The organism is Variovorax sp. GW822-FHT04E09, from assembly GCF_058800845.1.
Genome location: NZ_JBXAMR010000004.1, coordinates 166,776 through 223,410 on the forward strand (window position 1 = coordinate 166,776; position 56,635 = coordinate 223,410).

The following is a 56,635-nucleotide window of genomic DNA, read 5'->3' on the forward strand; positions in this document are numbered from 1 at the left end:
CGGCCTACAGCGTGGCCGACGAGGCGGGGCTCACGCTGCTGGGCTACGTGGCTTTTCTCGATCCGCCGAAGGAATCGACCGCGCCCGCGCTGCAGGCGCTGGCCGCGCACGGCGTGGCGGTGAAGGTGCTGACGGGCGACAACGAGCTGGTCACGCGCAAGGTCTGCGGCGACGTCGGCATCGACGCCGGACGCATGGTGCTGGGCCACGAGGTCGAGCGCATGAACGAGGCCGAGCTGCGGCAGGTGGTGGAAATGCGCCAGGTGTTCGCCAAGCTCACGCCCGCGCACAAGGAACGCATCGTGCAGGCGCTGCATGCCAACGGCCACGTGGTCGGCTTCATGGGCGACGGCATCAACGACGCGCCCGCGCTGCGCGCCGCCGACATCGGCATCTCGGTCGACGGCGCGGTGGACGTGGCCAAGGAATCGGCCGACATCATCCTGCTCGAGAAGAGCCTGATGGTGCTGGAGCAAGGCGTGGTCGAAGGCCGCCGCACCTTCGCCAACATGCTCAAGTACATCAAGATCACGGCCAGCTCGAACTTCGGCAACGTGTTCTCGGTGCTGGTGGCCAGTGCCTTCCTGCCCTTCCTGCCGATGCTGCCGCTGCACCTGCTGGTGCAAAACCTGCTGTACGACGTGTCGCAGATCGCGATCCCGTTCGACAACGTGGACGAAGAATTCCTGAAGACGCCGCAGCGCTGGAACCCGTCCGACCTGGGCCGCTTCATGGTGTTCTTCGGGCCGCTGAGCTCGGTGTTCGACATCCTGACCTACACCGTGATGTGGTTCGTGTTCGCGGCCAATTCGGTGGAACACCAGACGCTGTTCCAGTCGGGCTGGTTCATCGAGGGCCTGCTGTCGCAGACGCTGATCGTGCACCTGATCCGTACCCGCAAGATTCCGTTCCTGCAAAGCCGCGCGGCCTGGCCGCTGCTGGCGATGGGCGCGGCCATTGCTGCGGTCGGCATCTGGCTGCCGATGGGACCGCTGGCGCACTACTTCAAGCTGCAGGCGCTGCCGCTCGCGTACTTCCCGTGGCTGGTGCTGATGCTCGTCGGCTACGCCACGCTGACGCAGGCCGTGAAGGGCTGGTACGCGCGCAAGTACGGCTGGCAGTAAGACAAGAACCACCCGGCGGACGCAGGGTCGCGGCTGTCACACAAGGCCGCTACCCTGCTTCGCACACAGAGGATCAGGAGGATCACTCATGGAAGCCATTCGCCACATCAACCTGCCCTCGCTGCTGGACACCCTGGTCAGCGTGGGCGCGGCCTTTCTGCTCGGCTCGCTGATCGGCTTCGAGCGCCAGGTGCGCCAGCGCACCGCGGGGCTGCGCACCAACACGCTGGTGGCCGTGGGCGCCGCCGTGTTCGTCGACATGGCGGCCCGCCTGGGCGGCCCCGACGGCGCGGTGCGCGTGGTCGCCTACGTGGTCTCAGGCATCGGCTTTCTCGGCGCCGGCGCGATCATGAAGGAAGGCGCCAACATCACGGGCCTGAACACGGCCGCCACGCTGTGGGGATCGGCCGCGGTGGGCGCCTGCGCGGGCGCCGACCTGCTGGGCGAAGCATTGATCGCCGCGCTCTTCGTGCTGGCGAGCAACACGCTGCTGCGGCCGGTGGTGAACCGCATCAACCGCCGCCCGGTGCACGAGGAATCGAGCGAGGCCACCTACACGGTGCGCGTGATCTGCTCACGCGCGGCGCGGCCCGAGGTGATGGACCAGCTGCTGGTGCAGCTGGAGGCCGCGAACTACCCGGTGCGCGACATCGACCAGCACGCCTTCGGGCAGGCCGACACGGAGATTGCGGCAACGCTGTATGCCACCGCGGTCGAGCCCGAAGAGCTCGACCAGGTGATCGCGGAGCTGGAAACGCTGGAGGGTGTCCAGCAGGCGTTCTGGAACGCCTCCGCCGAAGACTAGTTAAACGCCGAGGATCGAAACAGCCTTGGTGTTGAGGTAAGCCTCGATCGCTTCCGGGCCACCTTCCGAACCGTAGCCCGAATCCTTCACGCCGCCGAACGGCATTTCCGGCGAGGGCGTGGCGGGCTGGTTGATCCACAGCATGCCCAGCTCGAGCTTCTGGCTCAGCAGGTGCGCGCTCTTGATCGACTTGGTGAAGGCGTAGCCGGCCAGGCCGAAGGGCAGGCGGTTGGCTTCGGTGATGGCTTCTTCGAGCGTGTCGAAGCCGCGGATGGCGGCGATGGGGCCGAAGGGTTCGTTGTTGAACACGTCGGCGTCCAGCGGCACGTCGGTGATGACGGTGGGTGCGAAGAAGTTGCCGGTGTCACCGACGCGTTCGCCGCCGGTCGCGATGGTGGCGCCCTTCTTGCGCGCGTCTTCCAGCACGTGGGCCATGGCCGTGAGGCGGCGGGCGTTGGCCAGCGGGCCGAGGTTGGTGCCTTCGACCAGGCCGTCGCCGAGCTTGAGGCCTTCGGCGTGCTTGACCAGCAGGCTGGCGAACTCATGGCGCAGGCTGTTGTGCACCAGGAAACGGGTCGGCGAGATGCAGACCTGGCCCGCGTTGCGGAACTTGGCGGCACCGGCGGCCTTGACGGCCAGCGCCACGTCGGCGTCTTCGGCCACGATCACCGGGGCGTGGCCGCCCAGTTCCATCGTGACGCGCTTCATGTGCGAACCGGCCAGTGCGGCCAGCTGCTTGCCGACCGGGGTCGAGCCGGTGAAGGTGACCTTGCGGATGATCGGGTGCGCGATGAGGTAGCTCGAGATCTCGCCCGGGTTGCCGAACACGAGGCCCACCACGCCGCCCGGAATGCCGGCGTCGACAAAGGCCTTGAGCAGCGCGGCCGGCGAGGCCGGGGTTTCCTCGGGCGCCTTCACCAGGAAGGAGCAGCCGGTGGCCAGCGCGGCACCGAGCTTGCGCACGATCTGGTTGACGGGGAAGTTCCACGGCGTGAAGGCCGCGACCGGGCCGACCGGCTCCTTGATGACCAGCTGCTGCGCGGCCAGGTTGCGCGAGGGCACGATGCGGCCGTACACGCGGCGGCCTTCGTCGGCGAACCACTCGATGATGTCGGCGGCGGCCATCATTTCGACCTTGGCCTCGCCCAGCGGCTTGCCTTGTTCCTGCGTCAGCAGCTTGGCGATGTCCAGGGCGCGTTCGCGGATCAGGCCGGCGGCGCGGCGCATCACGGCGGCGCGCTCGTTGGCGGGCGTGTCGCGCCAGGCTTCGAAGCCGCGCTGGGCGGCGGCCAGGGCACGGTCGAGGTCGACGATGCTGGCGTGCGCCACCTTGCCGATGGCCTTGCCGGTGGCGGGGTTCAGCACGTCGAGCGTCTTGCCGTCGGCGGCGTCGACCCATTGGCCGTCGATCAGCAGGCGGGTGTCGGTGTAGGTGGCGGTCATGGCGAACTCTTTCCTTCGAGGACTGGATGGTGAAAACGAAACGGGAAATCGGGCGCGCGGCGCGGCACCCCGTGGGGGTGCGCATGCGACAACGGCGGCCAAGCGCCGCCGGGGCCGTAGATTAACCTGAGTTCACAAAGCTTGCCGGCGGCCCCCGCCAGGGGCCGGGGCGCGCCTACAGCACGAGGATCGCGCGGAAGTCGTTGACGTTGGTGTTCGTCGGACCGGTCACGAACAGGTCGCCGATGGCATCGAAATAGCCGTAGGCGTCGTTGCGGTCGAGGTGGTCGGACAGCTTTTTGCCCTGCGCCGTGGCGCGCGCCAGGGTGTCGGGCGTGACGAAGGCGCCGGCGTTGTCTTCCACGCCGTCGATGCCGTCGGTGTCGGCCGCCAGCGCCCAGACCTGCGGCTGGCCCATGAGCGCGCCGGCCAGGCCCAGGCAGAACTCGCCGGCCCGCCCGCCGCGGCCCTTGGCCTGGCCGGGCTGGCGCGGACGGATGGTGACGGTGGTCTCGCCGCCCGACAGGATGACGCAGGGCCGGGCGAAGGGCTCGCCGCGCAGGGCCACGGCGCGGGCGAGCGCCGCGTGCACCTTGCCGACTTCGCGCGATTCGCCTTCGATTTCGTCGCTCAGCACGTGCACGCCGATGCCGGCGGCGCGCGCAGCGGCGGCAGCGGCTTCGAGCGACTGCTGCGGCGTGGCGATGAGGTGGGTGCTGTGGCCGGCGAACACGGCGTCGTCGGGCTTGGGGGTTTCGAGCGCGCCGCTTTCGAGCTGCGCGCGCACGGGCGCCGGCACCTCGATGCCGTAGCGGTCGAGGATGGCGAGCGCGTCGGCGCAGGTGGTGGCGTCGGGCACGGTGGGGCCGCTGGCGATCACGGCCGGGTCGTCGCCGGGCACGTCGCTGATGGTGAGCGTGACCACGCGCGCCGGCGCGCAGGCCGCCGCGAGCCGGCCGCCCTTGATGCGCGACAGGTGCTTGCGCACGCAGTTCATCTCGCCGATGTGGGCGCCGCTGTCGAGCAGCTGCTTGTTGATGCGCTGCTTGTCAGCCAGCGTGAGGCCCTCGGCCGGCAGCACCAGCAGCGACGAGCCGCCGCCGGAGATGAGGCACAGCACGAGGTCGTCGGCCGTGAGGCCCTGCGTGAGCGCCAGGATGCGCTCGGCCGCCTGCTGGCCGGCCGCGTCGGGCACGGGGTGCGCGGCCTCGACGAGCTCGATGCGCTGCGGCACGCCTGCGGGGCGCGGCGGAATGTGGTCATAGCGCGTGACGACCAGGCCCGACAGCGGGGCGTCGGCCGGCCACAGCGCCTCGAGCGCCTGCACCATCGAGCCGCCGGCCTTGCCGGCGCCCAGCACCACGGTGCGGCCCTTGGGCGGCTGGGGCAGGTGCGCGCCCAGCGTGGACAGCGGCAGCGCGCGGTCCACCGCCACGCGGTACAGGTGTTCGAGGAAAGCGCGCGGGGCTTCGCGCGGATCGGGAGCTGTTGCTGAGGGCGAGGTCGATGCGGTCATGGCTTGCGTGTTGTCTCCATTCGGCGATTGTGCGACGACCGGTGGCCCGCCCTCGCAGGCCACGGTCTTCTAGTTCGTCTTGGCGCCGGCCTGGAACCAGCGGCTGATCAACGCCCGCTCTTCGTCGGTGATGTTGGTCGCGTTGTTCATCGGCATGATCTTGGTCACCACGACCTGCTGGTAGATCGCCTGGGCATGCGCCGTCACCTGGTCGGGCGTGTCGACGCGCACGTTCTTCATCTGCACGGCCGCGCCGTGGCACATGAAGCAGCGCTGCTCCAGCACCTTCTGCACGTCCTGGTAGGCCACGGCGGGCGCGGCCTGGGCGGCGGTGGCCGCCACGGGTGCGGCCGGCTCGGGCTTCATCCACACGATGGTCAGGCCCAGCACCGCGATGCCGACCATGGCGTAGGGCAGCGGGTTGCCCGCGTTGCCCAGCTTGAAGCGGTGGCGCACCACGAAGAACTGCCGGATGGCCGCGCCGCCGAGCATGATCAGCAGCAGCACGATCCAGTTGTACTTGTGCGTGTAGGTGAAGCTGTAGTGGTTGCTCAGCATCGCGAACAGCACCGGCAGCGTGAAGTAGGTGTTGTGCACGCTGCGTTGCTTGCCGCGCTGGCCGTGCACCGGGTCGACCGGCCGGCCTTCGCGCAGCGCCTTCACGTTCTTGCGCTGGCCCGGGATGATCCAGAAGAACACGTTGCCGCTCATGGTGGTGGCCATCATGGCGCCCACCAGCAGGAAGGCCGCGCGGCCCGCGAACCACTGGCAGGCCAGCCAGGTCGCGAAGGCGATGAAGACCGCGATCAGCACGCCGACGATGGTGTCGCCGTGCTTGCGGCGCCCGAAGATCTGGCAGATGCCGTCGTAGACCATCCAGAACACGACGAAGAAGGCCAGCGCCACGGCAATGGCGGCGCCGGGCTGCCAGTCCATCTTGCTCTTGTCGATGAGGTATGTGCTCGCGTTCCACAGGTACGACATCGTGAAGAGCGCAAAGCCCGTGAGCCAGGTCGAATAGCTTTCCCAGTACGACCAGTGCAAGTGGTCGGGCAGTTTCTTGGGCGCCAGCGCGTACTTCTGGCTGTTGTAGAAGCCGCCGCCGTGCACGGCCCATTGCTCGCCGCCCACGCCCTTGTCGAGCGATTCCTGGTCCTGCGGCTTCTCGAGGCTGTTGTCCAGCATCACGAAGTAGAAGGAGGCGCCGATCCAGGCGATGGCGGTGATGACGTGGACCCAGCGCAGCAGCAGGTTGGCCCAGTCGAGGTAGTAGCTTTCCATGTGCTCTCTCTCAACCCTGTTGGCGCGTGGGGGCGCCAAGGAGGGGTTTCAGCCTGCTCACCACCGCGGGCGCTGTAAGCAGAGAAAGTGCCGCGAACGCAGGTCCGTTGAAAAGGACCTCGCTCCGCTGCGGCTTGTTGTGGACCGAAAGTGTATACAGTTTTGGCACGAGGCGGGATGCTATTTGCGGCGTCGCCGCCAAGGGAAAACCCTGTTCAGCCCAGCGATTGCAACAACTGTGCCGCCACGGCGACCGCGATCACCTCGGGTTCCTTGCCCGTGATACCGGGCACGCCGATCGGGCAGGTGACGCGCGCCAGCTCGTCGGCCGTGAAGCCGCGCGCCTCCAGCCGGTGGCGGAAGGTGGCCCACTTGGTCTTGCTGCCGATGAGGCCGATGTAGGGCAGGTCGTTGCGCGCGCGCAGGCGCTTCAGGCAGGCGATGACGATGTCCAGGTCTTCGGCATGGCTGAAGCTCATGATCAGCACGCGGCTGCCGGGCGCGAGCGCGGCGACCGCGTCCTGCACGGGCTCGGAGTGTTCGGTGTCGATCTGCGCGGGCAATGCGTCGGGGAACACGCCATCGCGGCTGTCGATCCAGCGCACCGAGAACGGCAGCACGGCCAGCAGGCGCGCCAGCGCGGCGCCCACGTGGCCGCCGCCGAACAAGGCCACGGGTTCGAGCTGCGCGACCAGTTCTTTCTGCAACGCGGGCGCGTCGGCCGCACCGATGCGCCGGTAGGTCAGGAACATCACGCCGCCGCAGCACTGGCCCAGGCTCGGGCCCAGCGGGTAGCGCTGCACGCCGTCGAGGCTGCGGGTGCCGGCCAGGATCTCGCGTGCTTCCTGCGTGGCCTGGAACTCGAGCTGGCCGCCGCCGATGGTGGCCGTGAGGCCGTCGGCCCAGACGGCCATCCAGGTGCCGGCCTCGCGCGGGGCCGAGCCCTGGGTCGATTCGACCCGAACCAGAACGGCGTCTTCAGTGCGAAGACGCGCCAGCAATTGATCGACCGCACCGTTCATGACCGAAACCTTCGGTTGCCGAGGCAGCAACAACTCACGGTATAACCCCGGCGATGATGACGAACCGCCAGCTTACGCCGCGCCGCCTCGCCTGGGCCGCCACTGTTCTTTCCGCCTTGTGGCTCGCCGGCTGCGGCTCGACGGGCTCGGTGCCCGGCCAGCTGAGCGGTGCCAGCAGCGCACAGGGCAGCGGCCCCGCGCCGCGTGCCTCCAGTGCGGCCACCGCGCGCGAGTACCGCCGCGACGCGGCACGCCACATCTACAACGCCAACCCCTCGCGCATCTACAAGGGCCAGATGCCGCCGCTGCTGTACGCGGTCGGCACGCTGCAGGTGAACCTGGACGCCGGCGGCAAGGTGGTCTCGATGCACTGGCTGCGCGCGCCCAAGCACGCGCCCGAGGTGATCGCCGAGATCGAGCGCGCCGTGCTGCAGGCCGCGCCCTTCCCGCCCGCCCAGCGCCTGGGCGCGGTCACCTGGACCGACACCTGGCTGTGGGACAAGAGCGGACGCTTCCAGCTCGACACCCTGACCGAAGGGCAGCAACAAGGCGACTGACCTCAGGAGCCGCGGTACGTGGAGTAGCTCCACGGGCTGACCAGAAGCGGCACGTGGTAGTGCTGGTCGGTGTGCGCCACGCCGAAGTCCAGCGCCACCTTGTTCAGGAAGTTCGGCTCCGGCAGCGTCACGCCGCGGGCCTTGAAATAACCCGCCACGTCGAACACCAGGCGGTAGGTGCCGACCTTGATCGAGTTGTTGTCGTAGAGCGGCCCGTCGCTGCGGCCGTCCGAATTCAGCGTGAAGCGCTTCACCAGCGTCGCGGCGTCGCCGTCGGTGGTGTACAGCGCCACCTCCATGCCGGCCGCGGGGCCGCCGTGCATCGTGTCCAGTACGTGAGTGCTCAAGCCCATGGGGCCTCCTTCAAAGGGTGTCGGATCGGTGAGATCGGGGTGCGGGAAATTCCGGTGGACAAAAGTGTATACAGTTACCGGCTTTGGGTCTATCATGAAAAACATGGAGTCCTCCACCACCCGTTCGATCGTCGATGCCCTCACGAAGGCCATCGTCGAGCACCGCCTTCAGCCCGGCACCAAGCTCGCCGAGCAGAAGCTGGCCGATCACTTCGGCGTGTCGCGCACCTTGGTGCGCCAGGCGCTGTTCCAGCTCTCGCAGAACAAGCTGATCCGGCTCGAGCCGGCGCGCGGCGCCTTCGTGGCCGCACCCGCCGTCGACGAGGCCAAGCAGGTGTTCGCCGTGCGCCGCATGCTCGAGGCCGAGATGACCCGCGCCTTCGTGCGCAGCGTCACGCCCGCCAAGATCAAGGCGCTCAAGGAGCACGTGGCGCTCGAGAAATCGGCCGTCGGCGGCGAAGACGTGTCGGGCCGCACCGAGCTCTTGGGCGACTTCCACGTGCGCATGGCCGAGCTCATGGGCAACCAGGTGCTGGCGCAAATATTGGGCGAGCTGATCTCGCGCTGCGCCCTCATCACGCTCATGTACCAGAGCACCAGCGCCGCCGAGCACTCCAACGACGAGCACGCCGACATCGTGAAAGCGCTGGCCGCGCGCGACGAGGAACTCGCCGTGCGCCTCATGACCGAGCACCTGGAACACGTCGAGGCCAACCTCACCTTCGACCGCAAGGTCCCGACCAACGACATCTCCCTCGCGCTGTCCTGATCCACACCATGACCGTCTACGACACCACCCTGCCCTACCCGCGCGACCTGATCGGCTACGGCCGCAACCCGCCCCATGCCCGCTGGCCCGGCGGTGCGCGCGTGGCGGTGCAGTTCGTCCTCAATTACGAAGAAGGCGGCGAGAACGCCACGCTGCACGGCGACGCGGGCTCCGAGCAGTTCCTTTCCGAGATGTTCAATCCGGCGAGCTTCCCCGACCGGCACATCAGCATGGAAGGCATCTACGAGTACGGCTCGCGCGCCGGCGTGTGGCGCATCCTGCGCGAGTTCGAAAAGCGCGGCCTCCCGCTCACGGTCTTCGGCGTGGGCATGGCGCTGGAACGCTACCCCGAACTCACCGCCGCCTTCAAGGAACTGGGCCACGAGATCGCCTGCCACGGCTGGCGCTGGATCCACTACCAGAACCTCGATGAAGCCACCGAGCGCGAGCACATGCGCCTGGGCATGGAAGCCATCGAAAAGCTCACCGGCGAGCGCGCGCTCGGCTGGTACACCGGCCGCGACAGCCCGCGCACGCGCCGCCTCGTGGCCGACTACGGCGGCTTCGAGTACGACAGCGACTACTACGGCGACGACCTGCCCTTCTGGATGAAGGTGCAAAAGACCGACGGCAGCGTCGTGCCCCAGCTCATCGTGCCCTACACGCTCGACTGCAACGACATGCGCTTCGCGCTGCCGCAGGGCTACTCGCACGCCGACCCGTTCTTCCAGTACATGAAGGACACCTTCGACGCGCTGTACGCCGAAGGCGACCCGAACGGCGACGACAGCCCCAAGATGATGAGCATCGGCATGCACTGCCGCCTGCTCGGCCGCCCCGGCCGCATCACGGCGCTGCAGCGCTTTCTCGATCACATCGCCACGCACGACAAGGTCTGGGTCTGCCGCCGCGTCGACATCGCACGCCACTGGAAGCAGGCACATCCTTTCGAAGCCGGAGCCGCATCATGAGCCCCCCTCTCCTCACCCTTGCCCAACTCAACGCCGCGGGGCCGGCCGCTGCCGTCGCCATGCTCGACGGTGTGTACGAACACTCGCCCTGGATCGCGCAGCGCGCGCTGGTGCAGCGCCCCTTCCGCTCGCTCGCGCACCTCAAGCATGCGCTGGTGCAGGCACTGGCCGCCTCGTCGGCCGACGAACAGATCGGCCTGATCCGCGCCCACCCCGAGCTCGCCGGCAAGGCCATGGTCAGCAAGACGCTCACCGCCGAGTCGACCAACGAGCAGAACAAGGCCGGCCTGACCGACTGCACGCCCGAAGAGTTCGCGCAGATCCAGAAGCTCAACGCCGACTACAACGCCAAGTTCGGCTTCCCTTTCATCCTGGCGGTGCGCGGCCCGCGCGGCACGGGCCTGGCCAAGCGCGAGATCATCGAGACCTTCGCGCGCCGGCTGCACAACCACCCGAGCTTCGAGCTCGGCGAGGCGCTGCGCAACATCCACCGCATCGCCGAGATCCGCCTGAACGACAAGTTCGGCGCCGACATCACGCTCGGCAACGACGTGTGGGACTGGCAGGAGCAGCTGTCGGTGCACACCGACCCCGGCTATGCCGAGAAGGGCCAGCTCACCGTTACGTACCTGACCGACGCGCACCGTGCCTGCGCCGCGAACATCTCGGGCTGGATGCGCGACTGCGGCTTCGACTCCGTGCACATCGATGCCGTAGGCAACGTGGTCGGCCGCTACGAAGGCGCCACGCCCGACGCCAAGACTCTGCTCACCGGCTCGCACTACGACACCGTGCGCAACGGCGGCAAGTACGACGGCCGCCTGGGCATCTTCGTGCCCATGGCCTGCGTGCGCGAACTCAAGCGCCAGAACCGCCGCCTGCCCTTCGCCTTCGAGGTCGTCGGCTTCGCCGAAGAAGAAGGCCAGCGCTACAAGGCCACCTTCCTCGGCTCGGGCGCGCTCATCGGCCACTTCGACCAGCGCTGGCTCGACCAGAAAGATGCCGACGGCATCACCATGCGCGAGGCCATGCAGCACGCCGGCCTGAAGGAAGAAGACATTCCGAAGATCCAGCGCGACCCGGCGCGCTACCTCGGCTTTGTCGAGGTGCACATCGAGCAGGGCCCCGTGCTCACCGAGCTCGACCTGCCGCTGGGCATCGTCACCTCCATCAACGGCAGCGTGCGCTACGTGGGCGAAGTCATCGGCATGGCCAGCCACGCCGGCACCACGCCCATGGACCGCCGCCGCGACGCCGCCGCAGCCGTGGCCGAACTCATCCTCTACACCGAGCAGCGCGCCGCGAAAGACGGCGACTCGGTCGGCACCGTCGGCATGCTCGAAGTGCCGAGCGGCTCGATCAACGTCGTGCCCGGCCGCTGCAAGTTCAGCCTCGACCTGCGCGCGCCCAACAACGCGCAGCGCGACGCGCTGGCGAACGACGTGGTCGCCGCGCTGAAGGACATCTGCGAACGCCGCGGCGTGCGCTACGAGCTCGAGGAAACCATGCGCGCCGCCGCCGCGCCGAGCGAACCCGCCTGGCAGCAGCGCTGGGAACAGGCCGTCGACGCGCTGGGCATTCCGCTTTTCCGCATGCCCAGCGGCGCCGGCCACGACGCCATGAAGCTGCACGAGGTGATGCCGCAGGCCATGCTCTTCGTGCGCGGCATCAACTCGGGCATCAGCCACAACCCGCTCGAGTCGAGCACCAACGACGACATTCAATTGGCCGTGCAAGCCTTCCAGCTTCTGCTGGACAACCTCGCCGCCGAACAAGCCCACTGACCGACCCCACAAGAACAACCACCATGACCGACTACGCCAAACTCGACGCCTGGATCGACGCCCACTTCGACGAGGAAGTGCAATTCCTGCAGCAACTGGTGCAGGTGCCCACCGACACGCCGCCCGGCAACAACGCGCCGCACGCCGAGCGCACCGCCGAGCTGCTGAAGGACTTCGGCCTCGACGCCGAGAAGCACGCCGTGCCCGCGCAAGAGGTGAAGGACTACGGCCTCGAATCGATCACCAACCTGATCGTGCGCCGCACCTACGGCAACGGTGGTCGCACCGTGGCGCTCAACGCCCATGGCGACGTGGTGCCGCCCGGCGAAGGCTGGACGCACGACCCGTACGGCGGCGAGATCGTCGATGGCAGCCTCTACGGCCGCGCCGCCGCCGTCAGCAAGAGCGACTTCGCCAGCTTCACCTTCGCGCTGCGCGCCCTCGAGGCCGTGGCCAAGCCCACCCAGGGCAGCATCGAGCTGCACTTCACCTACGACGAAGAGTTCGGCGGCATCCTCGGCCCAGGCTGGCTGCTCGAGAAGGGCCTGACCAAGCCCGACCTCATGATCGCGGCCGGCTTCAGCTACGAAGTGGTCACCGCCCACAACGGCTGCCTGCAGATGGAAGTGACCGTGCACGGCAAGATGGCCCACGCCGCCGTGCCCACCACCGGCATCGACGCGCTGCAGGGCGCCACCAAGATCCTGAACGCGCTGTACGCGCAGAACACGCTCTACCAGAAGGTCACGTCGAAGGTCGAGGGCATCACGCACCCGTACCTGAACGTGGGCCGCATCGAGGGCGGCACCAACACCAACGTCGTGCCCGGCAAGGTCGTGTTCAAGCTCGACCGCCGCATGATCCCCGAAGAGAACCCGGTCGAGGTCGAAGCCAACATCCGCCAGGTGATCGCCGATGCCGCCGCCGAAAGCGCGGGCATCACGGTCGAGATCAAGCGCATGCTGCTCGCCAACTCGATGAAGCCGCTGGCCGGCAACAAGCCGCTGGTCGACGCGATCCAGAAGCACGGCGGCGAACTGTTCGGCGAACCCATCAAGGCCATGGGCACGCCGCTGTACACCGACGTGCGCCTGTACGTCGAAGCCGGCATTCCGGGCGTGATCTACGGCGCCGGCCCGCGCACCGTGCTCGAGTCGCACGCCAAGCGCAGCGACGAGCGCGTGGTGCTCGAAGACCTGCGCCGCGCGACCAAGGTGGTGGCGCGCACGCTGAGCGACCTGCTGGCCTGAACGCGCAGAAGGTGGCGGCGCAGTAAGCCCCACCCCGCCCCGGCCCCTCCAAGGCGCCATGTCCCTCGCGGGGCATGGCGCTTTTTCTTTGCCCCGGCCCGTCCGCATCAGGGAATCTACGGATATATGATTCCCCGCATGGCCTTGATTGAGTTCAATTTTTGTATACAAATAACGCACCCATAAAGACGGCGCGAAATTTGCGTCAAAAAGTCCCTCATCCCAACCAAGTACGAGGAAAGACCATGAGCACAGTCGCCAGCCATGCCCCCGCGGGGGCCAGCGAAGCCGGCATCGCGCCGCACGCGGAATCGAATGCCCTCATCAAGCCGGGCTACGACCCGCGCCTGACCAACGAGGACCTCGCCCCGCTGAAGAAGCAGACCTGGGGTCAATACAACATCTTTGCGTTCTGGATGTCCGACGTGCACAGCGTGGGCGGCTACATCACGGCCGGCAGCCTGTTCGCGCTGGGCCTGTCGAGCTGGCAGGTGCTGGTGGCGCTGCTGGTGGGCATCGTGATCGTGCAGGTCTTCTGCAACCTGGTGGCCAAGCCCAGCCAGGTGACGGGCGTGCCCTACCCCGTGGTGTGCCGCGCCTCGTTCGGGGTGCTGGGCGCCAACATCCCGGCCATCATCCGCGGGCTGATCGCGGTGGCCTGGTACGGCGTGCAGACCTACCTGGCCTCCGCCGCCTTCATGGTGCTGGCGCTGCACATGGCGCCGGGCCTGGCGCCGTACGCCGACGTGGCGCAGTACGGCTTCGTCGGGCTCTCGGCCCTGGGCTGGGTGGCGTTCATGGTCATGTGGGTGCTGCAGGCCTTCGTGTTCTGGCACGGCATGGAAGCGATTCGCAAGTTCATCGACTGGGCCGGCCCGGCGGTGTACGTGGTGATGGCCGTGCTGTGCGGCTGGTTGGTGTGGAAGGCCGGCTGGAGCAACATCGACCTGAACCTGGGCGGCATCAAGTTCCAGGGCTGGGACGCGCTGCCGGTGATGCTCTCGGCCATCGCGCTGGTGGTGAGCTACTTCAGCGGCCCGATGCTCAACTTCGGCGACTTCTCGCGCTACGGCAAGAGCTTCGACGCGGTGAAGAAGGGCAACTTCTGGGGCCTGCCGATCAACTTCGTGTTCTTCTCGCTGCTCACCGTGATCACCACGGCCGCCACGCTGCCCGTTTTTGGTGAACTGATCACCGACCCGGTGCACACCGTGGGCAAGATCGACAGCACCACGGCCGTGGTGCTGGGCGCGCTGACCTTCATGATCGCCACCATCGGCATCAACATCGTGGCCAACTTCGTGTCGCCGGCCTTCGACTTCTCGAACGTGGCGCCGCAGCACATCAGCTGGCGCACGGGCGGCATGATCGCCGCGGTGGGCTCGGTGTTTCTCACGCCCTGGAACCTTTACAACAGCCCCGAGGTCATTCACTACACGCTGGACGTGCTGGGCTCGTTCATCGGGCCGCTGTTCGGCATCCTGATTGCCGACTACTACATCGTGCGCAAGCAGCAGATCGACGTCGACTCGCTCTACACCATGAGCAAGCAGGGCAAGTACTGGTACAGCGGCGGCTACAACCCGAAGGCGATCCAGGCGCTGGTGCCGTCGGCCCTCGTGCCCATCCTGTGCGTGATGGTGCCGACGCTGCGCGGCGCCGCCAACTATGCGTGGTTCATCGGCATGGGCCTGGGCTTCGTGCTCTACGTGCTCTTGAACCGCAACAACAAGACTTGAAAAACTGACCGAAGAAGGGACTGCGCCGTGCGCATCAAGATCATCAACCCCAACACCACCTGGAGCATGACCGAGAAGATCGGTGCCTGCGCTCGCGCGGTGGCGCACGCCGGCACCGAGATCGTGGCCGTGAGCCCGGCCATGGGGCCGGTCTCCATCGAGAGCCACTACGACGAGGCGCTGGCCGTGCCGGGGTTGCTGCAGGAGATCGCCGCGGGTGAGCGCGACGGCATCGACGGCTACGTGATCGCCTGCTTCGGCGACCCGGGCCTCAAAGCCGCACGCGAGCTGGCGCGCGGCCCCGTGGTCGGCATCGCCGAGGCGGCGATGCACCTGGCCAGCATGATCGGCAGCCGCTTCAGTGTGGTCACCACGCTGGCCCGCACCATGGGCCAGGCCTGGCACCTGGCCGAGATCTACGGCATGGAGCGCTTCTGCGCCAACGTGCGCGCTTGCGAGCTGCCGGTGCTCGAGCTGGAAGAGCCGGGCTCCAACGCCCGCGAGCGCATCGTCGACGAATGCCGGCGCGCGCTCGAAGAAGACGGTGCCGACTGCATCGTGCTCGGCTGCGCCGGCATGACCGACCTGTGCGCGCACATCGAGCAGGTGCTCGGCGTGCCGGTGATCGACGGCGTGGCCGCGGGCACCAAGCTCATCGAATCGCTGGTGGCGCTGAAGCTGCGCACCAGCAAGCGCGGCGAGCTGGCAAGGCCCTTGCCCAAGCCCATGATCGGCGCGCTCGAGGCCTTCACCCTCACGCGCTGAGCCACAATCGACGGATGCCCCGCGCCAGTTCCAAAACCTCCGTCCCTTCCGCCGCCCCCGTTGCCGCACCGGCCGAGAACGGCACGGCGCCGGCCGACAAGAACAGTTCCATCGAAAGCATCGCCAACGACATCGCCACCGCGATCGTCGAGAAGCGCCTGCCGCCCGGCACCTGGCTGCGCGAAGAGGCGCTGGGCCGCGTCTACTCGGTGAGCCGCACCAAGGTGCGCGCGGCGCTCCTGATGCTGTCGAAGGACAAGCTCATCGAGATGATTCCCGACAAGGGAGCCTTCGTCTGCCAGCCCACGGTGGACGAGGCGCGCGAGGTGTTCGCCGTGCGCCGCATCCTCGAGCGCGAGGTGGTGCGCCTGTTCATCGCCAACGCCCGGCCGCGCGACTACCAGACGCTCGAGCAGCACATCAAGTTCGAACGCACCGCGCTGCGCCAGAGCACCACCATGGGCACGGTGCGCGAGAAATTGCTGGGCGACTTCCATGTGGCGCTGGCCGAAGCCACCGGCAACCACACACTGGCCGAGATGGTGCGCGAACTGGTGGCGCGCAGCTCGCTGATCGCGATGCTCTACCACTCGTCGAACGACCCGCACTGCTCGTCCGACGAGCATTCCGACTTCCTGCGCCTGTGCCGCAAGGGCGACGTCGAAGCGGCCGTGACCTGCATGATCGAGCACCTCGAACGCATCGAGGCCAGCCTCGAACTGGGCACCGAGAAGCCCGACCGCCAGCTCGACCTGGTCAAAGCGCTGCTGGCCTGAGCCAGCATCGCTGACGCGCCCCACTCCCCCGACCTGAGCGCCGGCCGAAACGCCGGAGGCCTCGGCGCGCGCCTCCTACAGCGCTTCTTCGCCGGATTCGGGTTTACCTGAATCCGGATTGCCGCATAAATTGTATACAGTTTCGCGTACACAACTGGTGTGCGCGACGGCTCTGCGACGCGCATCACTGCTCCGTTCCCCTCGCCGCGCCAGGAGACAACGATGACGGCAGATTCCCTTTCCAGCAATGTCCATCCCGTGGACCAGCGCCTGCCTTCGGGCAAGCTCGCGGCCCTCGGCCTGCAGCACGTGCTCGTGATGTATGCGGGCGCCGTCGCGGTGCCGCTCATCGTGGGCCGCGCGCTCAAACTCTCGCCCGACGAGGTCGCGCTGCTGATCTCGGCCGATCTGTTCTGCTGCGGCATCGCCACGCTGATCCAGGCGCTGGGCGCCACGCAATGGTTCGGCATCAAGCTGCCCGTGATGATGGGTGTGACCTTCGCCTCGGTGGCGCCCATGGTCGCCATCGCCAACGCCAACCCCGGGCAGAACGGAGCGCAGCTGCTGTTCGGCGCCATCATCGGCGCGGGGGTGATATCGATACTGATCGCGCCATTGGTGAGCCGCATGCTGCGGTTCTTTCCGCCGGTGGTGACGGGCACGATCATCGCGGTCATCGGCATCAGCCTGATGCGCGTGGGCATCAACTGGATCTTCGGCAACCCCGTGGGCCCGACGGCGCCCGCGCTGGTCGACCCGGTGTACGCCAAGTGGCTGGCCGAGGTCACCTCGCCGGGCAGCTCGATCCCCGCGGTGCCCAAGGGCTTCGCCATCATGCCCACCGTGCCCAACCCCAAGTACGCCGACCTGTCGGGCTTCGGCGTGGCCGCGCTGGTGCTGGTGTCGATCCTCCTGATCGTGAAGTACGCCAAGGGCTTCATCGCCAACATCTCAGTGCTGCTGGGCATCGTGATCGGCGCGGTGGTGGCCTCGCTCACCGGCCTCATGACCTACGAAAAAGTCGGCAAGGCCGCCTGGGTCGACGTCGTGCTGCCCTTCCACTTCGGCATGCCGCTGTTCGACCCGATCCTGATCCTCACGATGACGCTCATCATGATCGTCGTGATGATCGAATCGACCGGCATGTTCCTCGCGCTGGGCGAAATGACCGACCGCAAGATCAGCCAGCAAGACCTGGCCAAGGGCCTGCGCACCGACGGCCTGGGCACGCTCATCGGCGGCATCTTCAACACCTTCCCGTACACCAGCTTCTCGCAGAACGTGGGCCTGGTGGCCGTCACCGGCATCAAGAGCCGCTACGTGTGCGTGGCCGGCGGCGTGATCCTGATCGTGCTGGGCCTGCTGCCGAAGATGGCCGCGCTGGTCGAGTCGCTGCCCACCGTGGTGCTCGGCGGCGCGGGCCTCGTGATGTTCGGCATGGTGGCCGCCACCGGCATCCGCATCCTGTCGGGCGTGGACTTCAAGACCAACCGCCACAACGCCATGATCGTCGCCGTGTCGATCGGCGTCGGCATGATTCCGCTGATCGCCCCCAACTTCAAGCAGTGGATGCCGCACTCGATCCACTCGCTGATCGAGTCGGGCATCCTGCTGGCGTCGATCACGGCCGTGCTGCTGAACCTGTTCCTCAACGGTGCGAAGCACGACGAAGAGGCGGTGATCGCGGCGGCCAAGCACGCCGACGCGCACTGAGCCGAAGCCAGAACGTGCTCTGACTAGATCATCGCCAACGGCGTCTTGCGCTTGGGCACCGGATAGATCCGGTCCAGCGCCGCCAGGGTCGTCGCATCGAGCTGCAGCTCGGCGGCGGCCCTGTTTTCTTTCAGGTGTGCGCTGCGCACCGCCTTCGGAATCGCCGCCACGCCCGGGCGCGCGATGACCGCGGCCAGCGCCAGTTGCGCGGCGCTCACGCCGAGGTCGGCCGCCAGCCGGCCCAGTGCCTCGTCGCCCGCCAGCGCGCCCTGGTCGATCGGGCTGTAGGCCATCAGCGGCATGCCGCGTTCGCGCTGCCAGGGCAGCAGGTCGAACTCGGGGCCGCGCTGGCCGAGCGACAGGTACACCTGGTTGGCCGCGCAGGCCGGGCCGGTGCCCACGACCTGCGCCAGCTCCTGCATGTCGTCGGTGTCGAAGTTGCTCACGCCCCAATGACCGATGCGGCCGGCCGCCACCAGTTCGTGCATCGCCTCGACCGTGTGCGCCAACGGGTGGTTGCCGCGCCAGTGCAGCAGGTACAGGTCGATGCGCTCCAGCCCCAGCCGCGCCAGGCTGCGCTCGCAGGCCTGGCCCGTGCCGCGGCGGCTGGCGTTGTGCGGGTAGACCTTGCTGACGATGAAGAGGTCTTCGCGCCGCACATCGCCCGCGCGCAGCGCCTCGGCCACGGCCTGGCCGACCACGGTCTCTGCGCCTCCCTCGCCGTACATCTCGGCCGTGTCGATCAGGCGGTAGCCCAGGCCGATGGCCTCGCGCACCGCGGCCACCTCGGCCGTGCGGCGGGTGGCGTCTTCGCCCATGCGCCAGGTGCCGAGACCGAGAACCGGCATCTCGCCGCCGGTGGGGAGTGGAAGTGTTCGCATGGGCACGATGGTACGCAGGCCCTTTGGGCGGGTGCCCGGATGCGGGTTTTCCGCCCCCGGCGCCTTCTAATTTTTCGAAGCTCAAGTCAGTTCGATGACCATCAATTTCTTATCTTCCGCTGTGTTCTGGCGTTTTGGCCTTCGCTTTTTGTCAATGCCCGGTGGGTGCCAACCCCCATCGCGCGCGCCTCACCCGCTCCTAGAATTTTTTGACGGCCCGGTGTCACAAGCGTCGGCGCTCTTATCGAAACGGTTCAGGAACAGGTTGAGTCAATGCAGCAGAAGCAAAAGCACAGGATTGCCGTCATTCCCGGAGACGGCATCGGCGTCGAAGTCATGCCCGAGGGCCTTCGCGTGCTCGACGCGGTCAGTCGGCGCTTCGGCATCGATTTCGCGTACGACCATTTCGACTGGGGTTCCGACCACTACGTGCGCACCGGCCTGATGATGCCGGCCGACTGGGCCGACAAGATCCAGGGCCACGACGCCATCTACTTCGGCGCCGTGGGCGACCCCGCCAAGGTGCCCGACCACATCGCCGTGTGGGGCCTGCTCATCAAGATCCGCCGCGACTTCGACCAGTACGTCAACCTGCGCCCCGTGCGCCTGATGCCTGGCGTGCCGGGCCCGCTGGCGCACCGCAAGCCCGGCGACATCGACTTCCTCGTCGTGCGCGAGAACACCGAAGGCGAATACACCTCGGTGGGCGGGCGCCTGTTCGAAGGCACGCCGCGCGAGATGGCGATCCAGGAAGCCGTGTTCACCCGCGTGGGCGTGGACCGCATCATCGACTACGCATTCCAGCTCGCCAACCGCCGCAAGCGCAAGAACCTGGTGGCCGCCACCAAGTCGAACGGCATCTCGATCACCATGCCCTACTGGGACGAGCGCCTGGCCGAGATCGCCACGCGCTACCCCGACGTGGCCACGAGCAAGTACCACATCGACATCCTGTGCGCGCACTTCGTGCAGCACCCCGACTGGTTCGACGTGGTCGTCGCCTCCAACCTGTTCGGCGACATCCTCTCCGACCTGGGCCCGGCCTGCACCGGCACCATCGGCATCGCGCCCTCGGCCAACCTGAACCCCGAACGCAAGTTCCCCTCGCTGTTCGAACCCGTGCACGGCTCGGCCCCTGACATCGCAGGCAAGGGCATCGCCAACCCCATCGGCCAGATCTGGTCGGCCGCGCTCATGCTCGACCACCTGGGCGACAACGACCCCGTGTACGCACAGGCCTCGGCGGCCGTGCTCTCGGCGATCGAGACCGTGCTCAGCGAAGGCCCGCGCACGCGCGACATGGGCGGCACCGCCAACACGGTGGACGTGGGGCGTGCGATCGCCGAGTGCATCGCTTCGGCATGACACCTCCCGGCCTTCTCTCTCGCGTCAAGCGAAACGCGCTGCGTCCCCGTGCTCAGGGCACTGGGTGCTTCCCGCAGCGAAATCAAGGAGGAGGCCGCAGGCCGGGGGACATTCGCGGAGGGAAGTACCCGGTGGCCTGGGCACACGCCCTGAACAGCGATAAACAACGGAGCCACTGAACCATGGGCCTGTTCCTGCTCAAGCGCACCTTGACGCTCATCGGCACGCTGATCGGCGCGTCCGTCATCGTGTTCCTGGTGCTCGAAATTCTCCCCGGCAATGCCGCGCAGATGCTCATGGGCCCCGACGCCTCGCCCGATGCCGTCGCCGCCCTGGCCACCAAGCTCGGCCTGGACCAGCCCGCGTGGACCCGCTACTGGCACTGGATCGGCGGCCTGCTCACCGGCAACCTCGGCGACAGCTACGCCTACAGCTCGCCCGTCATCGACTTGATCCTCGAACGCCTGGCGCTCACTGTGCCGCTGGCCGTGATGGCCATGGCCCTGACCGTCGTCATTGCATTGCTCGTCGGTGTCACCGCCGCCGCACGCCACAACAAGCTCGGCGACGTCGGCCTCATGGGCATGGCCCAGGTCGGCATCGCCATCCCCAACTTCTGGTTCGCGATCCTGCTGATCCTGGTGTTCTCGGTGCAGCTGCAGTGGTTCTCCGCCGGGGGTTTTGAAGGCTGGGGTGAAGGCATCCTGGCTGGATTGAAGTCGCTGCTGCTGCCGGCACTGTCGCTGGCCGTGGTGCAGGCCGCGATCCTCGCGCGCATCACGCGCTCGGCCGTGCTCGAGGTGATGCGCGAAGACTTCGTTCGCACCGCACGCGCCAAGGGCGTGTCCCAGCGCATGGTGCTGTGGACCCACGTGCTGCGCAACGCGATGATCCCCGTCATCACCGTCATGGGCATGCAGTTCTCCGAACTACTGGCCGGCACCATCGTTGTGGAGAACGTGTTCTACCTGCCCGGCCTGGGCCGCCTGATCTTCCAGGCCATCAGCAACCGCGACCTGATCGTGGTGCGCAACTGCGTGATGCTGCTCGCAGCCATGGTCGTCATCGTGAACTTCGTGGTCGATGTGCTCTACGCCGTGATCGACCCGCGCATCAAGGCGAGCGACATATGAGCGCCATCCTCTCCCCTTCCTCCGTGCCCGCATCCGCCGCGCCCCTCGCCCCTGGCTTCTGGCGCCGCGCGGTCAAGCACCGCAGCTTCGTCATCGGCGGCGTGTTCGCGCTGCTGCTGTTGCTGGCGGCTCTGATCTCCTTCGTCTGGACGCCGTGGTCGCCCTACGCGATGGACATGGCCAACAAGATGCAGGGCCCCTCGGCCACGCACTGGCTCGGCACCGATGCCTTCGGTCGTGACGTGGCCTCGCTGCTGCTGGTGGGCGCGCGCGCCTCCATCCTCGTGGGCGTGATCGCCGTGGGCATCGGCCTCGTCGTCGGCACCGCGCTGGGCCTGCTCGCTGCTGCGAAACGCGGCTGGGTCGAAGAGGCCGTGATGCGCCTCTCGGACTTCACGCTCGCCTTCCCCGCCATCCTCTCGGCCATCATGATGACCGCCGTGTTCGGCGCCGGCATCGTCAACGCGATCATCGCGATCGGCATCTACAACATCCCGACCTTCGCGCGCATCACGCGCGCTTCGGCCAACGCCATCTGGTCGCGCGAGTACGTGGCCGCCGCACGCGCCTGCGGCAAGGGCAGCTTCGCGATCACCATGCAGCACGTGCTGCCGAACATCTCGGCGGTGCTGATCGTGCAGATCACGATCCGCTTCGCCATCGCGATCCTGGCCGAAGCTGCGCTGTCGTACCTCGGCCTCGGCACGCAACCGCCACAGCCTTCATGGGGCCGCATGCTCAGCGAAGCCCAGACCCTCATGTTCCAGCAGCCGCTGCTGGCCGTCTTCCCCGGCATGGCCATCGCCTTCGCGGTGCTCGGCCTCAACCTGCTGGGCGACGGTCTGCGCGACCTGCTCGATCCGCGCCTGGCGCGCGCAAGGTAGACCGCCATGCCCCTTCTCGAAGTCAACGACCTCCACATCGGCCTGCAGACACAGCGCGGCCCGGCCGAAGCCGTGCGCGGCATTTCCTTTTCGCTGGAGCGCGGCGAAACGCTGGGCATCGTGGGCGAGTCGGGCTGCGGCAAGTCGATCACCGTCATGTCGCTCATGGGCCTGCTGCCCTCCACCGCCAAGGTCACGGGCAGCATCAAGCTCGACGGCCAGGAACTCGTCGGCCTGCCCGAAAAGCAGCTGTGCCAGCTGCGCGGCAACCGCATCGGCATGATCTTCCAGGAGCCGATGACGGCCCTGAACCCCGTGCACACCATCGCGCGCCAGGTCGGCGAGCCGCTGATGCTGCACCGCGGCCTCACCAAGGCGCAGGCGCGCAAGGAGGCGCTTGACCTGCTCGACCGCGTCGGCATTCCCGACGCCGCCTCGCGCCTCGACGCCTACCCGCACCAGTTCTCCGGCGGGCAACGCCAGCGCATCGGCATCGCGATGGCGCTGGCCTGCGGCCCCGACCTGCTGATTGCCGACGAGCCCACCACCGCGCTCGACGTGACGATCCAGAAGCAGGTGCTCGACCTGATCCAGGGCCTGGTCGCCGAAATGGGCATGGCGCTGATCCTCATCTCGCACGACCTCGGCGTGATCGCCAGCAGCGTGCAGCGCATGCTCGTGATGTACGGCGGCAGCGCGGTGGAAAGCGGCCCGACCGAGACGGTCTTTGCCGACCGCGCCCACCCTTACACGCGCGGCCTGTTCGCCGCGCGCCCCGCGCTCGGCGCCGTGCGCGCGGGCCGGCTGCCCACCATCCGCGGCAGCGTGCCCGAGCTGGTCGACATTCCGCGCGGCTGCGGCTTCGCGGGCCGCTGCGACTTCACGACCGACGCCTGCCACACCACGAAACCGCCGGTGGCCCGCCAACCCAACGGCCATGCGGTGAGCTGCCTGCACCTCGACGCCGTCGCCGCGCACGCCACGCTGGCCGCCGCATGAGCACCCCGATGACTTCGACGTCTTCTGCCTCCCCCCCGCTGCTGCAGGTGACCGACCTCGTGCGGCACTACGCCCTGCCGCGCGAAAAACTCTTCGGCCCGCCCCCCACCGTGAAGGCCCTCAACGGCGTGAGCTTCGAGGTGCAAGCCGGCAAGAGCGTGGGCATCGTCGGCGAATCGGGATCGGGCAAGTCCACCATCGCACGCCTCGTGATGGCGCTGGACACGCCGACCTCTGGCAGCGTCGCCCTCGAAGGCCGCAACCTGCACGCACTCTCGAAGGCCGAGCTGCGCACCGCGCGGCGCGACTTCCAGATGGTCTTTCAAGACCCGTACGGTTCGCTCGATCCGCGCCAGACCGTCGCCCGCATCGTCGCCGAGCCGCTCGAAGCGCTGGCCGAAACGCGCCGCGCCGAGCAGCGCGAACGCGCCGCCGAAGCCCTCGCCGCCGTGGGCCTGCGCACCACCGACCTCGACAAGTACCCGCACGAGTTCTCCGGCGGACAGCGCCAGCGCATCGCCATCGCACGCGCGCTCATCACGCGCCCCAAGCTCATCGTGGCCGACGAACCGGTGAGCGCGCTCGACGTGTCCGTGCAGGCCCAGGTGCTCAACCTCATGCAGGACCTGCAGCAGCAGTTCGGCATCAGCTACCTGCTCATCAGCCACGACCTCGCGGTGGTCAACCACCTGTGCGACGAAGTGTGCGTGGTGTTCAAGGGCCAGATCGTGGAACGCGGCCAGCCCGCCGAACTTTTTGCCCACGCGCAACACCCATACACACGCACCTTGCTGTCGGCCGTGCTGCACACGCCGTCGCGGTAGGCCCGAACGGGTCGAACCGGCAGCCCCTTTTTCTTCCAGGAGAACCCCCGAATGTTGAAGCGACGCACCCTCATGGGCACCGCCATCGCCGCCGCGATCCCCGGCGCCTTTCCGCTGTTCGCGCAGGCCCAGACCGGCAAGAACATGCTGACCATCGGCATGCCGCTGGAACCGCCGGGCCTGGACCCGACCACCGCCGCCGCCTCGGCCATTGCCGAGATCGCGCACTACAACATCTTCGAGACGCTGACCAAGATCAACGCCGACGGCAGCGTCACGCCGCTGCTGGCCGAGAGCTGGACCGTGTCGCCCGACCTGAAGACCCACACCTTCAAGCTGCGCAAGGGCGTGAAGTTCGAGAACGGCGAGGCCTTCGACGCGGCCGCCGTCAAGTTCAGCTTCGAGCGCGCGGCCGGCGAGAAGAGCACCAACAAGGACAAGCGCTTCTTCAGCGAGATCAGCCTGAAGACGCCCGACGCCGACACCGTGGTCATCACGACCGCGCAACCCAACCCCGACCTGCTCTTCATGCTGGGCCAGGCCACCGCCTGCATCGTCGAGCCCAAGAGCGCCGACACCAACGCCACCAAGCCCGTGGGCACCGGCCCCTACAAGCTCGACAGCTGGCAGCGCGGCTCGGCCTGCGCACTGGTGAAGTCGCCGACGTACCGCAACCCGGCGCTGGCCAAGGTCAACAAGTTCGTCTTCAAGTTCATGTCCGACTCGGCCGCGCAGACCGCGGCGCTGATGGCCGGCGACATCGACATCTTCCCGCGCGCCGGCACGCGCAGCGTGGGCCAGTTCCGCGCCAACCCGCGCTTCCGCGTGCTCGAAGTGGGCACGCGCAGCAAGGTGATCCTGGCCATCAACAACAAGCGCAAGCCGCTGGACGACGTGCGCGTGCGCCGCGCCATCCTGGCCGCGGTGGACCGCAACGTGGTGATTCAGGGCGCGGCCGACGGTTTCGGCAAGGCCATCGGCAGCCACTACCCGATCGGCGCGCCGGGCTATGTCGACACCACCGGCATCAACCCCTTCGACATCGCCAAGGCGAAGAAGCTGCTGGCCGACGCGGGCGTGAAGACACCGCTGGAGCTGCGCATGACGCTGCCGCCGCCTTCGTACGCGCGCCAGGGCGGCGAGGTGATCGCGGCCCAGCTCGCGGCCATCGGCATCAACGTCAAGATCCAGAACGTCGAATGGGCCCAGTGGCTCAGCGGCACCTTCGGCGGCGGGCACGACTTCGACCTGAGCATCGTCGCGCACGTGGAGCCCTTCGACCTCGTGAAGTACACCGAGCCCGACTACTACTGGGGCTACGACTCGAAGAAGTTCCGCGACCTGTACGCCTCGGTCCAGAGCGAGCCCGACGAGAAGAAGCGCAACGCGCTGCTCGGCGAGGCGCAGAAGATGCTCGCCAACGACGCCGTCAACGGCTTCCTGTTCCAGGCCGTGTTCCCCACGGTCGCGCGCAAGGAAGTGAAGGGCCTGTGGCCGAACATGCCGATCGTCGCGAACGACCTGGCTGCCATCTCGTGGGGTTGATGCGGCGATGACGAAGCCTTTGTATGCCCTGGGTGTGCAGGAACTGCACGCCGCCTACGCCGCCAAGGAACTCTCGCCGGTCGAGGTGACGCGCGCGGTCAACGAACGCATCGCGGCCTGCGAGCCGCAGCTGCGCGCCACCTGGCTGTTCCGCCCCGAAGCCGCACTCGAGCAGGCGCGTGCCTCCGAACAACGCTGGCGCGCCGGCACGCCGCGCGGCACGCTCGATGGCGTGCCCGTGACCATCAAGGAAAACCTCGCGACCGAGGGCGACCCGATGCCGCTGGGCACCGCCGCCTACGAGCTCGTGCCGGTGAGCTACGACTCGCCCCCCGCCGCGCGCCTGAAGGCCGACGGCACGGTGATGGTGGCCAAGACCACGATGCCCGACCTGGGCATGCTGTCGTCGGGCCTGTCGAGCTTTCACGACCTCTCGCGCAACCCGTGGGACACCTCGCGCACGCCGGGCGGTTCCAGCGCGGGCGCCGGTGCAGCCGCCGCCGCAGGCTACGGCCCGCTGCACGTGGGCACCGACATCGGCGGTTCGCTGCGCCTGCCCGCGAGCTGGTGCGGCATCTTCACGCTCAAGCCCAGCTTCGGCCGCATTCCGCTGAGCTCGCCCTACATGGGCCGCTGCGCCGGCCCGATGACGCGCACCGTGGCCGATGCGGCGCTGATGATGGCTTCGGTCGCGCAGCCCGACGACCGCGACTATTCGGAACTGCCGCCGCCCGTGATCGACTGGAACGCCTTCGAGGTCGATCCGTCGTTCCTCAAGGGCAAGCGCGTGGCGCTGCACATGGACGCGGGCTGCGGCCTGCCGCTCGATCCGCAGATCGCGCAGGCCGTGCGCGATGCCGCCAGGCGCATCGAGGCCGCCGGCGCGCACGTCGAGGAAATCCCCGCCTTCATGACGCCGCAGATGCTGCAGGGCATGGACCACTTCTGGCGCATGCGCTCGTGCCTGGACATGCAGGCCATGAGCGCCGAGCAGCGCGCGAAGATCCTGCCGTACATCCGCGAGTGGGCCGAGAGCGCCGCCGGTTTCTCGGGTGCGCACGTCTTCGACGGCTACAGCCAGTTCGTCGCCACGCGCGCGGCCACGGTCGCCGCCACCAAGGCCTACGACTTCGTGATCTCGCCGGTGTCGCCCAACATGCCCGCGCCCGCGGACCATGCCTCGCCCACCAACGACCCGATGCGGCCGCTGGAGCACATCGGCTTCACGGTGCCCTACAACATGTCGGAGCAGCCTGCTGCGTCGGTCAACTGCGGCTACTCGGCCGAGGGCCTGCCCATCGGCCTGCAGGTGGCCGGCCGCCGCTTCGACGACCTGGGCGTGCTGCAGTTCAGCCGCGCCTTCGAACAGATTCGCGACGCACAGAAACCCTGGCCGGAACCCATCTGATCCGACCTGATCCGCCACACGGAGACACACCTTCCATGAACGCCACCCACTACATCGACGGCCGCCGCGTGGCGTCCGAAGGCAACGCCACCATCGACGTGATCGACCCGAGCGACGGCCAGAAATTCGGCGAGATCGCACGCGGCACCGCTGCCGACATCGACGCCGCCGTGCGCGCCGCGCGCCAGGCCATGGGCGAGCACTTCGACGGCCCCTGGGGCGCCACCACCGCGCTCGAGCGCGGCCGGCTGCTCGCCAAGCTCGGCGCCGCCGTGATGCAGCACCACGAAGAGCTGGCCCAGCTCGAGGCGCGCGACACCGGCAAGGCGCTGCGCGTGGCGCGCAACGACGCGACCGCGCTGGCACGCTACTTCGAGTACTACGCCGGCGCCTGCGACAAGCTGCACGGCGACACCCTGCCCTACGAGCGCGGCTACACCGTGCTCACGGTGCGCATTCCGCACGGCGTGACGGGCCACATCATTCCCTGGAACTACCCGATGCAGATCGCGGGCCGCAGCGTGGGCGCCTCGCTCGCCGCGGGCAACGCCTGCGTGATGAAGCCGGCCGAAGACGCGAGCCTGTCGCTGCTGCGCCTGGCCGAGATCGCGACCGAGGTCGGCTTTCCGGCCGGCGCGCTCAACGTGGTCACGGGCTACGGCAAGGAAGCCGGCGCGGCGCTGTGCGCGCATCCGGGCATCGACCACATCTCGTTCACCGGCTCGACCATGACCGGCCGCAGCGTGGGCCTGGCCGCGGCCGAGCGCCACTGCCCCGTGACGCTGGAGCTGGGCGGCAAGTCGCCGCAGATCGTGTTCGCCGACGCCGACCTCGACGCGGCCGAGCCCGTGCTGCTCAACGCCATCATCCAGAACGCCGGCCAGACCTGCTCCGCGGGCAGCCGCGTGCTGGTCGAGCAGTCGATCTATGAAGAAGTCGTGCAGCGCCTCGCCAAGCGCTTCACGGCCGTGCGCGCGGGCACGCCCGCCGAAGACCTGGACATGGGCCCGCTCATCAACGAGAAGCAGTTCCGCCAGGTGCGCGACATGGTCGCGACCGCCGAGGCGAGCGGCATGAAGGTGGCGGCGCGCGGCACCGTGTCGCCGCAGGCACCGTCCACCGGCTACTACCAGGAGGCCGTGCTGTTTCGCGACGTGCCGCATGACAGCGACCTGGCCCAGCGCGAGGTCTTCGGCCCGGTGCTGGCCGTGATGCCATTCGCCGACGAGGCCGAGGCGGTGCGCCTGGCCAACGGCACGGACTTCGGCCTGGTGGCCGGCGTGTGGACGCGCGACGGCGGGCGCCAGCTGCGCATGGCGCACAAGCTGCATTGCGGCCAGGTGTTCGTGAACAATTACGGGGCGGCGGGTGGTGTAGAACTGCCTTTCGGCGGCGTGAAGTCGAGTGGCTTCGGCCGCGAGAAGGGCTTCGAGGCCCTGCTCGGCTTCACGACCCTCAAGACCATCGCCATCAAGCACGGATGAATTCATGACCACCACTGAACAGCAACCACAAACCTCGCGCAAGGTCGGCCTCGTCGGCGTCGGCCTGATGGGCCACGGCATCGCCAGCAACATCGTCAAGCACGGCCACCAGCTCACGGTGCTGGAGCATGCGGGCAACCAGCCGATCGACGACCTGCTGAAGGCCGGTGCCACCTCGGTGAAAGACGTGGCCACGCTGGCCGCGCAGGTCGACGTGCTGATCCTGTGCGTCACCGGCACGCCGCAGGTCGAGGCCGTGATGCTCGGCGACAACGGCGCGCTGACCACGCTGCGCCCCGGCACCGTGGTGATCGACTGCTCCACCGCCGTGCCCGCCTCCACCGCCAAGGTCGCGCAGGCCGTGCTCGCCAAGGGCGGCCGCTTCCTCGACACGCCGATGACCCGTACCGCCAAGGAGGCCGCCGAAGGCCGCCTGAACCTGCTGGTGGGCGGCGACGCCGAGGTGCTGGCCTCGTGCCTGCCGCTGCTGCGCTGCTTTGCCGAGAACGTCACGCACGTCGGCGATGTGGGCGCGGGCCATGCGATGAAGCTGCTGCACAACTTCGTGTCGCTGGGCACCGTCGCGCTGCTGTGCGAGGCCGCGGCCTGCGCGCAGCGCGCCGGCGTGAAGCCCGAGGTGTTCGTGGACGTGCTCGCCAAGGGCGGCGGCAACGGCGTGGCGCTGGAGCGCCTCAAGCCCAAGCTGCTGACGGGCAGCACCGATTCGCTGAAGTTCTCGATGGCGAATGCGAAGAAGGACCTGGGGTATTACAACGACATGGCGGAGCAGTCTTCTTCGAGCCATGGCATCGCGCAGGCTGTGGATGCCTTGCTGGCGCACGGGGTCGAAGTGTTCGGGCCGGATCGCATGGTGCTGGATCTGGTCGAAGCGCTGCGCTGAAACTCTTCAGGGCACGTGCACAGGCCACCGGGTACTTCCCTCCGCGAATGTCCCCCGGGCTTCGCCCTCCTTCTTGATTTCGCTGCGGGAAGCACCCGGTGTCCTGCGCACGATAGGCGTGGCTGCGGCAATGGCCGTTCAAGCGCCGCGGCGGATTGCAGATTGAGATGCGTGAGCGCACCGCTGAACTTTCGCGAGAGGCGGGCACAGGACGAGCAGAATCTTGAAGGGCCGATGTCGGGCAGAACCGGACCTTCCGTGCCGACTCTGGCATCCTCAAAGGGAGCTCGAATGCTGCCCTCGCAGAGGCTGATTCCTCAGTGCACCGGATGAGCGGCGCACCTGATGCATATCGACCAACGCTAGGTCTTCGCAAGCAGGTTAGATTCACGCCCTATGACTTCGCCACGAACACCTCTCGATCTCCCGCGACAGGCAGGAAATCAAGCGTGAATGCGCTCGATCCGTTTGTTGAACGCCTGCGTGCTCAGTGGCCCGACAGGAAGGTGCCTGCCTTTGATCCGAAGGACGGTGGTTCGGCGGCCAGGGTTCTCTTCCTGCTCGAAGCGCCCGGGCCGCGCGCCGTTGAATCGGACTTGATCTCTCGCCACAACCCCGATCAGACGGCCAGAGCATTCAACGAATTGCTTGCGGAAGCGAGCATCACCCCCGCTGAGACTCTCCTCTGGAACGTTGTGCCTTGGTATATCGGCAACGCCGAACTCACCAAGATCCGGCCCGCGCGCGTAGCCGATCTCAAGCAAGCTGCGTCTCATCTGGCTGAACTGCTCAGCCTGCTGCGAGCGTTGAGCGCCGTCGTGCTCGTGGGCCGTAAGGCCCGGCACAAGAGCGTGAGGGATCTGATCGAACGCGAAGCCGGCCACAGGATTAAGGTGTTCGAGTGCTATCACCCGTCACCGCTGGTGCTCAACGGCAGGCCGCACAACCGGCAGAAGATTCTCGACGAATTGATGGCCGTGCGCCGTGCTCTGGACAACCACGATCATCGACGTTCCTTCGGATAGAAGAATATGGGTCTTCCGTTCGGGGGCCAAAGCTTCGAGGCAACGACGGCTTCGGTCGGCCAGAGCCTGAAGTTACGTGCGCCTCACCAACGTTTTGGGCAGCCCGTGAGATATCCTCGTTTATGGAACTAGCGCAATTGGGCACGCGAAAGTAGTTTCCAGAAAAATCGATGGAGAAGGGCATGTTCAACTGTCGGCGGTTGTTCCGGTTGATGGCCATGGCCAGCCTGTCAGGTTTGGGTTCTATTGCCTGTGCGCAAACGACTGCGCTTTTGCTTTTTGGAGGCACCGACCATAAGACGTTTCTTGGCTGCTTGAACTGCGGAAGCTACGACAGCGGCTCTGTTTGCAATGCCTACGGCCAATTCGGCTCACGATATCAATCGGACAGCATCTGGAACCCTTACGGCACATATGGTTCGAAATACAACAGTGCATCGCCTTGGAACAAGTACAGCACTGATGCGCCCGCCGTCGTCGACAAGGAAGGGAACTTCTACGGCTACCTATCCGCCAACCCGTATATCTCCAAGCGAACGTCCATCAAAGGACTCGTCGCGCTGACGGATGCTGCCGAGGAGTTCGATGACCTCGAAAAGCTTTCCGATGCTTTTTGTCGACGGTAGTGGTGGACTCGTCCACGAAGTGCCGAGGTCGCCCTCTCCACGAACTCTCCATGAAGAACATTCAAGTCATCGACGGTGCAGTGAACTGCGCGTACGACATCTTCGCGGCTACTGACGAGGAATTCGCGCTCATTTTTCCCGACGGCCAGGACATCGCATTCATTGATGAGGTCTACGGACGTGAGAGCAATGAAGCAGCTCTCAACAGTGCGTTCGAAGCGCTCTGGACGCGTCGAGTAATCAAAGCGCAGGCGATGGGAATTCATGGCCTGCTGTTTTACGAGCTCAACGAGAAAAAGCCGTTCTATCCGAGCAGGCGCGACGAGGAGGCGGAGAACACAGGCGGTTACCGCCTTCGATAGAGTCACTCAACGGGAAACGCTCCAGTCGCGCTTCATCGGCATCGGCATCGTGGCCTATGGGAGGATGCGGCCATGATCAAAGCCTCAAGGGAGTGCGGTGGCCGACGCTGGGCGCGAGCGCGCCCCTGGCTGGCTACACGGCCGACGACCACTTCAGCCTCTGGGCGCTCGCGAATTCGGAGACCGCGTCTAATCGCACATTGCAGGAAGCCGCGCCCCAGGTGCTTGCCAAGCCCGAGCTGCAGAAGCAGCTGCAAGACCTTCGCACTGTCGGCTGAGACGGCTCGCCGGAGAGCCTGCTGATGCTGGAAGACGAACAGCGCGAACGCTGGACGCGCGCGCTTTCACCACCGGCGCGTTGAGGGCGCTGCCTACAGGTGTGTCCCGGGCAAATGCCAGGACAGCATGGCGCTGTTGCGCTGCTTCGTCGAGAACATCACGCGCGTCGGCGATGTGCGCGCAGGCCGGGCGAAGCGTTTGCCGGACTTCGTCCATCCCAGATTGAACCACTCCATCTCGCGTCATCACTCGAACCGTATCTCGGCCACGGTCGGCGCATTCGGCTCCCTGATCCTGGCATTCGCAATCGCACCGTCTTTTTCGTTTCTGAACCAGTAGCGGCACCCGGTTCGAGAAATCATCGTCACGCACATCACGCCGTCGGCGTTGAAAACCACTTGCCCGACGCCTTGCCAGGCCTGCTCCGATGGTCCCTCGGCAAGGTGGCCGAAGGGCGTTGTGGGGTGGCCTGCGCCAACGTCGTGGCAACGGCGCCGGCGACGGCGGCAAAGCACTGTGAAGGCAACGGTGCAGTGGCTTGTATGGCGCTGTGTCGTGCATACGGTGCCTGTAAACGGCCTATCGATTTCCGCGCAGACGTGGCCCGCGTCAACGGTCGCATCGGCAGGGTCGGCGCCGGGCAACCGTTGATCGCCTTGCTCGATCGCCAGTCCAACCCAGCGTGGCCGCCTCAGCGCTGCTGGATGGCGGTAGCCAGTTCTGCGCGCACGGCGGCGAACACGGCCGCAGGATCTGGGGCACGCGATATCGGGCGGCCTATGACCACGTGCGTCGCGCCAGCCCCGATGGCCTGCGAGGGCGTCGCAGCCCGCGCGTGGTCATTCTTTTCATCGCCTGGAAGCTGCGTGCCTGGCGTCACGATCAGGGCATCGGGCGGCAGGATCTCGCGAAGCAGCCTCACCTCCAATGGCGACGCAACAACGCCATGGCAACCGGCCGCGGCGGCCAGGCGGCCCAGTCGTGCGACCTGCTCTGGAACCGTCGAGGCGACGCCCACCTCTTCCAGATCCTGGTCACTCATGCTGGTGATGACCGTGAGCGCAAGCACCTTCAGTTGAGGGAACGGGCTCGCAGCCTCGACGGCCGAGCGAAGCACGGCGGAACCGCCTGAGGCGTGCACCGTCACCATCGAAGCCCCCAGGTGTCCGGCTGCGGTGACCGCGCCCGCCACCGAGCTGGGAATTTCCAGCAGCTTGAGGTCGAGGAAGACACGCTTTCCTGCCTCTGCGAGCTCGCGGACGACCGAAGGTCCCGCCGCGGTCAGCAGCTGCAGGCCGACCTTGTAGTGCGTGGTCGCTGCGCCCAGCTGCTTCACGAGGTCCGCCGCCAATGCAGCGGCTGGGAAGTCGAGCGACACGATGATGCGGCTGTCCGTACTCATTGGCTTGTTCTCCATGCCGACGCCCCGCGCTCGGAGGAAACTCAGGCTTCCGAACGCTCCACGACCACCTCGCTGATCTGCACCATGGGTTGAATGTCCGTGTAGTTGGCGATGTCGCCCCGGATCTCCTCCTGGTGCTGGGCAGAGGCTGCCCGGTAAGCTTCGACGGAAGTGCAGACGAAGTCGCACTTGGCGATGTAGGCAGGGTCGGTGCCCACACCACGGCCCGAGATGCCCTTGTCCACCATGTAGTACAGGCACGCAGCGCCGAGCAGTCGTTTCATCATGGGCATTTGCCGCTCGCGGTAGTACGCGTGATCGAATCGCGCGCCTGCGGCGTAGGGGTACATGACACTGACCTTGATCATCGAGATTTCTCCTGGGGTTGCACGCTGGTTGATCGCCTCAAGCGGGGAATCGCGCGCCCGACGCTTCCAAGGGCAGGCGCAGGCCGTTCGTGAGGTAGCTGACGGTGCGATAGAAGCCGGCCAGCATCAGCAGTTCGATGATGGCTTCTTCGCTGAAGTACGTTCGCAACGCGTCCCACAGGCCATCGTCGATGTCGGCGTGCGCGTGCAAGGCGTCACACAGGCGCAGAAGCACCTGGTCCTCGGCCGACCAGCAGGCGTCGTTCGCCGAAGCCGTGACGCTCGCCTGAACCTGCTCTGGCGTCAGGCCAGCGAGCCTCGAGAAGACCGTGACGTGGACCCCCCATTCGTATTCGGATTTGCACAATGCCGTCGTGCGGTGAATCACGATCTCGCGCTGTCGGATGCTCAAGTGGCCTTTGTCCAGCAACCCGCCGGCAAAGAACTTCTGAAACAGACGCGGGTCGCGTGCCAAGGTCGTGAACAGCCGCAAGGGAGGCTGTCCCTTCATCACCCTGTCGAGTGACCTGGAAATGTCTTCACCAAATGGTGGCGTTGCTGGCTCGATGCGTGCGGGCATGCAGACTCCTGATTCAAGGGCCACGCCATCGTAGGTCCGTTGCTGTATAAAGTAAAGCATGACGACACCTCGCATCGGCCAACCCGTTCGCGGCTCCACCACCGGCCGCCCCCTCATGGTCGCGCTGGACCTGCTGGGCCGGCGCACGGCGCTGCGCGTGCTCTGGGAACTTCGGGAGGGCTCGCTGACCTTCAGGGCCCTGCAGGACGCGTGCGAGACGAACACCCGATTGCTCAACACGCGGCTCACTGAACTGAGGGAAGTCGATCTGGTCGAACATGCCGAAGGTGGCTATCGGCTGACGGACGAAGGGCGGCGGCTTTCGAAGGCGCTGAAGCCGTTGTCAGCCTGGGCGGACCAGTGGGGGCGCGGAAAGCGATGAGAAGCGGAGCATCCGCGGCGAATGGCTCCGCCTATGATCAGAAACGTTTTTGTGGAGGAGCCCGTGACCGGCATGTTCGCGCTGCCCAGCTCGTCTCGCAGGTCGTGCGGGACACATCGCGTCAGTGCCTTGGAAAACCTATGAGAAAAATATTTCCTCTTTGCGCCCTCGTGTTGCTGTTCGCCCTCTCGGGTCAGGCCCTCGCAGGTGCCAATACGGCGCGACTGAACTGCACGGGCAGTCACGCGGGGCAGGCACTCACCTTGGTGGGTGATGTTCCCGCCTCCATCGTGGAGGTCGATCTGCAGCTCTCCTACGGCGGGCAAACCATGCGTCTGGTTTCGCCCCAGGCGGAAACCTCCGAGTCCACGGATTTCCGCCATGGCGTCTTCAGGTTGGAGGCTGCGCTGTCCGGTTCGAACAAGCTCCAGCTTCAAGCCAAGCCCAAGAGCATCAAGTACAAAGGCAGCATGGGTGCCGGCAAACTCAACGCCAGCTTTGGCGCCATCCTCAAGAATGCGCCTGAGCCCTTTCAATCCGCGCTGAAAGGGGCCGAGCTCACTTGCATCTATGCATACGAAGTTTGAGCGTGGGCCCACAAATCGTTCAACCAGGCAGACAGCCGCCGCGCGTTCAACCGCGAGCGCCTCGGCGCACTGCGATGCCTGCGATGGAATGGCATCCATCTGCGGCCACGACCCGAGGCTGAACCCTTGTTTCTCGCTCGCCCGATGAAGCGGCTGCGTCTCTTTGCCGCCCTGCTGTGGCTCGGCCTCGCCCTCGGTCCGGCCCGCGCAGCGCCACCGACCTACCAGGCGCTGTACGCCAACCCGGAACGCGCGCTGCCGATGCAGCCGACCTGGCAACTGCAGCCAGTGGATGCACAGGCGCCACCGTGGGAAGACATCTTCACCTTCACCATCGGCATCGCCCCCAACCTGATCGAACGGGCGCGTTGGCTGAGCCTGAATCCGGGCAAGCACAGCGAGCGCGCCCCCGCGTTGTTCGACGGCCTCGACGGGCGCGTGCTTTTCCTTTCGCCGACGGCGCGCAGCTTCTGCGATGGACGCTGGCAGGTCGTGCGGCAGGAATACATCGCCGTCAATCCCGCACTGCAGCCGCTGCACCGGGTGTGGCTGGTGGAGCGAAAGCCCGGCGGCGGGCTGCGCACCACCACGGCCAACGGGCGCATCGATGCGCAAGGCCAGTGGGCCGTTCCGCCCGTGAGTTGCGATGGCAAGGACACGATCTCCGCCGACTCCCCCGCGGCCCTCTCTTACCTGATGCCCGATGGGTCCAGGCCCGTGCCTTCCGAGCTGCAGGTGGACACGGTGTTCGCACAGCCCGGCCTGCGCGATGCGCGGGGGCAGTGGCGCCCCCCCGCCCCGCCGCGGGACATCACCACTGCACGATGGATGGACTACAAGCGGCAGATGGTGACGCCTGGCTCCACCGGCTCGGGCCTGATCGACGCGCGAGGACGCATGGTGATCCCGTTCATCTTCGGCGAGCGGCCCGATGCCACAGCCCAGCGGCGCATCCAGCTGTGCACCGCCACCGGGCTGGACCTCCAGCGCAACGCCGGCACGCCGCAGGTGTGCCGCTGGCAACGACTGCATGGCAGCAGCAATGCCGGCGCCGCGCTGCGGCCGGTCAAGGACGCGGCCACCGGCCGATGGGGCTACCAGAACGCGCGGGGCCAATGGGCGATCGCGCCGCAGTTCGAATCCGCGCGCCGGTTCCGTCATGGCTACGCCGTCGTCTCGGGCGCGTTCCCGCAGGACTGGCGGCCGCCCGGGTGGCAGGACGAACGGCCGATCATCCGGCAGTTCCACCGCGTGGGCCGCCATTGGGTGGCCGACGCCCTGGTGCGCAACGCGTCCACGGGCGGCGCGTGGGAATTACGCTATGGCCTGATGAACGATGCAGGGCAATGGCTTGCCGCCGTGCCGCAGCCCGCGCTGCACGTCACCGTGCTGGTTCCGCCCGGTGGCCGCAGCGGCCACTATGCCGAGATGCTGGCCAGCCACTTGCCCACCCTGCTGGGACGCAGCGTGCAGGTCGATCACGTGCCGAAAGCCACCGAGGCCGACTATCGCCGGCTGATGACGGAGGGCGGCAACGAGAAGGTCCTGCTCGCGGCGTTGCGGCTGCCGCGCGGAGGCATCGAGGGCGTGCACCAGGCCGCGCCGATCGATGCGCTGATGCATTCCCTTCGCCCCGTCACGCTGCTGGCATCGGAGCCTCTGGTGCTGGCCATCGACAGCACGAAGGCCGACACGCTGGGCATCCGCAGCACGGACGACCTGCTGGCCTACGCACGGGCCCACCCGGGCAGCCTGCGCATCGGCACGGGCGACGACGGCTGGACGGGCCACCTCGCCTTCGGCCAGTTCCGCGCAGCGAGCGGCGTCGACGTGCAGCGTGTGGTCTTCAAGGGCATGTACCCCGACTCGGACGTCATCACCAAGGAACATGCGGTGGACCTGCTGTTCGCGCCCGTGAACGGCGTGGCGGTCGCCGTGCGGCGCGGCCAGTTGCGTGTGCTGGGCACCACCGCCGACCCGGCGCACCCGCAAAGCTTCGAGGGCGTGCCGTGGCCGACGCTGGGCTCGAGCGCGCCCTTGAGCGGCTACACGACCTACGACCACTTCAGCCTCTGGGCGCCCGCGAATTCGGAGGCCGCATCCAATCGCACCTTGCAGGAGGCCGTGGCCCAGGTGCTTGCCACGCCCGAGGTGCGCAAGCAGCTGCAGGACCTTCGCGTGGTCGGCGGCGGCGGGTCGCCCGAGCGCCTGCTGGCGCTGGAAGACGAAGAGCGCGAACGCTGGATGCGTGCGCTTTCATCACCGGCGCGTTGAGGGCGTTGAGGGCGCTGTCCCGCACCATCACTCGAACCGTATCTCGGCCACGGTCGGCGCATTCGGCTCCCTGGTCCTGGCATTCGCAATGGCACCGTCTTTCTCGTTCCTGAACCAGTAGCGGCACCCGGTTCGAGAAATCATCGTCACGCACATCGAGCCGTCGGCGTTGAGAACCCATTTGCCCGACGCCTTGCCGGGCCCGCTCTGGTTGACGAAGTCGACGCGGCCATCCGTATAGAACTGCCAGCGCGAGACCATGCCGGTCGACAGATTGCTCGAGACGATGGGTTTGCCGATCAAGGTGCTCTCGACCTCGGCTTTGCTCAGGAACACGCGGCCATGAATGGGTGCGGGCTCCTCGGAGATGGCCGGCACGACGGCGATGCACAGCAGCGCGCGGATGGCGTAACGGGTGAACATGACATGCCCCTCTGACGTCGCGCAGTCGGCATGCGTTCAGCCGAGCGCGTGCGTCCAAGCGCCTGGTTGGCCTGTCGGTAACGCCCGATGGCGTTACATGGCATTAACTAAAAAGCGCTACTTTTCTGCGCGCCAGATCCAGCCGGCGTACGCGAACGAGGCCTGCTTCTTCCTGCACGCCACAGCCGCGCCGGGAGGCGCTGGCCCGAGATCGAGACGAGGAAGGCGGCGTTCTTTTTCTGCGACGACACGGCTTGTGCTCCGATGGCCCCTCGGCAAGGTGGCCGAAGGGCGTTGTGGGTGGCCTACGCAAACTCCGTGGCAACGGCGCCGGCGACGGCGGAAGAGCACTGTGAAGGCAACTGTGCAATGGCTTGTATGGCACTGTGTCGTGCGTACGGTGCCTGTAAACGGCCTGTCGATTTTGCGGGCCCGTTTCGCCTGCCGGCTGTCGCGGATCACAGGCCCTACTTGCGTGCGAAGCGCGCCGGCCCCTGCACCGTCCAGCCACTGCCGGCCGGATCGAGGTCGCGAAGGCACTGCGTGAGCCCGTCGTCCAGGTCGAGGGTGACGCCGAGCCGCCAATGCCCGGTGGCACCGCGCTCCACCTGCAGCACGGCGAAGCCGTTGCCGGTGCCCACGGCCGCCGTGACCATGGTGGCGCCGAAGGCACCCGGCACGGCGCCGAGCTCGACCTGGCCGTCGAGCCAGAACGCGTCGGGCCGCGCATTGACGAAGGTCCAGGGCGCATACAGGCCCGAGGACACGACCGAGATCACCTCCACCGGCCCGCCCGGCGCCTGCAGCCAGAGGCTCGACACGCTCGACATGTGGCGGTCGCCCGACAGCACCACCACGTGGCGCGCGGTGGTGTCGCGCAGCAGTTCGAGCAGCGCGCGCTGCGAGGCCGGGTAGCCGCTCCAGTCGTCCATCCCCAGGCGTTGCGCCGGGTCGCCGAAGACCGCGGCGCGCGGCATCGGGAACAGCGCCACCGGCGACACGATGAACTTGGGCAATTCGGCGGGCGCGGCCTCGAGCCACTTCTTCAGGTCGCCCATGCAGGCCTCGGCACGGATCGCCGCCCGGTCCAGCGGCGTGGCTTGCGCGTCCGTGCGCAGCGCCCGCCGCTGCCGCGTGCTGCGCGTGTCGAGCATGTAGAACGGAAAGCCGGCCGGCGCCATGCGGTAGTCGAAGGGACGCGGGTCGCGGTGCGGGCCGATGCCCCGCACCAGCTTGTGCTGCTGCGCGACGTAGCCGTCGAGCGCGGCGCGCACGGCCGGCGTTCCATAGGGGTCGGGGCCCGGCTCCCAGTCGTCCATCACCTCGTGGTCGTCGAGCAGCGGACAGGTCGGCAGCGAGGCCATCACCTGGCGCAGCGCCTCCAGCCTGAAGGTGAGCGCATAGGCCTGGCCGACGTCGTCGCCGCCGGCCGGCACGAAGAGCCCCGCGGTCTGGTCGACATACACCTGGTCGCCGGCCAGCACCAGCAGCTGCGGCTTGTGCGGCGGCGCGAGCACCTCGAGCCGCTGCGCGAGCCGCCGGTACGACGCCTGCGCGGGCACCCGGTCGACCAGGCCCGGCACGTACTGGCAACTGGCGAGCACGAAGCACAGCGAGGCCTGCGCGGGCTCGCCCTCGCGCTGCACGGCGCCGGTCCATGCGGGGTCGAGGCGCACCACGGCGCGCTCGCGCTGCGCGTCGGTGGCCGCATCCAGCGTCCGCATCACCTGCGCGCGGATGGGCTCGATGGGTTCGTCCTGCGGCTGCGCGAACAGCCCGGCCGGCAGCCGCCGGCCCAGCACCTCGAGGGGGCCGCGCGCCATGGGCAGGTCGTCGTGCGCCGTCAGCACCGCGAAGCCCTGGTAGTCGGCGAGCCGGTCGTCGAACAGGTCGATCTCCACCGCCTCCTGCAGGAGCTTTTCGCGCGTGGTCTCCAGGCCCACCATCCATGCGAAGTCGAAGCACCAGCGCCCGTCGCGGCGCCACGCGGGCACGAAGACCACGGCGCGCGCCGACACATGCGCGGGCGGCGCGCGCAGCGCCAGCCGGCAATGCAGCCGGCCCGCGTTGTCCGCCGACCGGCTCGCAAGGCCGAGCCACGGGCCGGTCCACGGCAGGCTGGCCCGCCAGTCGGGCGGCACCGGATGGCCGCGGCCGGGCTTGTTGTCGAAGGCCTCGAGAAACCGCACGATGTGCGGGAACACGTCGATGCAGGCCTTCTCGCCGATCAGCGTGTCCTGGTGGCCGTAGTCACCGAGCACCAGCAGCTGGTGCGGGGTACCTTCGCCGAGGAACAGGTCGCCCCCGGAAGGCTTCGAAGCGTCCGATGGGTCCGGCAGCTGCGGAGGCTCCCGCGGCAGGCCTTCGTCCTTGCCGAACACGCGCTTGAGCAGCCAGAAGCTGTCGTACGAGCCGCGCCAATCGAACACCGCGTTGCGCTGCCCGTGCAGCATGAACACCGGAAAGCCGAAGCGCTGGCCGACCTGCTCGAAGCCGACCGCGTGGCCCTGCCCGCCGGCGTCGGTCAGCACCTCTTCGCGGGCGTAGTTGCCGACCTGGGCGAGGCCGCGCACCTTCACGAAGCCGTAGATCGAATCGAGCGCATCGAGGGTGTCCTTGCCGATGTTGTGCAGCCGCATGGTCTGGCCGAAGATGGCGTCGGCCCGGTGCCGCACGGCCGCGAAGCCTGGCGCCTCGCGCAGACGCTGCGCCTCCCCGTCGTCATCGGGGTAGGGAAAGGTCGCCAGCAGGCCGTCGACAAGCAGGCGCTTCATGCGCGTGAGCGTGGGTCGCGTGTCGAACTCGTCGATGCCGATGAACTGCTGCAGGTAGCCCGCCACATAGCCCCGGAAGCGGTTGAAGGCCGTGGCGCGCAACAGCGGCCCCACCTGCGACAGCACCACCGCGCCGATGGACGCATGCAGCCCCGGCAGGCGCAGCACCGCCACGCTGAACATGGCGGCGCCGATGCAATGCGCCACCACGTCGACCTGGATGGGCGCCGCTTCGTCGGGCGTTGCATGCGCCGCCTGCACGGTGCGCAGGGCGTCCGGAATGTCGGTCTCGGCCACCTCGTCGAACGACCAATAGCGCCGCGGCCGGTTCGGAAAGCCGATGCTGGTGCGCAGGTCGAGCACCCAGACCTCGCGCCCGGCCGCCAGCAGGCTGTGCACCAGGTTGCCGGGGATGCTCCTGTGCGCGAAGGTGGAGCCGCTCGCGCCATAGCCGTGGATCAGCATCACGGGCCGCGTGCCCGCGCGGCGCACCGGCGGGTGGTAGCGCGACAGCAGCCGCGGCGGCGCGCTGCCCGGGCCCGCCGCAGTGACGAGCTCGACCGGCTCGGGCCGCACGCCGTACACCTCACCGGGCAGGCGCTCCCAGTCGCGCTGCGGCGAGTCGGGCGGCGGCACGAAGTGCAGCAGGTGAACCTGCAGCACGATGCGCAGCACCCACAGCGCCAGCTCGGCCAGGTCCGCCAGCTGGTTGGGCATGTCCTGCTGGTGCTCGACGCGCAGCAGGGGTTGCAGCGTCTCGACGAAGTAGGAAGGGTCCAGCACCAGCCGGCCCAGCGGCTTCGGCGCATCGGGGCCGAGTTGATGCAGCTCGCCCTCGCTCAGCTGCCGCCACGGGTTGCCGCCTTCGACGAACGCGATGCGCTTGGTGAGCCGCAGCCGGTCGCCCTCCTTCAGCGGCGCGCCGTGCGCGACCCGCGCCACCGTCCAGTCGTACTCGATGAGGCGCACCTGCCCCAGGTGCGAGCACAGCGCCAGCAGGTCGGCCATGGCGGGGCCCTCGAAGACGGCATCGTCCTCATCGATCGCGCCGCCGGCCGATGCGGCGCGCGCGTCCAGCAGGCTTTGCACCAGTGCCAGCAGCTTCTTGCGTGCCAACCCGTGGCTGCGCAGGATGCGTTCGATGCTGTCGCTCTTCTCGCGCACCAGCATCGATGCGGTGCCGGTGCAATGCGCGACAGGCGCGTCGTCGCCCTTGCCGAAGCGCAGGACCACCACCGGCTGGGACAGCACGCGCGGCGTCGCGCGCAGGGTCGGCACGTCGAACGGCTCGAATTCGACCTCGGCGCTCGACGCGAAGGCCTGGCCGTCGATGTGCACGCGGCCCGTCATGCGCTCGCGCAGCGAGACGCGCGTGGGCGCGGGCGCGCGGGGACGGGTCAGGTCGCGGCGCAACGGGCGCTGCGACGGCGGCGGCTGCGGCGAACCCGCCAGCGCCAGGCCCCAGTCCTCGGCCAGCACGGGCACCGCGCGCTCGGCCAGCGCGGCGATGGTGAGCGAGGGGTTGATGCCGAGCGACACCGGCACGATCGAGCCATCAAGCACCGCCAGGCCCGGCAGCAGCGACGGCACAGCAGAAGCACCCGCAGCGCCGTCGTAGACGCGGCCCCAACTGTCGACCACGCCGCCCTCGCACCGGTCGGCCATGCGGCAACCGCCCAGCGGGTGCACGGTCAGCACCGAGCCCACGCCCTCCAGCTGGCCGACCAGGTCGGCGAGGCTGCCGAACGGCGGTATCGGTTTCCACAGCGGGTTGGCCAGCACGCGCCCGCCGAGTCCGCCCGCGCCATCGTGGGCCGCATGCAGGGCGCGCATCTGCGCCTCGAACACGGGCAGTGCGGCCACCTTCGGCCACGCCACACGCACCTGCGCGTCGGCCAGCACGGCGCCCTCGCCGCCATGACCGACGAAGCCGATCTGGCCGGCCGCCCCGTCGTCGCCCATCATCCCGTAGACCGGCGTGCGGCGCAGCATGTCGTCGTCCACGGCCAGCGGATCGCGCCCTTCGTCCGGCGCGTGCAGGTCGAGGTCCATGTGCGCGAGCGCCTGCAGCGCGTCGGTGGTGGTCACCACTTCGGCCAGCAGGCGGCGCAGCGGCGCGGGAATGGCGAACTCCTCGATCACCAGCGGGCGCTCGCCCTGCGTCGCGCAGGTGCGCAGCAACCCGGTGATGGTCGGCCCGATGCCGCGCTGCGCCGGCGCCTCGCCTTCGGGCGCGCTGGACAGCGCTTCGTCGTTCTGCGCGGCCGCCACCGCGATCATGTCGCCGTTGGCCGAGAAGCCGCGGCCCACGGCCTGCGATATGGGCAGGCCCGGGCCCCTGGAGCGCAGCAGCAGCTCGGTGGAGCCCAGCGTGCCGGCGGCCACCACCACCCGCCGCGCACGCACCACGTAGGGCCGGGCGTTGTCGGTGCGTGCCTTGCGCCGGTCCGTGAAGAAGAACTCGACCGCATAGCCGCCCCCTCCCGGCAGGGCCGCGATGCGGTGCGCGGTGCCGCCGGTGAACAGGCGTGCGCCCCGTGCATGGGCCAGCGCGAGGTAGTTGGTGTCCAGCGATTTCTTGGCGCGGTGGTTGCAGCCGCTCACGCAGTCGCCGCAGCGCAGGCAGCGGTGCATCGCCACCTGGGCCGGCGTGCGCGTGCCGTCGTTGAAGGCGATGGCGACATGGGCCTTGCCGCCCGCCGCATGCAGTCGCGCGCCGGCCTTCAGCAAGGAGTCGAGCTTCGACACGCTCTCGGGGATCTGCTCCAGGCCCAGCATGGCCTCGGCCTTGCCGTAGCCCTGCGCGAGCGCGGCAAGGTTGAGGCCCGCGGGCCAGGCGCCGCCCTCGAAGGCATCGGGCGTGGCGCGCTCCATCACCGCCGCATTGATGAGCGACCCGCCGCCCAGCCCGTTGCCGAGCAGCGCGTTCACCTCGCCGCCCAGGCGCAGGTCGAACAGCCCCGAGGCGTTGCCGCGCGCGGGCCGGCCGTCCTGCATGCTGAAGCGCACGTGCCCCGGCAGCTCGGCGAAGGTGGCCGGAAATTCGCCCGGCAGGTATTCGCTGCCGCGCTCCAGCACGTAGACCTTGATCGGCACGGCGCCCGGTGCAATGCCGGGCGCCGCGTCCAGCGACAACGCACCCGCCAGCCGTGCCGCCGCCACCGCGCCGCCGTAGCCGCTGCCGATGACCAGCACATCGCAGTGCAGCGCGTCGGGCGGCGCCGCGGCGATCTCGCGCACCAGCACCTCGGCGCCCTGCGAGAGCAGGCGGTCGCCGGGGGCATCTTCATCGTCGCGGCCACCGTCGTTCATGTTCGGCTCCTCGCGGAATGGATCGCGGATTCAGGAATGCTCGATGGCCGCGGCCAGCGCGCGGCCGAGCGTCTGGTCGTCGACAGGTTTGCGCAGCAGCGGCAGCGCCTGCTGTCGCGCCGCCTCGACCACCGCCGGGTCGGTGTCGGCCGTGACCATGACGATGGGCAGCGCAGGCTGTGCGCAGCGCTGCGCGCGCAGGCGCCCGGCGGCATCGAAGCCCGAGACGCCGCCGCCGAGCCGGCAGTCGAGCACCACCGCATCGGGCTCGTCGACCTGCGCCAGCGCTTCGTCGAGCGCGGCGGCGGACAGCACGCGGCAGCCCATCGCGCCCAGCGCGTTGAGGTAGGCGCCGCGCACCATCGGGTCGTCCTCCAGCACCAGCACGCAGCGCCCGGCCAGGCTCCACGTCGCGCCGGCGCCCTCCCCCTCGCAGCCGTCGGCACCGACAGGCGCGGCGCGCGGCAGCCGCAGGCGAAAGCACGCGCCCGCGCCGAGGCGGGACTCGAGCTCGACCGGCACGCCCAGCAGCTCGGCCATCCGCCGCACGATGCCCAGGCCCAGGCCATGCCCCGCGGCAGACGCGGCGCCGGGGCCCGTTGCCTGGAGCTGCACCAGGTCCTCGAACACAAGCCGGTGGTTCTCGGGTGCGATGCCAGGGCCGCTGTCCTGCACGGTCAGCTCGACCCCGGCGTCCGATGCATCCAATGGGTCCTGCGTACGGACCCGCACCTCGACCTGCCCGCCCGCGGGCGAGAACTTGATCGCGTTGTCCACGAGGTTGGCCAGCATGCGGCGCAGCAGGTCGGGGTCGGTGCGCACCGCCAGGCCGGGCGGACAGTCGGTGTGCAGACCGACCCGGCGCGCCGCCGCCGCGGCGCCGAAGCTGGCCATCACGGCGGTCAGCAGCCGGTCGATCTGCACGCGCTGCGGCTGGGCCACCACCACGCCGGCGTCGAGTTTCGAGACGTCGAGCAGCGCGTCGAGCATGGCGCGCAGCTGCTCCAGGCTGCTGTCGACCACCTCGACGATCGCGCGCGCATCGGGCGCCATCGCCACGTGGCGCAGCGCACCCACGTTGAGCGCCATCGCCTGCAGCGGCTGGCGCAGGTCGTGGCTGGCGCCGGCCAGAAAGCGGCTCTTGTCGTTGTTGGCGCGCACCGCCTGGTCGCGCGCGATGGCCAGCTGCGCGCGCTCGAACTCCAGCGAGGTGGCCAGCGCCTGGTTCTCGGCGCGGATGCCGAACGACTCCTCGAAGGTCTGCAGGTTGCGCCGGGCAAAGCGCGTCTGCACGCCGAAGAACATCAGCACCAGCGCGGCCACGCCCCCGCCGAGCCAACCGCCGGCCACCAGCCACATGGCGGCCGTGGGCACGAAGAGCAGCCCTGCGTAGGCCAGGAAGGCGGGCATCACGGTCGCGCTGGTGGACACGGCGCCCGCGCCCCAGGACACCAGGATCATCGTGAGGACCGCGTCCAGCGTCGGGTCGAGCCGGGCCATGAACAGCGCCGCGGAACCGTTGCAGGCGCCGATCAGCACGTTCCAGTGCACGGTGGCGCGCAGCCGCGCGGCGATGGGGCGGGCGCGGTCGGCGGCCATGCGCGCGAGCGCGGCGGCGCGCCACTCGCGGCTGGCGATCACTGCCGCGAACCAGCCGAGCACCCAGGGCGTCGGCACGTCGCGCCAGACGATGGCCGCGACGACGACGGCGGTGAGCAGGATCTGCCAGCGCAACCCCACGGCCTGCTCGGCGACCACCTGCAGGCGCCGTTCGTCCAGATCGTCCAGCGCGGCCGGCATGCTCACGCCGCCTCGAGCGCCCATGCCGCCTGCGCGTCGAAGACGCGGCACATGGCATCGGTGCGGTTGCGCGCGCCGAGCGCCCGGTAGACCATCGACAGGTGCACCTTCACGGTGCCCTCGGCAATCAGCAGCTGGCGCGCGATCAGCTTGACCGGCATGCCCCGCATCGCCAGCGCCAGCACCTCGCGCTGGCGCGGCGACAGCTCGACGCGCAGGAAGCCGGCGAGGTCCTCGCGCGGCAGCTCGTCGGGGTCGCGCGCGCGGGTCACGTCGTCGGCCAGCACGAACTCGGCCGGCAGGTAGATCTTGTGGCGCAGCACCACGCGCAGGGCGGCCTCCATGTCCTCGAGCCGGTACGACTTGGGAATGAAGCCGGCCGCGCCGGCCTCGATGACCTCGCGCACGCGCTGCGGCGAGCTTTCCGCCGACTGCATGCACACGGGCGTGGCCTCGAAATGCGCCTTCACGGCCTTGAGCGCCGCCAACCCGGACAGCTGGGGCAGGTGGTAGTCGAGCAGCAGCAGGTCGATGCCGGTGGGGTCACGCTGGCAGGCCTGCTCGGCGTCCCGCACGGCGTCGAAATGGAAGGGACGGCCGGGTTCGATCTCGGCGGCCATGCGCTCCAGCAGGAGGCGCGTGCCGTTCCAGACGATCTCGTGGTCATCGACCAGCAGAACCTTCATACAGGCCTCTCGTCTACGGTGACCCTCCCCGTCCTGAATGCAGATTAGCGCAAAGCCCCCCAAGAAGCGAGCGTGCGCACCTACACCAAAGGCCTAGTCGGATGGCCACGCCGGGGACTAGGCGCTGCGCGCAATGGTTGCGGCGGGCGCCGCGCGGAAAACTGGCTGCATCGATCGCCACTTCGCATCCGATGCACCGAGGTCCGCCATGAACACCCCTCCATCTCTTGCCGCGCTGCGTGCCGCATGGGAGCCCCTTGCGTGCCGCTTGTGCATCCTGGCGCTGCAGCATGTGGCGCTCGCCCGCTGGCTGTGCGCCGCAGCCATGCTCGCCGTCTCGCTGCTCGCGGGCTGCGCTGCATTGCCCAACGAGGTACCCCGTGTCGCGTCGCACGCGCGCACCGACCTCGGGGACAGCCCCCTGGCGCGCATCGCCGCCGCGTCGCTGCCGGCTGCGGACAGCGCGATGTCCGATGCATCCGGCGTGCGCCTGCTGCCGGGCGGCGACCAGGCCTTCGACGCACGCATCGCACTCGCGCAGGCCGCACGGCACACCGTCGACGCGCAGTACTACGTGGTGGCCCCAGACAGCGCGGGGCGGCAGTTCCTGCGCGAGCTGCGCGACGCGGCGCAGCGCGGCGTGCGCGTGCGCCTGCTGGTCGACGACCTGTACGCGGGCGGAGACGACGAGATGCTGGCCGGGCTGGCTGCGCACGCCAACGTCGAGGTGCGCGTCTTCAACCCGCTGCCGGTGCGCAGCGGTGGCCTGCGCACGCGCGTGCTGCTGTCGCTGCACGAGATCGGCCGCGTGAACCGGCGCATGCACAACAAGCTCTTCATTGCCGACAACAGCTTCGCCATCACCGGCGGACGCAACATCGCCGACGAGTACTTCGGGCGCAGCAAGCCGGCGAACTTCATCGACATGGACGCGCTGGTGGCCGGGCCGGCGGTGCGCGCGCTGTCGGCGAGCTTCGACGCCTTCTGGAACGGACCGCTGTCGTACCCCTTCGAAGCCATCGCAGCCGACAGCGCCCCGGCAGCGGCTCCTGCGCGCGAACGCTTCGCCGCGCTGGTGCGCGACCTCGCGCGCTTCATGCCGCCTGCCGACGAACCCGATGCGCTAGGACGCGGCCCGGTCGGCACGCAGCTGGCGCAGGGGCGCGTCGCGCTGGTGCCTGCGCAGGTGCGCGTGGTTGCGGACGCGGCGGTGCCAGGTCGCTTCGCTGATGATGCCGGCGGCAACGTCGAAGAAGCCGCAGCGCCCCAAGGCCGCGAGGGCGCGGTCATGGCCGCGAACCTCGACCTCTTCCGGACCGCGCGCTCGGAGGTGCTCGTCGTCTCGCCCTACTTCGTGCCCATGCCCCGCATGATCGAGGCCCTGAGCCATGCGAGCCGCGAGGGCGCGCGCGTGTCGCTGATGACCAATTCGCTCGCCACCACCGACGAACCGCTGGTGCACTATGGCTACGCGCGCTACCGCAGCGCCCTCTTGCAGATGGGCGCCATGCTGTATGAGCTGATGCCGGCCAGCGAAGCGCATCCCGCCTGGAGCGACACCGAAAGCAGCCGCGGCTCGCTCGGGCGCCTGCACGCCAAGCTGGCGGTGGTCGACCGGCGATGGTTCTACGTGGGGTCGATGAACATGGACCGACGCTCGGCGCACTGCAACACCGAACTGGGCCTGATCGTCGACAGCCCCGCGCTGGCCGGCGAGCTGGCCGACCTGATCCAGCGCGTGCGCATGCCCGCGAGCTTCACCGTGAGCGAGGTACCTCTGCGAGGCGGCCTGCAATGGAGCTTCCTGCGCGACGGACGCCGCTGGGTGCTTCACCGGGAGCCCGAATCGAACTGGGCCCAGCGACTGCGCTGGTCCGTGCTGTCGCTGGTGGTGGACGAAGATTTTCTGTAACCCGGCTTACGCAAACTGCCACATGACGCTCGTCGAAAGAGCGGCGCTTTCGTGCAAGAAATAGATCACTGCACGCGTGGCCCAGGACTACCATTCCATCGTTCACGTGCGGTTCGGCACGAGACTGCCGCGGACTGTCTGCTCACTCGTGCCGCAAGGAGAGTCGCGATGGCAAGCCCGATGAACGTCAGCAAGCTTCAGACGAAATCCCATGACGAACCGGACGAGGTTCGAGCGCCCGAAAAGACCCGCGTCGAAGTGGTCCGCCTCGAGGGCTACACGCTCGGACGCTTCAAGTTCGAGCCCGGGTGGCGCTGGTCGAAGTGCATCAAGCCGGTCGTGGGCACGGACAGTTGCCAGGTGGCTCACGTCGGGTACGCGGTGTCCGGCCGGGTCACCGTGCAAATGAATGACGGCTCGCAGACCGTCATCGAGGAAGGCATGTCGTACACCATTCCGCCGGGCCACGACGCATGGGTCGAAGGCAACGCTCCATTCGTCGGCCTGGAGATGATGAGCGCAGAGGAATTCGCAAAGCCCCAAAGCTGAGCCGGGGTGAGAGGCCTCGGGAAGAGACTTCTTCGGGATGGTCGAACGGGGACGTGACACCCGCGACCATCCGACTCACGCGTCCGGGTCTGCGGATTGCCCGGGCGGCGAACCGGGCGCCGGGGGCGTTTCAGCCCTTTCGCATGGTGATCGCATGAAAAGGGCAAGTCACTGCGCAATCGCTGCAGCCCGTGCACCGATCCGCGTCTTGAAGCGTCGACAACTTCTTCCATTGCTCGACTTCGAGACTGAGAAGGTGAAGGTCGCACGCGGCGACGCACCAGCCGCAGCCCGTGCAACGCGCGGCGTCGACAACGGGCAGCCAACCGGGTCGGTACGGGCGGCGAAGCTGATGTACGTCCATCTGTGATTCCAACGAGCCGTATCGGTCCGGAAGGTAGCATGCTGCCGGCGCCAGTCGGCTACAACCGGACATTCACTATGAATATTCAGCGTTCGGTTTTCTACCTTGGGCATCTTCAGCGCAAAACAGCCGGTACGATCTAGAGATCGATCCGCGCTGGCAGCGTTCGCGAGAACTCACCGATTTCTGAGGTCAGTACCATGACTTACGGCATCCACCCTTCAGCGGTCCTGCGGGAATACTTCGAGGCGAAACCGTATCAAGGCGCGGCGCCGGCTTCGGCACGCTTCCTCTTCTTCGGCATTGATGCGAACTTCGATCACGAGGTCGAAAGCTCGGAAGCTTTTCCTGATATCTGCGCATATCTGGAGGACGGCGTGAGGTTCTGGAAGGCGAACAGGCAGCACCATCACCCATTTCTGCTTCCCTACTACCGTGGAAGCGGTCGTCCCTACCATGAACGATTTGCCCGTATCGGGTTCGGCTACGAGCACGCGGACCAAGTGTCGTTTGTCGAGCTTCTGCACTTGCCGACATTCGGCGCAGGATGTCCTGCGGCAGCACAGCTGAAGTCGGCCCATCTCTCTTTGCTTGAGGAATGGGTTGAAGATGGATCTGCGAGGTACATATTCATCCCCAAGACTGTGCTGTCGATGCTGCAGCGTTCAAAGCGATTTCGCTGGCTTCCGTCCAAACCTATCAAGCACCTCGGCTCACTACCAGTGCTTAGTGATTCCAGTCACAAGACAATCTTCGCGCCGTTTCACTTCTCATACCGGTACGCCTCGAAAGAGGAACGAGACCGTCAGCTCTCAGACATCGGTACACTGATCGACACAGCGTAGCCACCACACGAACAGAGGAAGATCGAGAGAACGCTCAAACAGGATGTCCGCTGTAGGCCGCTCAGTAACCTTGACGAAGTTCAGGTTCTCTTGATGCCGAAGGACGGCATCGGGCCTTTCGCGACAGTATCTCGACCGACTACAGTCGGCCAGAGCCAGACATACACGCCCTGAGCCCAATGAATACCGTCTTTATCGTTCAGCACGTCCACCTGCTTTTGCCGCAGGAAGAGGAGGACGTAAAACTGATCGGAGCCTATCGGTCGCTCCAAAGCGCCCATGCAGCCATTAAGCGGATGGCGAGTGCTCCGGGATTTCGAGATCATCCCAACGTCGTCGACTCAACCTACATCGGTGTTGGCGCAGGCGAAGGTTTCCACATCAGCGAGTACCGGCTCGATGAGGACAACTGGACCTCTGGCTATGTAACTCAGACCAATTGAGCCACCGGGAGCCGGCAATCCGCCTTTTTTCTCGCCGGCACGATTCGGCCAAGATCGGGCATCTAAGTGTGTTAGTCCGTTTGGGTCGCAAAGCCACTAAAACAGGTCGGATCCACCGCGAGATTTCACTCGGACTTCATCAAGCTCGAACCCACCCGCGATAGCCTGCGGCAGCAATGTCGCTTTTCGTACGTAGGCTTAAACCAAATGGCACAAGCTCGGCAAGTTGAGGGCAACCGAACGCCGATCTTGGCACGCCTGCTGGAGCTCCTTTGCGTGGCGATCTCTTGGTTCGCTCTGATCCTCGCGGCACCGATTTTTGTCATCGCGTGTTTTGATGCCACGCACCTGATGCATCGAATCAGCTCCTCCGAACAAGATCACATCGAAATCGTTTCCCGTTACGCACGGACTTTCATCGATCAGAACAAAAGGCTCCCGGACCACGACGAGTACCGAAATTGGGTGGTCGCCACTGACAAACAGCAAGGGACGCATCTCGATGGGCTCGGGTACTCCTTGCACACGGAATGCGCGAAAGAGATCGGGGACTTCTGTGTGGGCTTCTTGGCCGACGATGTCTGGGTGACCTACAGGTCAGGACAGGCAAGCCCTGCGGAGGTGGCGATCGATGGCCGTCTGGGCGAGGCATGGCTCGAAGGAGTTGCCTTTGCGGGACTGCTGGCCATCGCCGTCTTCTTCAGGCGGGCTGCCAGTGTCAGGCGGACGTCCCCGCAAATTGAATGACTTCTTCAGAGATGCTGCCATGTCTCTTGTGGGCCCGTTGCGGCCATTCCCGGCCCCCACAGCTCCTTGCGAAGAATCCGTCATTCAACCCACCATCATCTGCATCGACCTGCACCACGGCGCCACGAACGTGACCTGTCGGCATCTGCGACGAAGTGCTGCGCAACCATTGCTGCATGCGTGCAACACCTCTGTTGCCTCAGCCGAGCTGCTCGGCAAGCCCGACGATGATGCCCTCAGGCCCCCGGATGTAGGCGAGCCGGTAGGAGGTCTCGTACTGCATCTGGCCGATGAGTTCCGCGCCATGGGCTTGCATCCGTGCAACGACATCATCAATGCCATCGACGGCAAACATGATGCGGCGAAGACCCAAGGTGTTCACTGGCGCATTCACAGGCCCGAACCTGACCGCATCCGGCGTGTGGAACTTGTCCAGTTCGATTCCCTGCCCATCGGGCGTTCGCAGCATGGCGAGGGTGGCCCGGACGTCCCCCAGCCCGATGAGGCTGCCGATAGCAGGCCCTTCCACCGTGGTCTGGCCCTCGAGCTTCAGGCCCAGCTCGACAAAGAACGCCTTCACCGCTTCCAGATCGTCGACAACGATCAGGATGTTGTCCATTCGCTTGAGTGTCATGTCCTTCGGCTCCTCTTTCAACGGTGTTGCAAGGTCTACACTGCGGCTCCGCTTTTGCAGGAGACGACCCCATGCCTCGATTGCTTGTGCGCAGCTTCGGTGTTTCGCTCGACGGCTTCGCGGCCGGCCCGGACCAGAGTCTGGCGCATCCGCTGGGCGTTCGCGGCCCCGAACTCATGGACTGGTTCATGCCCACGCGCGTCTGGCAACGGATGCTTCAGACGGGCGAGACAAATGGCGAGACCGGCATCGACAACGAGATGGCCGAGCAAGGCTTCGCCGATATGGGGGCCTGGATCCTCGGGCGCAACATGTTCGGGCCGGTGCGCGGTCCCTGGCCCGACGAGAGCTGGAAAGGCTGGTGGGGCGACGAGCCTCCCTACCACGTGCCGGTCTTCGTGCTGACCCACCATGCCCGCGCACCGCTGACGATGCAGGGCGGCACCACCTTCCACTTCGTCACCGGCGGCATCCACGACGCGCTGGCGCAGGCACGGGCCGCCGCGGGTGGGCGTGATGTGCGGGTGGGCGGCGGCGTGGCCACCGTGCGCGAATACCTGAAGGCCGGCCTGATCGACGAATTGCACCTGGCTTTGCGGCCGGTGCTGCTGGGCCAGGGGGAAGCGCTGTTCGCAGGCCTGGATCTGCCGGCGCTGGGTTACCGCTGCGAACGGCAGGTGGCGGGCGAGCGCGCCATGCATGTGTTCCTGCGTCGCTCCGAATGAACCCGCGCCCTACGGCATCCCGCGCGCCAACAAATGGTCCACCAACCGACGCTGCGGAAAGCTCAACGCCTCCTGCCGCGTACACAGGTACATCCGGCGTGACGCCCACGCATCGGTGAGGTTGATGAAGCGCAGCTTCATCTCCTTGCGGTAAGTCACCGCCGCGCCCTCGGGCAGGATGCCCACGCCCATTCCCGCTTCGATCATCCGGCACACGGCCTCGAAGCTCTTCACGCGCACGCGCAGGCGCAGCACCTTGCGCGCGCTCATCGCGGCGTCTTCCATGGTGCGGGAGATGGCCGAGTCGTCTTCGAGCCCCACGAAATCGAAGTCGAGCAGTTCTTCGAACGACACCTCGCGCCCGCGCCACGGGTGCTTCTGGCGCACGATGGCCACGAGCCGGTCGGTGCGGTACGGAATGAAGTGCAGCGCCGGGTCGACCGCCTCGCTGGTGATCACGCCCACGTCGGCCTGGCGGTCGCGAATCGCCTGCACGATGTAGACGCTGCGGTGCTCTTCCACGCTCACGCGGATCTCGGGGTAGCGCAGCCGAAAGCTGGCCACGTCGTCGGGCAGGAACTGGCCCATGGCCGACGCGTTGGCGTGCAGCCGCACGCGACCGGTGGCGCCCTGTGCGTAGTCCGACAGGTCGGCGCGCATGCGGTCCACGTCGCGCAGGATCTGGCGCGCATGCATGGCCAGCGACTCGCCCGCGCCCGTGGGCGTGACGCCCTTCGAGGTGCGGTTGAGCAGCCCCACGCCGAGCTGGCTCTCGAGGATGGCCAGGCGCCGGCTCGCGGCCGACAGCACCATGTGGCTCTCGGCGGCCGCCTTGGACAGGCTGCCGTGCTCAATGGCGCGCAGGAACAGCGCCAGCGAATCCAGGTCGGGTCTCATCGGGTCCTCGGTCGATCGGGCGGACATTGTCGGGCCTGTGCGGTTGTGGGCGCGTGGCCGAAGGCCTTTCGGCGAATCGACGGCGGCGACGATGGTTCTTCCGGAATGCGGGTTTCCCCGTCGAAACGAAGAAGCACTTTCGGGCCGGGGTGCGAAAGAATCGTCGCTGTCTCGGCGGCAACCCCGGCGAGGCGTTTCGCGGGCCGACCCTCTACCGGGGCCACGCCCGCATTCCACGAGTCCTACCCGGAGTCTTTTTTCTCATGGCAACCCACGAACTCGCCAGCGTTGCGCTGGACGACAAATACACGGCCACCGAAGGCCGGATCTACCTGAGCGGCATCCAGGCGCTGGTGCGCCTCATGCTCGTGCAGAAATGGCGCGACCAGCAGGCCGGCCTGAACACCGCGGGCTTTGTCTCGGGCTACCGCGGCTCGCCGCTCGGCGGCCTGGACGAAGCGCTGTGGAAAGCCCAGCCGCAGCTCGAAGCCAACGCCGTCAAATTTTTGCCCGGCGTGAACGAAGAGCTGGCCGCCACCGCCGTGTGGGGCACGCAGCAGGTGCACCTGACCGGCGAGAGCGCGGTCGATGGCGTGTTCGCCATGTGGTACGGCAAGGCGCCCGGCGTGGACCGCTGCGGCGACGTGTTCAAGCACATGAGCCACGCGGGCACGTCGCCCAAGGGCGGCATCCTGCTGGTGGCGGGCGACGACCACGGCGCGTCTTCCTCTACCCTGCCCAACCAGAGCGACCACCTGTTCGCCGCGTCGATGATCCCCATGCTCTACCCGCAGAGCGTGGAGGAATACATCGAGCTGGGCCTGCACGGCTTTGCGATGTCGCGCTTTGCCGGCCTGCCGGTCGGCTTCAAGGCGCTGGCCGACACGGTGGAGTCGTCGGGCTCGATTGCCGCCGGCGCGCTCGACGTGCACACGCGCCTGCCGAAGGACTTCGCGTTCCCGCCCGGCGGCGTGCATGCGCGGCTGTCGACCGACACGCTCGGCGTGCAGGCGCGTAAGCAGGAGGCGCTGATGCAGGACTACAAGATCTACGCCGCCATCGCCTACGCACGCGAGAACCGCCTGAACCGCGTGACCATCGATTCGCCGCAGGCGCGGCTGGGCATCGTGGCCTCGGGCAAGTCGTACCGCGACGTGCTCGAAGCGCTGGAAGAACTGGGCATCGACGCCGACGAGGCTGCGCGCATCGGCATCCGCCTGTTCAAGGTGTCGATGCCCTGGCCGCTGGAGCCCGACTCGATCCGCGAGTTTGCCGACGGGCTCGAAGAGATCCTGGTGGTCGAGGAGAAGCGCCAGATCGTCGAGTACCAGCTCAAGGAGCACCTGTACAACTGGCGCGAGAACGTGCGCCCGCGCGTCATCGGCAAGTTCGACGAGCAGGGCGAATGGGGCGCGCACCCGCGCGGCCAGTGGCTGCTGCCGGCCACGGCCGACTTCTCGGTGGCGCAGATCGCGCGCGTCATCGCCGGGCGCGTGGCGCGCTTTCACACCAGCGACCGCATCCGCATGCGGCTGGCGATTCTCGACGCGAAGGACGTGGTGCTCGGCAAGGCCGTGGCCACGCCCTCGCGCCCGGCCTGGTACTGCGCGGGCTGCCCGCACAACACCTCGACCAAGGTGCCCGAAGGCAGCTTGGCGCTCGCGGGCATCGGCTGCCACGTGATGGCCACCGCCATCTACCCCGAGCACAACCGCACCACCACGCACATGGGCGGCGAAGGCGCGCCGTGGCTGGGGCAGGCGTGGTTCTCCAAGCGCAAGCACGTGTTCGCGAACCTCGGCGACGGCACCTACTACCACTCGGGCTCGCTGGCGATTCGCGCGGCCGTAGCGGCGGGCGTGAACATCACCTACAAGATCCTCTACAACGACGCGGTCGCGATGACGGGCGGCCAGCCGGTCGACGGGCCGATCACCGTGCCGCGCATCGCGCACCAGGTGGCGGCCGAAGGCGTGAAGCGCATCGCGCTGGTGGCCGAAGACCCGACACGCTGGGCCGACCGCAGCCTGCTGCCACCCGACCGCGACGGCCTCTTTGCGCTGAGCGTGCACCACCGCGACGACATGGACGCGGTGCAGCGCGAGCTGCGCGGCTTCGAGGGCGTGTCGGTGCTGATCTACGACCAGGTGTGCGCGGCCGAGAAGCGCCGCCGCCGCAAGAAGGGCGAGTTCCCGCCCGCCGCGCGGCGCGTGTTCATCAACGACACGGTGTGCGAAGGCTGCGGCGACTGCGGCGAGCAGTCGAACTGCACCGCCCTGCTACCGAAGCAAACCGACCTGGGCCTGAAGCGCAGCGTGGACCAGAGCGCGTGCAATGCCGACGAGTCGTGCATCAAGGGCTTCTGCCCGAGCTTCGTGACGGTCGAAGGCGTCAAGCCGCGCAAGCACGCCCCTGTGGCCGTGAAGGCCGCCGAGGAGCCCGCCCTGCCCGCGCCCGTGCCGCTCGCGCTCGAAGGCATGCACAACATCCTCATCACCGGCATCGGCGGCACGGGCGTGATCACCATCGGCGCGCTGATCGGCATGGCGGCGCACCTCGAAGGCAAGGGCGTGAGCGTGCTCGACATGACGGGCATGTCGCAGAAGAACGGCTCGGTCACGTCGCACGTGCGCATCGCGCGCGACGCGGCGCAACTGAAGGCGCAGCGCATTCCCACCGGCGAGGCCGACCTGATCCTGGGCTGCGACATGCTCACGGCCGGCGCGCCCGACGCCATCGCGCGCATGCGGCCAGGCCGCACCTATGCGCTGGTCAACACCTTCGAGCAGCCGACCGGGCACTTCGCGCAGCAGCCCGACTGGCAGTTCCCCGCCGCGCAGGTGCGTGCGCTCATCGAGGAATCGGTGGAAGGCCGCGCCGACTTCATCGACGCCACGCAACTGGCCACGCGCCTCATGGGCGACGCCATTGCCGCCAACCTGTTCCTGCTGGGCTTCGCGTTCCAGAAGGGGTTCGTGCCGCTGTCGGCGCAGGCGCTCGACAAGGCCATCGAGATCAACGGCGTGGCCGTGAAGGCCAACCAGGCCGCGTTCCGCTGGGGCCGCAAGGCGGCGCTCGACCTCGCGGCCGTCACGCGCCAGGCTGCGCCGGCGCAGGTGGTGTCACTGCAGAAGCCCCAGAGCTTCGAAGCGCTGGTGGCCGACCGCACCGCGTTCCTCACGGCGTACCAGAACGCCGCCTATGCACGCAGCTACGCGGACCTCGTCGAACGCGTGCGCGAGGCCGAACAGCGCACGCGCGGCAGCACGGTGCTGGCCAAGGCCGTGGCCTCGGGCCTCTTCAAGCTCATGGCCTACAAGGACGAGTACGAGGTGGCCCGGCTGTAT

At 67.7% G+C, this 56,635-nt stretch carries 51 protein-coding genes (2 of these 51 only partly in view); 35 read left to right on the forward strand and 16 right to left on the reverse strand.

The window, feature by feature from the left end; genetic code table 11:
- A protein-coding gene (gene mgtA, locus AC1RL8_RS17805; RefSeq protein ID WP_492685987.1) for a magnesium-translocating P-type ATPase crosses the window boundary here: on the forward strand, window positions 1-1,124 show its end. It extends 1,642 nt beyond the left edge of the window; 1,124 of the gene's 2,766 nt are visible here — the last part of the coding sequence; its start codon lies beyond the left edge, outside the window; it ends in the stop codon at window positions 1,122-1,124.
- Window positions 1,125-1,212: 88 nt separating this feature from the next.
- Window positions 1,213-1,929, forward strand: a complete 717-nt coding sequence (locus tag AC1RL8_RS17810) for an MgtC/SapB family protein (protein ID WP_062480849.1) — start codon at window positions 1,213-1,215, stop codon at window positions 1,927-1,929.
- Here AC1RL8_RS17810 and AC1RL8_RS17815 read toward each other — a convergent pair whose 3' ends face one another.
- The 4 genes from AC1RL8_RS17815 to xdhC form a co-directional block, all read right to left on the reverse strand.
- Entirely contained in the window at window positions 1,930-3,372 is a 1,443-nt protein-coding gene (locus AC1RL8_RS17815; RefSeq protein ID WP_307584601.1) for an NAD-dependent succinate-semialdehyde dehydrogenase, read from the reverse strand.
- 175 nt (window positions 3,373-3,547) lie between these two features.
- A complete protein-coding gene (locus AC1RL8_RS17820; RefSeq protein ID WP_492685986.1) occupies window positions 3,548-4,888 on the reverse strand; it encodes a glycerate kinase type-2 family protein in 1,341 nt (446 codons plus the stop codon).
- 69 nt (window positions 4,889-4,957) lie between these two features.
- Window positions 4,958-6,169: a urate hydroxylase PuuD gene (locus AC1RL8_RS17825; RefSeq protein ID WP_159274485.1), complete on the reverse strand. Its 1,212-nt coding sequence runs from the start codon at window positions 6,167-6,169 to the stop codon at window positions 4,958-4,960.
- Between the two features lie 215 nt (window positions 6,170-6,384).
- Window positions 6,385-7,191 carry a xanthine dehydrogenase accessory protein XdhC gene (xdhC, locus tag AC1RL8_RS17830; RefSeq protein ID WP_492685985.1) on the reverse strand — a complete coding sequence of 269 codons (807 nt, stop codon included), beginning with the start codon at window positions 7,189-7,191 and terminating at the stop codon, window positions 6,385-6,387.
- Between the two features lie 53 nt (window positions 7,192-7,244).
- Between xdhC and AC1RL8_RS17835 the strand changes: the two genes are divergently transcribed.
- Complete coding sequence (locus tag AC1RL8_RS17835; protein WP_354348134.1) at window positions 7,245-7,748, forward strand: hypothetical protein; 504 nt, start codon at window positions 7,245-7,247, stop codon at window positions 7,746-7,748.
- Window positions 7,749-7,750: 2 nt separating this feature from the next.
- Here the strand turns inward: AC1RL8_RS17835 and uraH are convergent, their stop codons facing one another.
- Window positions 7,751-8,101, reverse strand: coding sequence for a hydroxyisourate hydrolase (uraH, locus tag AC1RL8_RS17840; protein WP_070061690.1), 351 nt, complete (start codon window positions 8,099-8,101; stop codon window positions 7,751-7,753).
- A gap of 94 nt (window positions 8,102-8,195) precedes the next feature.
- On the opposite strand from uraH, the gene AC1RL8_RS17845 reads away from it, so the two are divergent.
- The 8 genes from AC1RL8_RS17845 (at window position 8,196) to AC1RL8_RS17880 (ending at window position 17,868) form a co-directional block, all read left to right on the forward strand.
- A complete protein-coding gene (locus AC1RL8_RS17845) occupies window positions 8,196-8,870 on the forward strand; it encodes a GntR family transcriptional regulator (RefSeq protein ID WP_056574067.1) in 675 nt (224 codons plus the stop codon).
- Window positions 8,871-8,878: 8 nt separating this feature from the next.
- Entirely contained in the window at window positions 8,879-9,841 is a 963-nt protein-coding gene (puuE, locus tag AC1RL8_RS17850) for an allantoinase PuuE (RefSeq protein ID WP_492685984.1), read from the forward strand.
- Window positions 9,838-11,625, forward strand: a complete 1,788-nt coding sequence (uraD, locus tag AC1RL8_RS17855; RefSeq protein WP_492685983.1) for a 2-oxo-4-hydroxy-4-carboxy-5-ureidoimidazoline decarboxylase — start codon at window positions 9,838-9,840, stop codon at window positions 11,623-11,625. Before puuE ends, uraD begins: the two co-directional genes overlap by 4 nt.
- 23 nt (window positions 11,626-11,648) lie before the next feature.
- Window positions 11,649-12,875, forward strand: coding sequence for a M20 family metallopeptidase (locus AC1RL8_RS17860; RefSeq protein WP_095946740.1), 1,227 nt, complete (start codon window positions 11,649-11,651; stop codon window positions 12,873-12,875).
- 245 nt (window positions 12,876-13,120) lie between these two features.
- Window positions 13,121-14,614, forward strand: coding sequence for an NCS1 family nucleobase:cation symporter-1 (locus tag AC1RL8_RS17865; RefSeq protein WP_492685982.1), 1,494 nt, complete (start codon window positions 13,121-13,123; stop codon window positions 14,612-14,614).
- A gap of 27 nt (window positions 14,615-14,641) precedes the next feature.
- Window positions 14,642-15,379 (forward strand): aspartate/glutamate racemase family protein, encoded by a 738-nt coding sequence (locus AC1RL8_RS17870; RefSeq protein WP_492685981.1) that lies wholly within the window; start codon window positions 14,642-14,644, stop codon window positions 15,377-15,379.
- Window positions 15,380-15,393: 14 nt separating this feature from the next.
- Window positions 15,394-16,155 (forward strand): GntR family transcriptional regulator, encoded by a 762-nt coding sequence (locus AC1RL8_RS17875; protein ID WP_062479384.1) that lies wholly within the window; start codon window positions 15,394-15,396, stop codon window positions 16,153-16,155.
- 222 nt (window positions 16,156-16,377) lie between these two features.
- Complete coding sequence (locus AC1RL8_RS17880; protein WP_095946737.1) at window positions 16,378-17,868, forward strand: nucleobase:cation symporter-2 family protein; 1,491 nt, start codon at window positions 16,378-16,380, stop codon at window positions 17,866-17,868.
- A 23-nt stretch (window positions 17,869-17,891) separates the two neighbouring features.
- On the opposite strand, the gene AC1RL8_RS17885 is transcribed toward AC1RL8_RS17880, so the two are convergent.
- Entirely contained in the window at window positions 17,892-18,749 is an 858-nt protein-coding gene (locus tag AC1RL8_RS17885) for an aldo/keto reductase (protein ID WP_492685980.1), read from the reverse strand.
- Between the two features lie 273 nt (window positions 18,750-19,022).
- Between AC1RL8_RS17885 and AC1RL8_RS17890 the strand changes: the two genes are divergently transcribed.
- From AC1RL8_RS17890 to AC1RL8_RS17955, 14 genes are all read left to right on the forward strand, one after another.
- A complete protein-coding gene (locus tag AC1RL8_RS17890; protein ID WP_070061680.1) occupies window positions 19,023-20,114 on the forward strand; it encodes a tartrate dehydrogenase in 1,092 nt (363 codons plus the stop codon).
- A 182-nt stretch (window positions 20,115-20,296) separates the two neighbouring features.
- Window positions 20,297-21,247 (forward strand): ABC transporter permease, encoded by a 951-nt coding sequence (locus AC1RL8_RS17895; RefSeq protein WP_062479371.1) that lies wholly within the window; start codon window positions 20,297-20,299, stop codon window positions 21,245-21,247.
- The gene (locus tag AC1RL8_RS17900; protein WP_492685979.1) at window positions 21,244-22,131 is read left to right on the forward strand and encodes an ABC transporter permease; all 888 of its coding nucleotides are present in this window, start codon (window positions 21,244-21,246) and stop codon (window positions 22,129-22,131) included. The genes AC1RL8_RS17895 and AC1RL8_RS17900 overlap by 4 nt, the downstream gene beginning before the upstream one ends.
- A gap of 6 nt (window positions 22,132-22,137) precedes the next feature.
- Window positions 22,138-23,130: an ABC transporter ATP-binding protein gene (locus AC1RL8_RS17905; RefSeq protein WP_307584569.1), complete on the forward strand. Its 993-nt coding sequence runs from the start codon at window positions 22,138-22,140 to the stop codon at window positions 23,128-23,130.
- Window positions 23,127-23,954 (forward strand): ATP-binding cassette domain-containing protein, encoded by an 828-nt coding sequence (locus AC1RL8_RS17910; RefSeq protein ID WP_492685978.1) that lies wholly within the window; start codon window positions 23,127-23,129, stop codon window positions 23,952-23,954. The genes AC1RL8_RS17905 and AC1RL8_RS17910 overlap by 4 nt, the downstream gene beginning before the upstream one ends.
- Before the next feature lie 51 nt (window positions 23,955-24,005).
- Window positions 24,006-25,499: an ABC transporter substrate-binding protein gene (locus AC1RL8_RS17915; RefSeq protein ID WP_099795672.1), complete on the forward strand. Its 1,494-nt coding sequence runs from the start codon at window positions 24,006-24,008 to the stop codon at window positions 25,497-25,499.
- Window positions 25,500-25,506: 7 nt separating this feature from the next.
- Window positions 25,507-26,907 (forward strand): amidase, encoded by a 1,401-nt coding sequence (locus AC1RL8_RS17920; RefSeq protein ID WP_492685977.1) that lies wholly within the window; start codon window positions 25,507-25,509, stop codon window positions 26,905-26,907.
- Between the two features lie 35 nt (window positions 26,908-26,942).
- On the forward strand, window positions 26,943-28,391 hold the full coding sequence (locus tag AC1RL8_RS17925) for an aldehyde dehydrogenase family protein (protein ID WP_492685976.1): 1,449 nt from the start codon (window positions 26,943-26,945) through the stop codon (window positions 28,389-28,391).
- A gap of 4 nt (window positions 28,392-28,395) precedes the next feature.
- Complete coding sequence (locus AC1RL8_RS17930; protein ID WP_492685975.1) at window positions 28,396-29,292, forward strand: NAD(P)-dependent oxidoreductase; 897 nt, start codon at window positions 28,396-28,398, stop codon at window positions 29,290-29,292.
- A gap of 449 nt (window positions 29,293-29,741) precedes the next feature.
- On the forward strand, window positions 29,742-30,317 hold the full coding sequence (locus AC1RL8_RS17935; RefSeq protein ID WP_492685974.1) for a uracil-DNA glycosylase: 576 nt from the start codon (window positions 29,742-29,744) through the stop codon (window positions 30,315-30,317).
- A gap of 170 nt (window positions 30,318-30,487) precedes the next feature.
- Window positions 30,488-30,943 carry a hypothetical protein gene (locus AC1RL8_RS17940; protein ID WP_492685973.1) on the forward strand — a complete coding sequence of 152 codons (456 nt, stop codon included), beginning with the start codon at window positions 30,488-30,490 and terminating at the stop codon, window positions 30,941-30,943.
- Between the two features lie 50 nt (window positions 30,944-30,993).
- Window positions 30,994-31,305 carry a hypothetical protein gene (locus AC1RL8_RS17945; protein WP_492685972.1) on the forward strand — a complete coding sequence of 104 codons (312 nt, stop codon included), beginning with the start codon at window positions 30,994-30,996 and terminating at the stop codon, window positions 31,303-31,305.
- A 92-nt stretch (window positions 31,306-31,397) separates the two neighbouring features.
- A complete protein-coding gene (locus AC1RL8_RS17950) occupies window positions 31,398-31,583 on the forward strand; it encodes a hypothetical protein (RefSeq protein ID WP_492685971.1) in 186 nt (61 codons plus the stop codon).
- 127 nt (window positions 31,584-31,710) lie between these two features.
- On the forward strand, window positions 31,711-31,923 hold the full coding sequence (locus AC1RL8_RS17955; RefSeq protein ID WP_492685970.1) for a hypothetical protein: 213 nt from the start codon (window positions 31,711-31,713) through the stop codon (window positions 31,921-31,923).
- Window positions 31,924-32,275: 352 nt separating this feature from the next.
- On the opposite strand, the gene pyrF is transcribed toward AC1RL8_RS17955, so the two are convergent.
- Genes pyrF through AC1RL8_RS17970 form a run of 3 tightly spaced genes read right to left on the reverse strand, consistent with a single transcriptional unit; the run spans window position 32,276 to window position 33,934 of the window.
- A complete protein-coding gene (pyrF, locus tag AC1RL8_RS17960; protein WP_492685969.1) occupies window positions 32,276-32,986 on the reverse strand; it encodes an orotidine-5'-phosphate decarboxylase in 711 nt (236 codons plus the stop codon).
- Between the two features lie 41 nt (window positions 32,987-33,027).
- The gene (locus AC1RL8_RS17965) at window positions 33,028-33,354 is read right to left on the reverse strand and encodes an EthD family reductase (protein ID WP_492685968.1); all 327 of its coding nucleotides are present in this window, start codon (window positions 33,352-33,354) and stop codon (window positions 33,028-33,030) included.
- A gap of 37 nt (window positions 33,355-33,391) precedes the next feature.
- Window positions 33,392-33,934 carry a carboxymuconolactone decarboxylase family protein gene (locus AC1RL8_RS17970; RefSeq protein ID WP_492685967.1) on the reverse strand — a complete coding sequence of 181 codons (543 nt, stop codon included), beginning with the start codon at window positions 33,932-33,934 and terminating at the stop codon, window positions 33,392-33,394.
- 58 nt (window positions 33,935-33,992) lie between these two features.
- Here AC1RL8_RS17970 and AC1RL8_RS17975 point away from each other — a divergent pair, with 58 nt between their 5' ends.
- The 3 genes from AC1RL8_RS17975 to AC1RL8_RS17985 all read left to right on the forward strand — a co-directional run bounded on the left by AC1RL8_RS17975 (window position 33,993) and on the right by AC1RL8_RS17985 (window position 37,177).
- Window positions 33,993-34,316 carry a winged helix-turn-helix transcriptional regulator gene (locus AC1RL8_RS17975; protein WP_307694562.1) on the forward strand — a complete coding sequence of 108 codons (324 nt, stop codon included), beginning with the start codon at window positions 33,993-33,995 and terminating at the stop codon, window positions 34,314-34,316.
- A gap of 170 nt (window positions 34,317-34,486) precedes the next feature.
- Window positions 34,487-34,903 (forward strand): hypothetical protein, encoded by a 417-nt coding sequence (locus AC1RL8_RS17980; RefSeq protein WP_492685966.1) that lies wholly within the window; start codon window positions 34,487-34,489, stop codon window positions 34,901-34,903.
- Window positions 34,904-35,047: 144 nt separating this feature from the next.
- Window positions 35,048-37,177 carry a tripartite tricarboxylate transporter substrate-binding protein gene (locus AC1RL8_RS17985; protein WP_492685965.1) on the forward strand — a complete coding sequence of 710 codons (2,130 nt, stop codon included), beginning with the start codon at window positions 35,048-35,050 and terminating at the stop codon, window positions 37,175-37,177.
- Window positions 37,178-37,204: 27 nt separating this feature from the next.
- Here the strand turns inward: AC1RL8_RS17985 and AC1RL8_RS17990 are convergent, their stop codons facing one another.
- The 4 genes from AC1RL8_RS17990 to AC1RL8_RS18005 all read right to left on the reverse strand — a co-directional run bounded on the left by AC1RL8_RS17990 (window position 37,205) and on the right by AC1RL8_RS18005 (window position 46,172).
- Window positions 37,205-37,600: a hypothetical protein gene (locus AC1RL8_RS17990; RefSeq protein WP_062479336.1), complete on the reverse strand. Its 396-nt coding sequence runs from the start codon at window positions 37,598-37,600 to the stop codon at window positions 37,205-37,207.
- A gap of 467 nt (window positions 37,601-38,067) precedes the next feature.
- Entirely contained in the window at window positions 38,068-43,686 is a 5,619-nt protein-coding gene (locus AC1RL8_RS17995) for an alkaline phosphatase D family protein (RefSeq protein WP_492685964.1), read from the reverse strand.
- 30 nt (window positions 43,687-43,716) lie between these two features.
- Entirely contained in the window at window positions 43,717-45,510 is a 1,794-nt protein-coding gene (locus AC1RL8_RS18000) for a hybrid sensor histidine kinase/response regulator (protein ID WP_492685963.1), read from the reverse strand.
- The gene (locus AC1RL8_RS18005; protein WP_062472054.1) at window positions 45,489-46,172 is read right to left on the reverse strand and encodes a response regulator; all 684 of its coding nucleotides are present in this window, start codon (window positions 46,170-46,172) and stop codon (window positions 45,489-45,491) included. Before AC1RL8_RS18005 ends, AC1RL8_RS18000 begins: the two co-directional genes overlap by 22 nt.
- Window positions 46,173-46,380: 208 nt before the next feature.
- Between AC1RL8_RS18005 and AC1RL8_RS18010 the strand changes: the two genes are divergently transcribed.
- Together AC1RL8_RS18010 and AC1RL8_RS18015 are read left to right on the forward strand one after the other, a co-directional pair.
- Window positions 46,381-48,084 carry a phospholipase D-like domain-containing protein gene (locus AC1RL8_RS18010; protein ID WP_492685962.1) on the forward strand — a complete coding sequence of 568 codons (1,704 nt, stop codon included), beginning with the start codon at window positions 46,381-46,383 and terminating at the stop codon, window positions 48,082-48,084.
- A 168-nt stretch (window positions 48,085-48,252) separates the two neighbouring features.
- Window positions 48,253-48,633, forward strand: a complete 381-nt coding sequence (locus AC1RL8_RS18015; protein WP_070061667.1) for a cupin domain-containing protein — start codon at window positions 48,253-48,255, stop codon at window positions 48,631-48,633.
- A gap of 130 nt (window positions 48,634-48,763) precedes the next feature.
- On the opposite strand, the gene AC1RL8_RS18020 is transcribed toward AC1RL8_RS18015, so the two are convergent.
- The gene (locus AC1RL8_RS18020) at window positions 48,764-49,069 is read right to left on the reverse strand and encodes an ATP-binding protein (protein ID WP_493196583.1); all 306 of its coding nucleotides are present in this window, start codon (window positions 49,067-49,069) and stop codon (window positions 48,764-48,766) included.
- 128 nt (window positions 49,070-49,197) lie between these two features.
- Between AC1RL8_RS18020 and AC1RL8_RS18025 the strand changes: the two genes are divergently transcribed.
- The 3 genes from AC1RL8_RS18025 (at window position 49,198) to AC1RL8_RS18035 (ending at window position 51,032) form a co-directional block, all read left to right on the forward strand.
- A complete protein-coding gene (locus AC1RL8_RS18025) occupies window positions 49,198-49,842 on the forward strand; it encodes a hypothetical protein (protein WP_492685960.1) in 645 nt (214 codons plus the stop codon).
- 179 nt (window positions 49,843-50,021) lie between these two features.
- Window positions 50,022-50,285, forward strand: a complete 264-nt coding sequence (locus tag AC1RL8_RS18030) for a hypothetical protein (protein ID WP_492685959.1) — start codon at window positions 50,022-50,024, stop codon at window positions 50,283-50,285.
- Window positions 50,286-50,534: 249 nt separating this feature from the next.
- On the forward strand, window positions 50,535-51,032 hold the full coding sequence (locus tag AC1RL8_RS18035; protein ID WP_492685958.1) for a hypothetical protein: 498 nt from the start codon (window positions 50,535-50,537) through the stop codon (window positions 51,030-51,032).
- 199 nt (window positions 51,033-51,231) lie between these two features.
- Here AC1RL8_RS18035 and AC1RL8_RS18040 read toward each other — a convergent pair whose 3' ends face one another.
- Window positions 51,232-51,666, reverse strand: a complete 435-nt coding sequence (locus AC1RL8_RS18040; protein WP_492685957.1) for a VOC family protein — start codon at window positions 51,664-51,666, stop codon at window positions 51,232-51,234.
- A 71-nt stretch (window positions 51,667-51,737) separates the two neighbouring features.
- Between AC1RL8_RS18040 and AC1RL8_RS18045 the strand changes: the two genes are divergently transcribed.
- Window positions 51,738-52,391, forward strand: coding sequence for a dihydrofolate reductase family protein (locus AC1RL8_RS18045; RefSeq protein ID WP_492685956.1), 654 nt, complete (start codon window positions 51,738-51,740; stop codon window positions 52,389-52,391).
- Window positions 52,392-52,400: 9 nt separating this feature from the next.
- Here AC1RL8_RS18045 and AC1RL8_RS18050 read toward each other — a convergent pair whose 3' ends face one another.
- Window positions 52,401-53,315: a LysR family transcriptional regulator gene (locus AC1RL8_RS18050; RefSeq protein WP_235926729.1), complete on the reverse strand. Its 915-nt coding sequence runs from the start codon at window positions 53,313-53,315 to the stop codon at window positions 52,401-52,403.
- Between the two features lie 236 nt (window positions 53,316-53,551).
- Here AC1RL8_RS18050 and AC1RL8_RS18055 point away from each other — a divergent pair, with 236 nt between their 5' ends.
- On the forward strand, window positions 53,552-56,635 hold the 5' portion of the coding sequence (locus AC1RL8_RS18055; RefSeq protein ID WP_492685955.1) for an indolepyruvate ferredoxin oxidoreductase family protein. The gene runs 462 nt beyond the window's last position; the window shows 3,084 of its 3,546 coding nt (coding positions 1-3,084); it begins with the start codon at window positions 53,552-53,554; its stop codon lies off the right edge, out of view.

Bases quoted from the DNA above. Each gene is read 5' to 3' on its own strand.
- xdhC (WP_492685985.1), bottom strand. From the start codon at position 7,191: ATGAACGGTGCGGTCGATCAATTGCTGGCGCGTCTTCGCACTGAAGAC.
- AC1RL8_RS17895 (WP_062479371.1), top strand. From the start codon at position 20,297: ATGGGCCTGTTCCTGCTCAAGCGCACCTTGACGCTCATCGGCACGCTG.
- AC1RL8_RS18000 (WP_492685963.1), bottom strand. From the start codon at position 45,510: ATGGGCGCTCGAGGCGGCGTGAGCATGCCGGCCGCGCTGGACGATCTG.
- AC1RL8_RS17890 (WP_070061680.1), top strand. From the start codon at position 19,023: ATGCAGCAGAAGCAAAAGCACAGGATTGCCGTCATTCCCGGAGACGGC.
- AC1RL8_RS17995 (WP_492685964.1), bottom strand. From the start codon at position 43,686: ATGAACGACGGTGGCCGCGACGATGAAGATGCCCCCGGCGACCGCCTG.
- AC1RL8_RS17955 (WP_492685970.1), top strand. From the start codon at position 31,711: ATGGCGCTGTTGCGCTGCTTCGTCGAGAACATCACGCGCGTCGGCGAT.
- AC1RL8_RS17970 (WP_492685967.1), bottom strand. From the start codon at position 33,934: ATGCCCGCACGCATCGAGCCAGCAACGCCACCATTTGGTGAAGACATT.
- AC1RL8_RS17820 (WP_492685986.1), bottom strand. From the start codon at position 4,888: ATGACCGCATCGACCTCGCCCTCAGCAACAGCTCCCGATCCGCGCGAA.
- AC1RL8_RS17835 (WP_354348134.1), top strand. From the start codon at position 7,245: ATGATGACGAACCGCCAGCTTACGCCGCGCCGCCTCGCCTGGGCCGCC.
- AC1RL8_RS17885 (WP_492685980.1), bottom strand. From the start codon at position 18,749: ATGCGAACACTTCCACTCCCCACCGGCGGCGAGATGCCGGTTCTCGGT.
- AC1RL8_RS17900 (WP_492685979.1), top strand. From the start codon at position 21,244: ATGAGCGCCATCCTCTCCCCTTCCTCCGTGCCCGCATCCGCCGCGCCC.
- puuE (WP_492685984.1), top strand. From the start codon at position 8,879: ATGACCGTCTACGACACCACCCTGCCCTACCCGCGCGACCTGATCGGC.
- AC1RL8_RS18050 (WP_235926729.1), bottom strand. From the start codon at position 53,315: ATGTCCGCCCGATCGACCGAGGACCCGATGAGACCCGACCTGGATTCG.
- AC1RL8_RS17965 (WP_492685968.1), bottom strand. From the start codon at position 33,354: ATGATCAAGGTCAGTGTCATGTACCCCTACGCCGCAGGCGCGCGATTC.
- uraH (WP_070061690.1), bottom strand. From the start codon at position 8,101: ATGGGCTTGAGCACTCACGTACTGGACACGATGCACGGCGGCCCCGCG.
- AC1RL8_RS18030 (WP_492685959.1), top strand. From the start codon at position 50,022: ATGAATACCGTCTTTATCGTTCAGCACGTCCACCTGCTTTTGCCGCAG.
- AC1RL8_RS17815 (WP_307584601.1), bottom strand. From the start codon at position 3,372: ATGACCGCCACCTACACCGACACCCGCCTGCTGATCGACGGCCAATGG.
- pyrF (WP_492685969.1), bottom strand. From the start codon at position 32,986: ATGAGTACGGACAGCCGCATCATCGTGTCGCTCGACTTCCCAGCCGCT.
- AC1RL8_RS18040 (WP_492685957.1), bottom strand. From the start codon at position 51,666: ATGACACTCAAGCGAATGGACAACATCCTGATCGTTGTCGACGATCTG.
- AC1RL8_RS18045 (WP_492685956.1), top strand. From the start codon at position 51,738: ATGCCTCGATTGCTTGTGCGCAGCTTCGGTGTTTCGCTCGACGGCTTC.
- AC1RL8_RS17985 (WP_492685965.1), top strand. From the start codon at position 35,048: ATGAAGCGGCTGCGTCTCTTTGCCGCCCTGCTGTGGCTCGGCCTCGCC.
- AC1RL8_RS17990 (WP_062479336.1), bottom strand. From the start codon at position 37,600: ATGTTCACCCGTTACGCCATCCGCGCGCTGCTGTGCATCGCCGTCGTG.
- AC1RL8_RS18010 (WP_492685962.1), top strand. From the start codon at position 46,381: ATGAACACCCCTCCATCTCTTGCCGCGCTGCGTGCCGCATGGGAGCCC.
- AC1RL8_RS17880 (WP_095946737.1), top strand. From the start codon at position 16,378: ATGACGGCAGATTCCCTTTCCAGCAATGTCCATCCCGTGGACCAGCGC.
- AC1RL8_RS18020 (WP_493196583.1), bottom strand. From the start codon at position 49,069: ATGTCCGGTTGTAGCCGACTGGCGCCGGCAGCATGCTACCTTCCGGAC.
- AC1RL8_RS17810 (WP_062480849.1), top strand. From the start codon at position 1,213: ATGGAAGCCATTCGCCACATCAACCTGCCCTCGCTGCTGGACACCCTG.
- AC1RL8_RS17940 (WP_492685973.1), top strand. From the start codon at position 30,488: ATGGAGAAGGGCATGTTCAACTGTCGGCGGTTGTTCCGGTTGATGGCC.
- AC1RL8_RS17945 (WP_492685972.1), top strand. From the start codon at position 30,994: ATGAAGAACATTCAAGTCATCGACGGTGCAGTGAACTGCGCGTACGAC.
- AC1RL8_RS17860 (WP_095946740.1), top strand. From the start codon at position 11,649: ATGACCGACTACGCCAAACTCGACGCCTGGATCGACGCCCACTTCGAC.
- AC1RL8_RS17905 (WP_307584569.1), top strand. From the start codon at position 22,138: ATGCCCCTTCTCGAAGTCAACGACCTCCACATCGGCCTGCAGACACAG.
- AC1RL8_RS17930 (WP_492685975.1), top strand. From the start codon at position 28,396: ATGACCACCACTGAACAGCAACCACAAACCTCGCGCAAGGTCGGCCTC.
- AC1RL8_RS17925 (WP_492685976.1), top strand. From the start codon at position 26,943: ATGAACGCCACCCACTACATCGACGGCCGCCGCGTGGCGTCCGAAGGC.
- AC1RL8_RS18025 (WP_492685960.1), top strand. From the start codon at position 49,198: ATGACTTACGGCATCCACCCTTCAGCGGTCCTGCGGGAATACTTCGAG.
- AC1RL8_RS17865 (WP_492685982.1), top strand. From the start codon at position 13,121: ATGAGCACAGTCGCCAGCCATGCCCCCGCGGGGGCCAGCGAAGCCGGC.
- AC1RL8_RS18005 (WP_062472054.1), bottom strand. From the start codon at position 46,172: ATGAAGGTTCTGCTGGTCGATGACCACGAGATCGTCTGGAACGGCACG.
- AC1RL8_RS17845 (WP_056574067.1), top strand. From the start codon at position 8,196: ATGAAAAACATGGAGTCCTCCACCACCCGTTCGATCGTCGATGCCCTC.
- AC1RL8_RS17825 (WP_159274485.1), bottom strand. From the start codon at position 6,169: ATGGAAAGCTACTACCTCGACTGGGCCAACCTGCTGCTGCGCTGGGTC.
- AC1RL8_RS17875 (WP_062479384.1), top strand. From the start codon at position 15,394: ATGCCCCGCGCCAGTTCCAAAACCTCCGTCCCTTCCGCCGCCCCCGTT.
- uraD (WP_492685983.1), top strand. From the start codon at position 9,838: ATGAGCCCCCCTCTCCTCACCCTTGCCCAACTCAACGCCGCGGGGCCG.
- AC1RL8_RS17975 (WP_307694562.1), top strand. From the start codon at position 33,993: ATGACGACACCTCGCATCGGCCAACCCGTTCGCGGCTCCACCACCGGC.
- AC1RL8_RS17910 (WP_492685978.1), top strand. From the start codon at position 23,127: ATGAGCACCCCGATGACTTCGACGTCTTCTGCCTCCCCCCCGCTGCTG.
- AC1RL8_RS18015 (WP_070061667.1), top strand. From the start codon at position 48,253: ATGGCAAGCCCGATGAACGTCAGCAAGCTTCAGACGAAATCCCATGAC.
- AC1RL8_RS17915 (WP_099795672.1), top strand. From the start codon at position 24,006: ATGTTGAAGCGACGCACCCTCATGGGCACCGCCATCGCCGCCGCGATC.
- AC1RL8_RS17920 (WP_492685977.1), top strand. From the start codon at position 25,507: ATGACGAAGCCTTTGTATGCCCTGGGTGTGCAGGAACTGCACGCCGCC.